At 68.1% G+C, this 57516-nt stretch carries 49 protein-coding genes (1 of these 49 only partly in view); 22 read left to right on the top strand and 27 right to left on the bottom strand.

The features are described 5' to 3' along the window. Positions 1-1265 carry the 5' portion of a methyl-accepting chemotaxis protein gene (locus tag ACPUER_RS08555; protein WP_425130850.1) on the bottom strand. Its footprint begins 355 nt before the window's first position, so the window shows 1265 of its 1620 coding nt (coding positions 1-1265); the start codon lies at positions 1263-1265; its stop codon lies off the left edge, out of view. Between the two features lie 334 nt (positions 1266-1599). Between ACPUER_RS08555 and ACPUER_RS08550 the strand changes: the two genes are divergently transcribed. Continuing rightward, the gene (locus tag ACPUER_RS08550) at positions 1600-2043 is read left to right on the top strand and encodes a PaaI family thioesterase (RefSeq protein ID WP_047902232.1); all 444 of its coding nucleotides are present in this window, start codon (positions 1600-1602) and stop codon (positions 2041-2043) included. 67 nt (positions 2044-2110) lie between these two features. On the opposite strand, the gene ACPUER_RS08545 is transcribed toward ACPUER_RS08550, so the two are convergent. Together ACPUER_RS08545 and ACPUER_RS08540 are read right to left on the bottom strand one after the other, a co-directional pair. Then, entirely contained in the window at positions 2111-3163 is a 1053-nt protein-coding gene (locus ACPUER_RS08545) for a CaiB/BaiF CoA transferase family protein (protein ID WP_425130849.1), read from the bottom strand. A 201-nt stretch (positions 3164-3364) separates the two neighbouring features. After that, on the bottom strand, positions 3365-4129 hold the full coding sequence (locus ACPUER_RS08540; protein ID WP_425130848.1) for an IclR family transcriptional regulator: 765 nt from the start codon (positions 4127-4129) through the stop codon (positions 3365-3367). 135 nt (positions 4130-4264) lie between these two features. On the opposite strand from ACPUER_RS08540, the gene ACPUER_RS08535 reads away from it, so the two are divergent. The 7 genes from ACPUER_RS08535 (at position 4265) to ACPUER_RS08505 (ending at position 12009) form a co-directional block, all read left to right on the top strand. Continuing rightward, a complete protein-coding gene (locus ACPUER_RS08535; RefSeq protein WP_175959988.1) occupies positions 4265-5047 on the top strand; it encodes a crotonase/enoyl-CoA hydratase family protein in 783 nt (260 codons plus the stop codon). 82 nt (positions 5048-5129) lie between these two features. Continuing rightward, positions 5130-6350 (top strand): CaiB/BaiF CoA transferase family protein, encoded by a 1221-nt coding sequence (locus ACPUER_RS08530; RefSeq protein WP_425130847.1) that lies wholly within the window; start codon positions 5130-5132, stop codon positions 6348-6350. Beyond that, on the top strand, positions 6347-7147 hold the full coding sequence (locus tag ACPUER_RS08525) for an enoyl-CoA hydratase-related protein (protein ID WP_310136696.1): 801 nt from the start codon (positions 6347-6349) through the stop codon (positions 7145-7147). Before ACPUER_RS08530 ends, ACPUER_RS08525 begins: the two co-directional genes overlap by 4 nt. Before the next feature lie 90 nt (positions 7148-7237). Continuing rightward, on the top strand, positions 7238-8290 hold the full coding sequence (locus ACPUER_RS08520) for a porin (protein ID WP_425130846.1): 1053 nt from the start codon (positions 7238-7240) through the stop codon (positions 8288-8290). 10 nt (positions 8291-8300) lie between these two features. After that, positions 8301-9623, top strand: coding sequence for an MFS transporter (locus tag ACPUER_RS08515; protein WP_175959984.1), 1323 nt, complete (start codon positions 8301-8303; stop codon positions 9621-9623). A gap of 37 nt (positions 9624-9660) precedes the next feature. Further along, positions 9661-10815, top strand: coding sequence for an acyl-CoA dehydrogenase family protein (locus tag ACPUER_RS08510; RefSeq protein ID WP_425130845.1), 1155 nt, complete (start codon positions 9661-9663; stop codon positions 10813-10815). A 255-nt stretch (positions 10816-11070) separates the two neighbouring features. Next, entirely contained in the window at positions 11071-12009 is a 939-nt protein-coding gene (locus ACPUER_RS08505) for an alpha/beta hydrolase (protein ID WP_425130844.1), read from the top strand. 57 nt (positions 12010-12066) lie between these two features. Here the strand turns inward: ACPUER_RS08505 and prpF are convergent, their stop codons facing one another. The 4 genes from prpF to prpB form a co-directional block, all read right to left on the bottom strand. Next, positions 12067-13260 carry a 2-methylaconitate cis-trans isomerase PrpF gene (gene prpF, locus ACPUER_RS08500; protein ID WP_425130843.1) on the bottom strand — a complete coding sequence of 398 codons (1194 nt, stop codon included), beginning with the start codon at positions 13258-13260 and terminating at the stop codon, positions 12067-12069. A gap of 24 nt (positions 13261-13284) precedes the next feature. Further along, complete coding sequence (gene acnD, locus ACPUER_RS08495) at positions 13285-15879, bottom strand: Fe/S-dependent 2-methylisocitrate dehydratase AcnD (protein WP_425130842.1); 2595 nt, start codon at positions 15877-15879, stop codon at positions 13285-13287. An 81-nt stretch (positions 15880-15960) separates the two neighbouring features. Continuing rightward, entirely contained in the window at positions 15961-17133 is a 1173-nt protein-coding gene (prpC, locus tag ACPUER_RS08490) for a bifunctional 2-methylcitrate synthase/citrate synthase (protein WP_175959979.1), read from the bottom strand. Between the two features lie 156 nt (positions 17134-17289). Next, positions 17290-18183 (bottom strand): methylisocitrate lyase, encoded by an 894-nt coding sequence (gene prpB / locus ACPUER_RS08485; protein ID WP_425130841.1) that lies wholly within the window; start codon positions 18181-18183, stop codon positions 17290-17292. 170 nt (positions 18184-18353) lie between these two features. On the opposite strand from prpB, the gene prpR reads away from it, so the two are divergent. After that, a complete protein-coding gene (prpR, locus tag ACPUER_RS08480; protein WP_072440073.1) occupies positions 18354-20342 on the top strand; it encodes a propionate catabolism operon regulatory protein PrpR in 1989 nt (662 codons plus the stop codon). Between the two features lie 48 nt (positions 20343-20390). Here prpR and ACPUER_RS08475 read toward each other — a convergent pair whose 3' ends face one another. Beyond that, a complete protein-coding gene (locus tag ACPUER_RS08475) occupies positions 20391-21035 on the bottom strand; it encodes an ABATE domain-containing protein (RefSeq protein WP_310136704.1) in 645 nt (214 codons plus the stop codon). A 102-nt stretch (positions 21036-21137) separates the two neighbouring features. On the opposite strand from ACPUER_RS08475, the gene ACPUER_RS08470 reads away from it, so the two are divergent. Further along, a complete protein-coding gene (locus ACPUER_RS08470; RefSeq protein WP_072440069.1) occupies positions 21138-21521 on the top strand; it encodes a VOC family protein in 384 nt (127 codons plus the stop codon). A 141-nt stretch (positions 21522-21662) separates the two neighbouring features. Here the strand turns inward: ACPUER_RS08470 and ACPUER_RS08465 are convergent, their stop codons facing one another. Continuing rightward, complete coding sequence (locus ACPUER_RS08465) at positions 21663-22511, bottom strand: ureidoglycolate lyase (RefSeq protein WP_175959974.1); 849 nt, start codon at positions 22509-22511, stop codon at positions 21663-21665. A gap of 663 nt (positions 22512-23174) precedes the next feature. On the opposite strand from ACPUER_RS08465, the gene ACPUER_RS08460 reads away from it, so the two are divergent. Together ACPUER_RS08460 and ACPUER_RS08455 are read left to right on the top strand one after the other, a co-directional pair. Further along, positions 23175-23996, top strand: coding sequence for an IclR family transcriptional regulator (locus ACPUER_RS08460; protein WP_425130840.1), 822 nt, complete (start codon positions 23175-23177; stop codon positions 23994-23996). 171 nt (positions 23997-24167) lie between these two features. Beyond that, complete coding sequence (locus ACPUER_RS08455; protein WP_034181621.1) at positions 24168-24719, top strand: hypothetical protein; 552 nt, start codon at positions 24168-24170, stop codon at positions 24717-24719. 652 nt (positions 24720-25371) lie between these two features. Here the strand turns inward: ACPUER_RS08455 and ACPUER_RS08450 are convergent. Further along, on the bottom strand, positions 25372-27729 hold the full coding sequence (locus ACPUER_RS08450) for a GNAT family N-acetyltransferase (RefSeq protein ID WP_310136707.1): 2358 nt from the start codon (positions 27727-27729) through the stop codon (positions 25372-25374). A 153-nt stretch (positions 27730-27882) separates the two neighbouring features. Here ACPUER_RS08450 and ACPUER_RS08445 point away from each other — a divergent pair, with 153 nt between their 5' ends. Next, complete coding sequence (locus ACPUER_RS08445; protein ID WP_425130839.1) at positions 27883-28008, top strand: hypothetical protein; 126 nt, start codon at positions 27883-27885, stop codon at positions 28006-28008. A 314-nt stretch (positions 28009-28322) separates the two neighbouring features. Here the strand turns inward: ACPUER_RS08445 and ACPUER_RS08440 are convergent, their stop codons facing one another. The 4 genes from ACPUER_RS08440 to ACPUER_RS08425 form a co-directional block, all read right to left on the bottom strand. Next, entirely contained in the window at positions 28323-28625 is a 303-nt protein-coding gene (locus ACPUER_RS08440; protein ID WP_034181619.1) for an H-NS family nucleoid-associated regulatory protein, read from the bottom strand. A gap of 103 nt (positions 28626-28728) precedes the next feature. Next, a complete protein-coding gene (locus ACPUER_RS08435; protein WP_081938468.1) occupies positions 28729-29001 on the bottom strand; it encodes a hypothetical protein in 273 nt (90 codons plus the stop codon). Positions 29002-29062: 61 nt separating this feature from the next. Then, positions 29063-29590, bottom strand: coding sequence for a BON domain-containing protein (locus ACPUER_RS08430; RefSeq protein WP_310136709.1), 528 nt, complete (start codon positions 29588-29590; stop codon positions 29063-29065). A 54-nt stretch (positions 29591-29644) separates the two neighbouring features. Then, on the bottom strand, positions 29645-31123 hold the full coding sequence (locus ACPUER_RS08425; RefSeq protein WP_175959970.1) for a sigma-54 interaction domain-containing protein: 1479 nt from the start codon (positions 31121-31123) through the stop codon (positions 29645-29647). Positions 31124-31440: 317 nt separating this feature from the next. Here ACPUER_RS08425 and ACPUER_RS08420 point away from each other — a divergent pair, with 317 nt between their 5' ends. Together ACPUER_RS08420 and ACPUER_RS08415 are read left to right on the top strand one after the other, a co-directional pair. After that, positions 31441-32844 (top strand): GntP family permease, encoded by a 1404-nt coding sequence (locus ACPUER_RS08420; RefSeq protein WP_175959969.1) that lies wholly within the window; start codon positions 31441-31443, stop codon positions 32842-32844. A 379-nt stretch (positions 32845-33223) separates the two neighbouring features. After that, positions 33224-33475 carry a DUF4148 domain-containing protein gene (locus tag ACPUER_RS08415; RefSeq protein WP_111020388.1) on the top strand — a complete coding sequence of 84 codons (252 nt, stop codon included), beginning with the start codon at positions 33224-33226 and terminating at the stop codon, positions 33473-33475. A gap of 39 nt (positions 33476-33514) precedes the next feature. On the opposite strand, the gene ACPUER_RS08410 is transcribed toward ACPUER_RS08415, so the two are convergent. Both ACPUER_RS08410 and ACPUER_RS08405 read right to left on the bottom strand, forming a co-directional pair. Beyond that, complete coding sequence (locus ACPUER_RS08410) at positions 33515-35110, bottom strand: thioredoxin family protein (protein ID WP_425130838.1); 1596 nt, start codon at positions 35108-35110, stop codon at positions 33515-33517. A gap of 296 nt (positions 35111-35406) precedes the next feature. Beyond that, positions 35407-35907 (bottom strand): GNAT family N-acetyltransferase, encoded by a 501-nt coding sequence (locus ACPUER_RS08405; RefSeq protein ID WP_175959966.1) that lies wholly within the window; start codon positions 35905-35907, stop codon positions 35407-35409. A gap of 560 nt (positions 35908-36467) precedes the next feature. On the opposite strand from ACPUER_RS08405, the gene ACPUER_RS08400 reads away from it, so the two are divergent. The 3 genes from ACPUER_RS08400 to ACPUER_RS08390 all read left to right on the top strand — a co-directional run bounded on the left by ACPUER_RS08400 (position 36468) and on the right by ACPUER_RS08390 (position 40523). Beyond that, positions 36468-38825, top strand: coding sequence for a phosphocholine-specific phospholipase C (locus ACPUER_RS08400; protein WP_425130837.1), 2358 nt, complete (start codon positions 36468-36470; stop codon positions 38823-38825). A 278-nt stretch (positions 38826-39103) separates the two neighbouring features. After that, positions 39104-39373: a hypothetical protein gene (locus ACPUER_RS08395; protein WP_072440048.1), complete on the top strand. Its 270-nt coding sequence runs from the start codon at positions 39104-39106 to the stop codon at positions 39371-39373. Positions 39374-39527: 154 nt separating this feature from the next. Continuing rightward, the gene (locus tag ACPUER_RS08390; RefSeq protein ID WP_072440046.1) at positions 39528-40523 is read left to right on the top strand and encodes a DedA family protein/thiosulfate sulfurtransferase GlpE; all 996 of its coding nucleotides are present in this window, start codon (positions 39528-39530) and stop codon (positions 40521-40523) included. Between the two features lie 55 nt (positions 40524-40578). Here ACPUER_RS08390 and ACPUER_RS08385 read toward each other — a convergent pair whose 3' ends face one another. The 7 genes from ACPUER_RS08385 to ACPUER_RS08355 form a co-directional block, all read right to left on the bottom strand. Beyond that, a complete protein-coding gene (locus tag ACPUER_RS08385) occupies positions 40579-42051 on the bottom strand; it encodes an OprD family porin (RefSeq protein WP_072440044.1) in 1473 nt (490 codons plus the stop codon). Between the two features lie 164 nt (positions 42052-42215). Next, a complete protein-coding gene (locus tag ACPUER_RS08380; protein WP_047902209.1) occupies positions 42216-43235 on the bottom strand; it encodes an ABC transporter ATP-binding protein in 1020 nt (339 codons plus the stop codon). Further along, on the bottom strand, positions 43232-44224 hold the full coding sequence (locus tag ACPUER_RS08375) for an ABC transporter ATP-binding protein (protein WP_175959964.1): 993 nt from the start codon (positions 44222-44224) through the stop codon (positions 43232-43234). Before ACPUER_RS08375 ends, ACPUER_RS08380 begins: the two co-directional genes overlap by 4 nt. A 1-nt stretch (position 44225) precedes the next feature. After that, on the bottom strand, positions 44226-45128 hold the full coding sequence (locus ACPUER_RS08370; protein ID WP_072440038.1) for an ABC transporter permease: 903 nt from the start codon (positions 45126-45128) through the stop codon (positions 44226-44228). A 13-nt stretch (positions 45129-45141) separates the two neighbouring features. Continuing rightward, positions 45142-46080 carry an ABC transporter permease subunit gene (locus ACPUER_RS08365; RefSeq protein WP_047902206.1) on the bottom strand — a complete coding sequence of 313 codons (939 nt, stop codon included), beginning with the start codon at positions 46078-46080 and terminating at the stop codon, positions 45142-45144. 11 nt (positions 46081-46091) lie between these two features. Next, on the bottom strand, positions 46092-47705 hold the full coding sequence (locus ACPUER_RS08360; protein ID WP_204422094.1) for a peptide ABC transporter substrate-binding protein: 1614 nt from the start codon (positions 47703-47705) through the stop codon (positions 46092-46094). 179 nt (positions 47706-47884) lie between these two features. Then, complete coding sequence (locus tag ACPUER_RS08355; protein WP_047902204.1) at positions 47885-48466, bottom strand: cupin domain-containing protein; 582 nt, start codon at positions 48464-48466, stop codon at positions 47885-47887. Between the two features lie 498 nt (positions 48467-48964). Between ACPUER_RS08355 and ACPUER_RS08350 the strand changes: the two genes are divergently transcribed. Together ACPUER_RS08350 and ACPUER_RS08345 are read left to right on the top strand one after the other, a co-directional pair. Beyond that, entirely contained in the window at positions 48965-50485 is a 1521-nt protein-coding gene (locus ACPUER_RS08350) for a peptide MFS transporter (RefSeq protein ID WP_425130836.1), read from the top strand. Between the two features lie 117 nt (positions 50486-50602). Next, on the top strand, positions 50603-50809 hold the full coding sequence (locus ACPUER_RS08345; protein WP_175959960.1) for a hypothetical protein: 207 nt from the start codon (positions 50603-50605) through the stop codon (positions 50807-50809). Between the two features lie 46 nt (positions 50810-50855). Here the strand turns inward: ACPUER_RS08345 and ACPUER_RS08340 are convergent, their stop codons facing one another. From ACPUER_RS08340 to ACPUER_RS08330, 3 genes are all read right to left on the bottom strand, one after another. Then, the gene (locus ACPUER_RS08340) at positions 50856-51980 is read right to left on the bottom strand and encodes an OpgC domain-containing protein (protein WP_425130835.1); all 1125 of its coding nucleotides are present in this window, start codon (positions 51978-51980) and stop codon (positions 50856-50858) included. Between the two features lie 402 nt (positions 51981-52382). Further along, entirely contained in the window at positions 52383-53282 is a 900-nt protein-coding gene (rarD, locus tag ACPUER_RS08335) for an EamA family transporter RarD (RefSeq protein WP_175959958.1), read from the bottom strand. A 16-nt stretch (positions 53283-53298) separates the two neighbouring features. Continuing rightward, the gene (locus tag ACPUER_RS08330) at positions 53299-53595 is read right to left on the bottom strand and encodes an acylphosphatase (RefSeq protein ID WP_034187849.1); all 297 of its coding nucleotides are present in this window, start codon (positions 53593-53595) and stop codon (positions 53299-53301) included. A 203-nt stretch (positions 53596-53798) separates the two neighbouring features. Here ACPUER_RS08330 and hpnA point away from each other — a divergent pair, with 203 nt between their 5' ends. Beyond that, a complete protein-coding gene (gene hpnA / locus ACPUER_RS08325; RefSeq protein WP_048246118.1) occupies positions 53799-54806 on the top strand; it encodes a hopanoid-associated sugar epimerase in 1008 nt (335 codons plus the stop codon). A gap of 108 nt (positions 54807-54914) precedes the next feature. Beyond that, positions 54915-56324, top strand: coding sequence for a phage tail protein (locus ACPUER_RS08320; protein WP_425130834.1), 1410 nt, complete (start codon positions 54915-54917; stop codon positions 56322-56324). 123 nt (positions 56325-56447) lie between these two features. On the opposite strand, the gene ACPUER_RS08315 is transcribed toward ACPUER_RS08320, so the two are convergent. Next, positions 56448-57516 (bottom strand): glycosyltransferase (locus tag ACPUER_RS08315; protein ID WP_425130833.1); only part of this gene is annotated, 1069 nt, incomplete at its 5' end.

Here is a 57516-nt window from a genome sequence, read left to right as displayed (position 1 = left end):
TGCGCGACCGAATCCTCGATCAGCGCCTTGATCTCCTTCGCCGATTGCGCGCTGCGCTGCGCGAGCGAGCGCACTTCGCCCGCGACGACCGCGAAGCCGCGCCCCTGTTCGCCAGCCCGCGCGGCCTCGACCGCGGCGTTCAGCGCGAGGATGTTGGTCTGGAACGCGATGCCGTCGATCACCGAGATGATCTCCGCGATCCGCCCCGAGCTCTGCGCGATGCCGCGCATCCGGTCGATCACGCTGTCGACCACGCCGCCGCCGTGGCTCGTCGCTTCGAGCGCCGCGTCGGCCAGCGCGCTGGCCGCGCGTGCGCTGTCGGTGTTCTGCCGGACGGTCGCGGTCAATTCCTCCATGCTCGCGGCTGTTTCCTCGAGCGATGCGGCCTGCGTGCCCGTGCGCGCCGACAGGTCGGCGTTGCCGCCCGCGATCTCGCCCGCGCCGAGGTGGATCGCATCGGACGCGTGCCGCACCGTGCGCACGGTGCCCGCGATGCTCGTCTGCATCGCGGCGAGGCCGCGCAGCATCCGGTCGATCTCGAATACGCCGCCCGCCCGCACGGCTTCGTCGAGCCGGCCCTGCGCGATCCGTTCGAAATGGCGGCTGGCCTCGTCCAGCGGCGCAACAACCGCGCGCCGCGCGGCTGCGTAGATCGCCGCGCTCGCCGCGAGCATCGCCACCAGCAGCGCGATGCCGACCGACTTGAACCAGAGTATGCCGCCGTCGATCGTGTCGAGCGCCGTGCGGCTCGATGCGCTGCCGTATTCGGCGAAGCGGTGCAGTTCGGCGAGGTAGGCGTCCTGGATGCCTTGCGTCGGCTGGTCGAGGAAGGCCTGGATGTTGTCGGCGTCGAGGAACTGCACGAGTTCGCCAAGCGCGCCGCGCAGCGCGCGATAGCGCTCGGCGAGCGCCGCGACGCGCGTGCGGTTCGTGTCGTCGACCGGCTGCGCGGCCATCAGCGCGGCGAACGCCTTGTCCGCTTCGGCAAGCGAAGCGCCGGCATGGCGGATGATGTCTTCCGGCTTCGGGCCGCCGCGCACCATCCGCGTGCCGGCGCGCGACAGGTTGATGCGCGCGTCGAGCAGGTGCTCGGTCGCCTGGTTGGCCGCGTTGACCTGCGCGATCGCGACGTTCGACAGATCGTCGACGCCGCTGCGCGTCGACGCGAGCGCCCGGAAGCCGAGCGCTTCGATCGCGAACAGGAAGAGGCAAAACACGGTCAACACGCCGAGCAGACCCGACGCGAGCTTGATTTTTCCGAACATGGGGAGATTCCTGGAGAGCGGACGATGAGGCAATGCCCCGGCATTAGCGGCATTTCTTCGTCGGACTTTAGGAGCGGTCGCCTAGGTGGGGCCGTCTAAGGCAGGGTTGCCTGGGTGCGGCGGGCGAGGCGCGGTCGAAAAGACGGCCCAGTGACGCGCTTCGCTCGCGCATTCCCGCCGAATCGCCCGCAAACAAGGACAACTCCTGCGTTCGACGCAATAATCGCGTCACATCGCGCCGGCAATTGCAGGAATCGCGGACGAATTTCCTTGCTTATCCGCAGTCCCCTTCCTAGAGTTCAGCGCAAGCGGGCACTCATTTCGAGGAAAGTTGATGACCGACATCACGGACCACGCGCGCGGCGCATTGCGTGCGCAACCGTTCAGCATGCTGCTGGGCACGGAGTTGATGCATATCGGCGACAACGAGGTATCGCTGTGCCTGCACGTGCGTGACGAGCTGCGGCAGCAGCACGGTTTCGTGCACGGCGGCGTCATCAGCTATCTCGCCGACAACGCGCTGACGTTCGCCGGCGCGCTCGTGCTCGGCCCGCGCGTAATCACGGCCGAATACAAGATCAACTACCTGCGGCCGGCCGTGAACGGCACGCTCGTCGCGCGCGCGAAGCTCGTCTACGCAGGTCGGCACCAGGCGACCTGCCAGTGTCACGTGTTCGTCATCGACGGCGATCACGAGCGGCTCGTCGCGATCGCGCAAGGCACGATCAACCGCGTCGGCGACGGCAAGGTGCCGGATATGCCGGAGGAAACGGCCTGAAGAAACCGCCTGAAAACGGCCCGAGCGGCCGCCATCCGATGCCGCGCAACGGCACGCCTCCGCGCCGCTAGCCCGCATCGTCCCCCGTCAGCGGCAGGAAACGCGGCGCCACGCGCGCCCGCACGTTGCCGTTCTCGTCGGTCCGATAGATCCCGCGCGCCGCGTTGTGCGGATGCCGCGCCGCGTCGGCCACGCTCAATACCGGCGCAAAACATGCGTCGGTGCCTTCGAGCAGCGCGCGCCAGTGTGCGGACGGCTGCTGCGCGAACACCTCGGCGAACCGCACCTTCAGCGCGGGCCAGCGCGCGCGGTCGTACTGCGACGCCGGATCGACGTCGGTCAGCCCGAGCCGCTCGACCAGCAGCGCATAGAACGGCGGCTCGAGCGCGCCGATCGTCACGCATTCGCCGTCCGCGCAGCGATACACGTCGTAGAACGGCGCGTCGTGGAAGAGGCTCGGCTGCGCGCCGTCGAGTTGCCCGTTCGCACGCGCCCACAACGCAAGCGAACCGAGCATCGACACGATGTCGACGATCGCGCCGTCGACCACGCGCCCCGGCCCGCCGCCGCGCACGTCGAACAGCGCGCAGACGATCCCGAACGCGAGCCCGAGCGCGCCGCCCGCATCGCCGACGACGGTCGGCGGCAAACCCGGCCGGCCGTCGTTCGGTGCCGATAGCGACAGCAGCCCGGTCAGCGCGACGTAGTTCAGGTCGTGCCCGGCCGCGGCCGCGAGCGGGCCGTGCTGGCCCCAGCCGGTCATCCGCCCGTACACGAGCTTCGGGTTGCGGCGTGCGCAATCTTCGGGCCCGAGGCAGAGCCGCTCCATCACGCCGGGCCGCAGTCCCTCGATCAGCGCGTCGGCCTGCGCGATCAGATCGAGCGCCGCATCGCGGCCGGCAGGCGCCTTCAGGTCGAGCTCGACGATCGCTTTGCCTTCGCGCAGCAGATCGCCGTCGCGGCCCCGCAGCGCGTCCGGCGCACTCGTGCGGCCGGACGGCCGCGCGATCAGCGTGATCCGCGCGCCCATCCCGGCGAGCATCCAGCCCGCGAGCGGGCCGGGGCCGAGGCCTTCGAATTCGACGATGTGGATGCCGGCAAGCGGCGCGTTCAATGGCATTGCGACCTCGCTGAAATGCAACCGTGACAGGGGCAAGGAAACGCATCGATTCTATGCGAATGCGTGCGACGGACGCGGCACGAACGATGACCGGGCCGATACCCGGGATCGACGTCCCGGCCGCATCGCCATCGCTCGCCGTCAGGCACCGGCACTTGCCCGATGCCGACAACGCCCGGCGCACGGGCCAGCCTGCCGCGGCTAGCCGGCCGCCTCGCCCGCGCGCTCGGCCAGCGCCTCCCGCATCGCCAGCACGATCGCGTCGCGGTGCGCGTCGATCCGCTCGACGGGCCCGGCCACGCCCATCGCCAGCGGCAGACCGTTCCAGCCGTCCGCGATCACCATCGAGATCATCGCGGCGCCCTGCGTCACCGTATGCGCCGAATACGAGTAGCCGTGCTGGCGCGTCTGTTCGACCTTGTCGAGCACGACGTCCTCGTCGATCGTCCTGCCCGACTTCCCGAGCCGGCGGATGCTGCGCGCCACGAGCCGGCGGATCGTGCTGTCCGGCTGGATGCTCAGCAGCGCCCAGCCGAGGCTCGACATGCAGATCTCGCGGCGCGTGCCGATCGGCGCATAGAACTGGATCGGAATCCTATGGGAGCCCGCGATCGCGTCGATGTACTGCACATACAGATCGCTCTGCACCGCGATCACGACCGCCTCGTGCGTGCGGGCGGCCAGCCGCTTCGCGACGGCGTGCCAGTGCCGCCGGCTGCCTGCCGCCGAATCGACGAGCGCTTCGCCGAGATTGACGAGCCGCGCGGTGGGCGCATAGGCGTGCGTCGCGTCGTCGTACGCGAGATAGCCGAGCGCTTTCATGCTGGTCAGCAGCGCCGCCGCGCTCGACCCCGGATAGCCGCAGCGCGTGGCGATCTCCCGCACGCTCAGCGGCCGCTGCAATGTGCTGAAGAGTTCCAGCACCTCGAACACGCGCGCCGCGCTCTTGACCACGTTTCCGCTCATCCCGCCCTCTCCGCACGCAACCGGGACGGGCCTTCCACATATGTGGAACAGAATTTCCCGCCGCCAACCGTCGTGACGATACTAGGCTTCGGCCCGCGGCGTGAAGTCCCGCGGCACAGAACATACGGAGACATCATGGCAGCCTTTCTGATCCGTGAACGGCAGGGCCCGATCCTGACCGTCACGATGAACCGCCCCGAAACCCGCAACGCCATTTCGGACACCGATGCGATCGATGCGCTGACCGAATGCTGCGACGACGCGAACCGCGACGAATCGATCCGCGTGCTGATCCTGACCGGCGCCGGCACGGCGTTTTCGTCGGGCGGCAACGTGAAGGCGATGCGTGCGTTCATCGAATCGGACCCGCACGACCTCGCCGCGATCCGGACGAGCTATCGCCGCGGCATACAGCGCGTGGCGCAGGCGTTCCAGCAGCTCGAAGTGCCGGCCATCGCGGCGGTCAACGGCCCGGCCATCGGCGCCGGCACCGATCTCGCGTGCATGTGCGACATCCGCATCGCCGCCGGCAGCGCACGCTTCGCCGAGAGCTTCATCGCGCTCGGCCTCGTGCCGGGCGACGGCGGCGCGTGGTTCCTGCCGCAGATCGTCGGCGCCGCCGTCGCCGCGGAAATGTCGTTCACGGGCGACGCGCTGGACGCACAGGCGGCGCTGCGCTGCGGGCTCGTGTCGCGCGTCGTTCCCGACGGCGACCTCCTCGCGCACGCGCACGAACTGGCCGGCCGCATCGCCCGCCACTCGGGCACCGCGTTGCGCCTGACCAAGCGGCTGCTGCGCGAAGGCCGGCACGCGAGCCTCGACACGCTGCTCGACCTGTCGGCCTCGTACCAGGCGTTCGCGCACGCCACACCCGAACATCGCGCGGCGGTGAACGCGCTGTTCGCCGCGCGCGGCTGAACCGGCGCCGCATCGCATGCCGCGCGGCCGGCACATACCGGCACGCCGGACCATCGAATTCCACATCGAAGGAAACATCGTCATGACCAGCAACAACGAAGGCGCACTCGCGGGCGTGCGCGTGGTGGACCTGAGCCGCGTTTATGCGGGGCCGTTCTGCGCGCAGACGCTCGCGGACCACGGCGCGGACGTCGTCAAGATCGAACCGCCGCAAGGCGACGAAACGCGCGACTGGGGGCCCGCGATGCCGGGCGGCATCTCCAGCTACTACTGGGGGCTCAACCGCAACAAGCGCAATCTCGCGCTCGACCTGTCGCATCCCGACGGACGCGACGTGCTGTTCCGCCTGCTCGAGACGGCCGACGTGCTGATCGACAACTTCAAGCAGGGCACGCTCGAACGCTGGGGCATCGGGTACGAAGACTGCCTGCGCGAACGCTTCCCGCGCCTCGTCCATTGCTCGATCTCCGGGTACGGCACCGACGGCCCGCTCGCGCGGTTTCCGGGCTACGACGCCGTCGCGCAGGGGCTGGCCGGCTTCATGTCGATCAACGGCGAACCGGGCGGCATGCCGCTCAAGGTGCCGTTTCCGGTCGTCGATTTCGCGGCCGGCCTGAGCGCCGTGTCGAGCATCCTGCTCGCGCTGGTCGAACGGACGCGCTCCGGTCTCGGGCAGCATGTCGACATCGACCTGTTCAGCACCGCACTGTCGATGCTGCACCCGGTCAGCACGAGCTGGATGGCGACCGGCGACGTTCCCGTCGCGACCGGCAATGTGTATGGCGCGATCGCGCCGTACGGCGTCTATCCGTGCAAGGACAAGCCGGTGGCGACGGGCGCCGGCAACAACCGCACGTTCGCGCGGCTCGTCGAAGCGCTCGGCGTGCCCGAGCTTGCGCGCGATCCCCGGTTCGCGACCAACGCGCAGCGCGTCGCGCATCGCGACGCGCTCGACACGCTGCTCGGGCAACTCACCGCCGAACTTCGCGCCGACGACGTCGTCGAGCGGCTGCTGCACGCCGGCGTCGCAACGGGGCCGGTGAACACCGTCGCCGATGCATTCGGCCATCCGCAGGCGGCGCGCAACGCGATGTTCGTCAATACCGATGCGTACACCGGCGCGGGCATCCCGGCCAAACTCTCCCGCACGCCCGGATCGATACGCCGGCCGCCCCGGCCGTTCGCCGCCGACACCGACGCGGTGCTCGGCGCGTTCGGCATCGATGCAGCCCGGCGCGACGCGCTGCGGCAGGCAGGCGTCATCCACGACGAACGCGCAGGCTCTGCCGGGAGCGCGTCATGAGCGCGCCGCGCACGTTCTCTTCCCCGACCGGCGACGACGCCCCGTCGATCCTGCGCAACGACGACGACGGCATTGCGTGGCTGACGATCCATCGTCCGCACGTTGCCAATGCGCTGTCCGCCGAAGCGATCCGGCGCCTGTGCGACGAACTGGTCACGCTCGACGACAACCCCGCGATTCGCGCGATCGTGATCCGAGGTGCCGGCGAACGGGCCTTCAGCGCGGGCATCGATCTCGGCGATCCCGAGATGCGCGGGATGCGGCCGATGCGCGGGCTCGCACGCAACGTGCACGAGCTGATCCTGGAGCTGCGCAAGCCGACCATCGCGGCCATCAACGGCTTCGCCGTCGGCGGCGGCTTTGAAATCGCGCTCGCGTGCGACCTGCGGATCGCCGCCGAGCACGCGTACTTCGCGCTGCCCGAAGCGCGGGTCGGCATGGGCGCGAACTTCGCGAGCGTGCTGCTGCCGCGCATGCTGCCGCGCGCCGTCGCGATGGAGCTGCTGTTCACGGGCCGCCGCTTCGACGCTGACGAAGCGCAGCGCGTCGGGGTGCTGAACCGCGTCGTACCCGGCGCCGCGCTCGACGACACCGTGCGCGAACTGGCGGAGGCGATCGCCGCGAACGCGCCGCTCACGATCCGCCGCATCAAGGAAACCGCGACACGCAGCCAGGGCTTGCCGGTTGCCGCGGCGCTGCGGCTGGACGTCGGCCCCGACGTCTATGCGAGCGAGGACCGGATCGAAGGCGCCCGTGCGTTTCTCGAGAAGCGCAAGCCGGTGTTCAAGGGGCGCTGATCCCGACGCAGCACGGTGGGCGACACGACGCGCGCAACCGCTCCCAGAACGCGGGCGCGTCAAAAAAAAACATGGAACGGAGACATCTTCATGCAACGGAAAGCATTCCTGGTCGGCGCCTGCGTGCTGTGCGCGTCGCCAGCGCACGCGTCGTCGGTCACGCTGTACGGGATCGTCGACAGCTACGTCGAATTCGATCGCATCGGCAGCCTGTCGAGCGTGCGGCAGAGCGGCGGCGGATCGTCGACAAGCCGCATCGGGTTGACGGGCGTCGAGGATCTCGGCGGCGGCACGTCGACGAAGTTCGTGCTGGAAAGCGGCTTCTCGCCGGCCGACGGATCGTTCCAGGGCGGCACGCTGTTCTACCGGCAGGCATACGTATCGCTGCAGAACACGCGCTACGGCGACCTCCGGCTCGGCCGGCAATACACGCCGTCGTTCTACGTCGTATACGAAGGCGATCCGTTCGGACTCAACGAGCGAATGTCGCCGCTCGCGCTGCTCGCGACGTCGACGGATACGATCACGAGCAACACGACGCCGCCGATTCCGCGCTTCAACCAGGCGGCGTCGTATCTCAGCCCCGACTGGAACGGCCTGCGCGTGATGGCCACGTACGGCTTTCCGACACCGAACGCGCTGTCCATGCAGGCCGGGCGCAACTATGGCGCCGGGCTTCAGTACCGGATCGGCGGGCTCTATCTCGGCGCGGGCTTCCAGGGCGACGTGTCGGCCGGCAACCTGTCGCCCGTCGTCTACCCGTCGACGACCCGCCACTACGTGTTCGCGGCCAACTATGCGTTCGCGCGCGTCAAGCTGTACGCCGCGTTTCTCCATGGCGCCAGCACGGCGCCGAACCTGCCCGCGTTCTCGACCGCGAGCGTCGGCGCATCGATCAATGTCGGCGCGCTCGATCGCGTGCTCGTGTCGGTCGTGCGCCGCGACGTGAAGGGCTCGGCGAACGACGCGACCGCGCTCGGCGTCGGGTACGACCATCCGCTGTCGAAGCGGACTTCGCTCTACGCACGCTATCTCTACATGAAGAACGGCGGCGACGCGCGCAACACGGTCGTCGCCGGCCGGCAGCCGCAACCGGGCGGCACCGAGCAGGTGCTCGCGCTCGGCATCGTTCACCGCTTCTGACGGAGTGCCCATGACCCCGACCCTTTCCACCCACCCGGCCGCCGTCGACGATGGCGCGACGCAGGCGCTCTACCGCCGGATCTCGCGCCGGCTGCTGCCGTTCCTGATCCTCTGCTACACGCTGTCGTTCATCGACCGGATCAACATCGGCTTCGCGCACGCGCAGATGGCTGCCGAGCTGCACTTCTCCGATGCCGTCTACGGGCTCGGCGCCGGCATCTTCTTCATCGGCTACATGGCGTTCGAGATTCCGAGCAACGCGTTACTCGTGCGGATCGGCGCGCGCAGGACGATCGCACGAATCATGGTGCTGTGGGGGCTCGGTTCGGCCGCGACGATGTTCGTCACGACGCCCGCGCAGTTCTACGCGTGCCGGTTCCTGCTGGGCGTGTTCGAGGCCGGCTTCTTCCCCGGCATCCTGTTCTATCTCGGCGCGTGGTATCCGCCGAAGCAGCGCGCGAAGGCGTTCGCGCTCTTCATGACGGCGCTGTACCTCGCGGGGCTGATCGCCGGACCCGTGTCGGGCGCGATCCTCACGCTCTTCGACGGTGCAGCCGGCCTGAGCGGCTGGCAATGGCTGTTTCTCGTGGAGGGGCTGCCGAGCAGCGCGATCGGCATCGTTGCGCTGCGGTTTCTCGACGACCGGCCGGACGACGCACGCTGGCTGTCGGATGCCGACAAGGCCGCACTGCGCGCCGCACACGTGCATGCCGAAGCCGGCACGCCGGATGCGGACGCGGCGCGGCCGCTGGTCGCGCACCGCGATTTCTGGCTGCTGTGCGCGGCCAATTTTGCGATCGCGGCCGCTGGCTACGCGCTCGTGTTCTGGATGCCCGTGATCCTGCATCGCGGCGGCCTGCACGGCGCGATGCAGATCGGGCTGCTGTCCGCGCTGCCCTATCTGTGCGGCATCGTCGGCATGCTCGGGATGGGCTGGCGCACCGAGCGCCGGCGCGAATGGCGCGGGCACGGCGCGGTCGCGATGCTCGCCTGCGCGGCGGCACTCGCCGGGCTGGCGAGCGTCGACGGCACGCCGCACCTGATGATCGCGCTCTGCATCGCGGTCGCCGCGCACGCCGCGGCGCTGCCCGCGTTCTGGGTGCTGCCGGGGCTCGCGCTGCCCAAACGCTCGATGGCGGTCGCGATCGCGGCGATCACGATGTCCGGCGCGATCGGCGGGTTCGCGAGCCCGTTCCTGATGGGCGTGCTCAACACGGTCACCGGATCGATGCGCGGCGGACTCTATTTCAACGCGGCACTGCTCGCGGCCGGCTGCGTGGCGCTGCTCGGCACGCTGCGCGCGCGGGCTGCGCCGCTTCCAGCCGCGCGCTGACCGCGCCGGTTTCCTTCACTCACTCATCGATCAGCACATGAACTTCGAACTCGAACTCGAACACCGGATGATCAAGGACCTCGTCGCGCGCTTCGTGAACGACGAACTGATTCCGCTCGAAGCCGCCGCGATGGCGCGGGAAGCCGATGGTCAGCGCTTCGCGCTGCTCCCCGACGAGCACGCGCGGCTCGACGAACGCTCGCGACAGCTCGGCCTGTGGGGGCTCGACGCACCGCTCGACGCCGGCGGCTCCGACCTGTCGGCCGTCGCGATGGTCGGCGTGAACGAAGCGATCGGCACGACCGTGACGCCGTACGTGCTGCCGCCCGATTCGCCGAACCTGAGGATGCTGTGCGACTCGGCCGACGACGCGCAGCGCGCCCGCTATCTCGACCCTTATGCGCGCGGCGTCACGCACTCCGCGATGGCCATCTCCGAACCGGGCGCCGGCTCGGACCCGGGCGCGCTGTCGACGACGGCCGAGCGCGATGGCGACGGCTGGGTGCTGAACGGGCGCAAGATCTGGATCAGCCACGCGAGCGAAGCCGACTGGACGATCGTGATGGCGCTGACGGACCGCAGCAAGGGCAAGCGCGGCGGCATCTCGGCCTTCATCGTCGAGCGCGATACGCCGGGCTTCATCATCGAACGCCGGATTCCGATGATCGGCGGGCTGTCCACCTACGAGATCGTGCTGGAAAACTGCCGCCTGCCCGCCACGCAACTGCTCGGCCGGGAAGGCGAAGGCTTCGTGCCGATGCAGGGGCGGCTGTCGAACCGGCGGCTGGAGATGGCGGCCTGGTGCATCGGTCGCGCCGAGCGCGCGGTCGCGCTGCTGTGCGAATACGCGAAGCAGCGCACGACCTTCGGGGTGCCGCTCGCGGAGCGCCAGGCAGTCCAGTGGTGGGTGGCCGATGCGCTGACCCGCATCCACGCGTGCCGCCTGATGACCTACGAAGCAGCCGCGCGGGTGGATGCCGGGCAGGATGCGCGCACGCAGATCTCGATGGTCAAGGTATTCGCGACCGAAATGGCGTGGACCGTCATCGATCACGCGATGCAGACGCTCGGCGCGATGGGCATGACGAAGGAACTGCCGTTGCAACAGATGGCGAGCGAAGCGCGGCTGATGCGAATCTTCGAGGGCCCGAGCGAGGTGCACCGCTGGGTCGTCGCACGCAGCGTGCTGTAGGCGTCCGCGCTGCGCGGGCCGCGCACGACGCATCACGACAACGATGTCGCACCGGTCGGCGCCGCCGCGGGAACTTGCGCGTCGACGGCAATGTCAGCCCACTGTCGTGCCGCACATGACACCCGCCCGGCGGCACCGCCCGCCTGCTGCGGCATGCCGGAAGGACATGATCGCGGCGGCCTGCCGGCCTCCGAGCCCCGCTGCGGCGACACCGGTTCGTCCGTTATCGCCGCCACCCAATCACGGAGCAACCACTTGGATACCCTGCATCTCGTCGATTCCGAAATCCGCCCGCTGCTCGACGTGTGGCCGACCGTCACGCTCAGCGCCGACAACCTCGCGCAGGCGCGCGAGCGCGTGCTGCCGCTGCCGCCGCCGGACCCGGCCGGCAGCACGCTCGAGCGCCGCGCCGTCCCCGGCCCCGCCGGCGCGCCGGACGTCCCGCTCCACATCTACACGCCCGACGACACCGCGCGACCACTCCCGGCGATCGTCCACATGCACGGCGGCGGCTACGTGCGCGGCGCGGCGAAGGACCTGGAGGCCATTCATCGCCAGGCAGTCAAACAGCTCGGCTGCGTGCTGATCTCGATCGACTACCGCCTCGCGCCGGAAACGGTGTTCCCCGGTGCGATCGAGGATTGCTACGCGGGCCTCGCGTGGACCTTCCGCCATGCCGACACGCTCGGCATCGACCCGGCGCGCATCGGCGTAACGGGCGAAAGCGCGGGCGGCGGGCTGGCCGCCGCGCTGGCGCTGCTGGCGCGCGATCGCGGCGAATACCGGCTCGCGTTCCAGCACCTGATCTACCCGATGCTCGACGACCGCACCTGCACGCGTACGCCGCATCCGCATGCCGGCGAGTTCGTCTGGCACGCGGCCAACAACCGGTTCGGCTGGACGTCGCTGCTCGGCCACGCGCCAGGCCTCGACGGCGTGTCGCCGTATGCCGCCGCCGCGCGCGCGGACAAGCTCGACGGCCTGCCGCCGACGTTCCTGTCGATCGGCTCGCTCGACCTGTTCCTCGAAGAAAACCTCGACTATGCGCGGCGGCTGCTCCGCGCCGGCGTGCCGACCGAACTGCACGTGCTCCCCGGCGGCGTGCACGGTTTCGACATCGTGCCCGACGCGCGACTCTCCGAAGCGGCACGCCGCCTCAGCCGCGACGCGCTGCGCCGGTTCCTGCACGGCTAGCCGAAACGACGCGGGCGGCCGAAGCCGCCCGCGCATCCCGGTCGAACGACGGAAACGTCAGAACGCGTCGCCCGGCACCCGCACCCAGCCCTCCATCAGCACGCGCGCACTGCGGCTCATGATCGCCTTCGTGACGGTCCACTCGCCATTCTCCTGCTGCTGCGCTTCCGCGCCGACGCGCAGCGTGCCCGACGGATGTCCGAAGCGCACCGCGTTGCGTTCGCCGCCGCCCGCCGCCAGATTGACGAGCGTGCCGGGGATCGCCGCGGCCGTGCCGATCGCGACCGCCGCCGTGCCCATCATCGCGTGGTGCAGCTTGCCCATCGACATCGCGCGCACCAGCAGGTCGACGTCGCCCGCGTTCACGCGCTTGCCGCTCGATGCGACGTAATCGGCCGGCTTCGCGACGAACGCGATCTTCGGCGTGTGCTGCCGCGTCGCGATTTCGTCGAGCGTATCGATCAGCCCCATGCGCAGCGCGCCGTGCGCGCGGATCGTCTCGAACTTCTCGAGCGCCTTCGCGTCGCCGTTGATCGCGTCCTGCAACTCGGTGCCCGTATAGCCGATCGCGTCGGCCTCGACGAAGATCGTCGGGATTCCCGCGTTGATCATCGTCGCCTTCAGCGTGCCGACGCCCGGCACCGCGAGATCGTCGATGAGGTTGCCGGTCGGGAACATCGACCCGCCCACACCCTCTTCCTCGGCGGCCGGGTCCATGAATTCGAGCTGCACTTCGGCGGCCGGGAACGTGACGCCGTCCAGCTCGAAGTCGCCCGTCTCCTGCACCGCGCCGTTCGTGACCGGCACGTGCGCGACGATCGTCTTGCCGATGTTCGCCTGCCAGATCCGCACGGTCGCGATGCCGTCGCGCGGCACGCGCGCGGGATCGACGAGCCCGCCGCCGATCGCGAACGGGCCGACCGCCGCCGACAGGTTGCCGCAGTTGCCGGTCCAGTCGACGAACGCCTTGTCGATCGCGACCTGCCCGAACAGGTAGTCGACGTCGTGGCCGGGCCGCGTGCTCTTCGACACGATCACCGTCTTGCTGGTGGACGACGTCGCGCCGCCCATCCCGTCGATCTGCTTGCCGTACGGATCGGGGCTGCCGATCACGCGCAGCAGCAGCGCGTCGCGCGCGGCGCCCGGCGCCTGCGCCGCGTCGGGCAGGTCCTGCAGCCGGAAGAACACGCCCTTGCTGGTGCCGCCGCGGATATAGGTCGCGGGAATCCTGATTTGAGGAATGTGAGCCATGTCTGTGTTCTCGATGTAACCCCGTCACGCCGCCTGCGACGATTCGAGGAAGTCCTGCGCGAAGCGCTGCAGCACGCCGCCGGCCTCGTAGATCGACACTTCCTCGGCCGTATCGAGCCGGCACGTCATCGGCACCTCGACGCGCTCGCCGTTCCTGCGGTGAATCACGAGCGTCAGGTCGGCGCGCGGCGTGCGCTCGCCGATCACGTCGAAGGTCTCGGTGCCGTCGATGCCGAGCGTCGTCCGGTTCGTGCCGGGCTTGAACTCGAGCGGCAGCACGCCCATCCCGATCAGGTTGGTGCGGTGGATCCGCTCGAAGCCTTCGGCGGCGATCGCCTCGACGCCCGCGAGCCGCACGCCCTTCGCGGCCCAGTCGCGCGACGAGCCCTGGCCGTAGTCGGCGCCGGCGACGACGATCAGCGGCTGCTTGCGATTCATGTACGTCTCGATCGCTTCCCACATCCGCATGACCTTGCCTTCCGGCTCGACGCGCGCGAGCGAGCCCTTCCTCACCGCGCCGTCGACCACCGCCATCTCGTTGATCAGCGTCGGGTTCGCGAAGGTCGCGCGCTGCGCGGTCAGGTGGTCGCCCCGGTGCGTCGCGTACGAGTTGAAGTCTTCTTCCGGCAGGCCCATCTTCGCGAGGTATTCGCCGGCCGCGCTGTTCGCGAGGATCGCGTTCGACGGCGACAGGTGGTCGGTCGTGATGTTGTCGCCGAGCACCGCGAGCGGGCGCATGCCCTGCAGCGTGCGTTCGCCGGCAAGCGCGCCTTCCCAGTACGGCGGACGGCGAATGTACGTGCTCTGCGGCCGCCAGTCGTACAGCGGCGCCGCGCGCTCGCCCGCATCGGCGCTGCGCGCGAACATCGGCTCGTAGACCTTGCGGAACTGCTCGGGCTTCACGCTCGACGCGACGATCGCATCGATCTCCTCGTCGCTCGGCCAGATGTCCTTCAGCGTGACGGGCTTGCCGTCCTGGTCGTGGCCGAGCGCGTCCTTCTCGATGTCGAAGCGGATCGTGCCGGCGATCGCATACGCGACGACGAGCGGCGGCGACGCGAGGAACGCCTGCTTCGCATACGGGTGGATGCGGCCGTCGAAGTTGCGGTTGCCGGACAGCACGGCCGTCGCGTACAGGTCGCGATCGACGATCTCCTGCTGGATCTTCGGGTCGAGCGCGCCCGACATCCCGTTGCAGGTCGTGCACGCGAACGCGACGATGCCGAAGCCGAGCTTCTCGAGTTCCGGCAGCAGCTTCGCCTCTTCCAGATACAGCTCGACCGCCTTCGAACCGGGCGCGAGCGAGCTCTTCACCCACGGCTTGCGCGTCAGGCCCTTCGCGTTCGCATTGCGCGCGAGCAAGGCCGCCGCGATCACGTTGCGCGGGTTGCTGGTGTTCGTGCAGCTCGTGATCGCGGCGATGATCACCGCGCCGTCGGGCATCTCGCCCGCCTTTTCTTCCCACTGGCCGGCGATCCCGCGCGCGGCGAGATCGGACGTCGGCAGCCGCTTGTGCGGGTTCGACGGGCCGGCCATGTTACGCACGACGCTCGACAGGTCGAACGTCAGCGTGCGCTCGTACTGCGCATTGTCCAGCGTATCGGCCCACAGGCCCGCCGCCCTCGCATAGGTCTCGACGAGCTTCACCTGCTCGTCGCTGCGGCCGGTGAGGCGCAGGTAGTCGGTCGTCTGGCCGTCGATGAAGAACATCGCGGCCGTCGCACCGTATTCGGGCGCCATGTTCGAGATCGTCGCGCGATCGCCGAGCGTGAGGCTCGCGGCTCCCGCACCGCGAAATTCCAGGTACGCGCCGACCACCTTTTCCTTGCGCAGGAACTCGGTCAGCGCGAGCACGATGTCGGTCGCAGTGATGCCGGGCTGGCGCTTGCCGGTCAGTTCGACGCCGACGATGTCCGGCAGGCGCATCCACGACGCGCGGCCGAGCATCACGTTCTCGGCTTCCAGGCCGCCTACGCCGATCGCGATCACGCCGAGCGCGTCGACGTGCGGCGTGTGGCTGTCGGTGCCGACGCAGGTGTCCGGATACGCGACGCCGTCGTGCGCCTGGATCACCGGCGACATTTTCTCGAGGTTGATCTGGTGCATGATGCCGTTGCCCGGCGGGATCACGTCGACGTTCTCGAACGCCTTCTTCGTCCACTCGATGAAGTGGAAGCGATCCTCGTTGCGGCGATCCTCGATCGCGCGGTTCTTCGCGAACGCGTCCGGATCGAAGCCGCCGCATTCGACGGCGAGCGAGTGATCGACGATCAGTTGCACGGGCACGACCGGGTTCACCTTCGCCGGATCGCCGCCGCCGTCGGCGATCGCGTCGCGCAGGCCGGCGAGATCGACGAGCGCCGTCTGCCCGAGGATGTCGTGGCACACGACGCGCGCCGGGAACCACGGAAAATCGCGTTCGCGCTTGCGCTCGATGATCTGCTTCAGCGACTCGGCGAGGATCGCCGGATCGCAGCGGCGCACGAGGTTTTCGGCGAGCACGCGCGACGTGTACGGCAGCGTGTCGTACGCGCCGGGCGCGATCGCGTCGACCGCGGCACGCGCGTCGAAATAATCCAGCGACGTGCCGGGCAGGGGTTTGCGGTTGGCGGTATTCATGATGTGGGGGGATACCTGGGTATGGCGTTCAGCGCGCGCCGGCCGCCCGCGTTGCGGGGGCCGGCGCCCGCTGCGGGAGAGTCAGCGCTTCTCGATCGGCACGAACTGCAGGTCTTCCGGGCCCGTATAGTTCGCACTCGGGCGGATGATCTTGTTGTCGATGCGCTGCTCGATGATGTGCGCGCTCCAGCCCGACGTGCGCGAGATCACGAACAGCGGCGTGAACATCTCGGTCGGCACGCCCATCATGTGATACGACACCGCGCTGAACCAGTCGAGGTTCGGGAACATCTTCTTCGCGTCCCACATCACCGATTCGAGGCGCTCGGCGATGTTGTACAGCTTCGTGTCGCCCGCTTCCTTCGACAGCTTGTACGCGACGCCCTTGATCACCTTGTTGCGCGGATCGGAGATCGTGTAGACCGGGTGGCCGAAGCCGATCACGACTTCCTTGTTCTCGACGCGGCGGCGGATGTCCGCTTCGGCGTCGTCCGGCGAGCTGTAGCGGCTCTGGATTTCATACGCGACTTCGTTCGCGCCGCCGTGCTTCGGCCCGCGCAGCGCGCCGATCGCGCCGGTGATCGCCGAGTAGATGTCCGAGCCCGTACCCGCGATCACGCGGCCCGTGAACGTCGACGCGTTGAATTCGTGCTCCGCGTACAGGATCAGCGACGTGTGCATCGCCTCGACCCACGACTTCGACGGCGTCTTGCCGTGCAGCAGGTGCAGGAAGTGGCCGCCGATCGAATCGTCGTCGGTTTCCGTCTCGATGCGCTTGCCGTTGTGCGAGAAGTGATACCAGTACAGCAGCATCGAGCCGAGCGACGCCATCAGGCGGTCGGCGATGTCGCGCGCGCCCGGCAGGTTGTGATCGTCCTTCTCCGGCAGCACGGTACCGAGCACCGACACGCCCGTGCGCATCACGTCCATCGGGTGCGCGGACGCCGGGATCTGCTCGAGCGCCGCCTTCAGCGCGCTCGGCAGGCCGCGCAGCGCGCGCAGCTTGGTCTTGTACGCGGCCAGTTCGGTCAGGTTCGGCAGCGTGCCGTGCACGAGCAGGTGCGCGATTTCCTCGAATTCGCACGACTCGGCGACGTCGAGAATGTCGTAGCCGCGGTAGTGCAGGTCGTTGCCGGTCTTGCCGACCGTGCACAGCGCCGTGTTGCCGGCCGTCACGCCCGACAGCGCCACCGACTTCTTCGGCTTGAATGCGCCTGCGGCGGCCGGTGCTGCTGCGTCTTTCGTCTCGCTCATGTTTCCGTTCTCCAATATGTAGCGTGTCGACCGGACTTGGCGCTTTAGCGCCTAGTCCGGTCCCATGCAAAGCTGTCGACCGGACTTGGCGCTTCAGCGCCTAGTGCGGTCCCATGCAAAGCTTCCCGGGAATCGTGTCCCGGCGCGCGGGCCGCGTTACTTCTTGCCCTGCGCGAACAGTTCGTCGAGCTTGCGCTCGTATTCGTGATAGCCGAGGAAGTCGTACAGCTCGGCGCGCGTCTGCATCGTCGGCACGGCCGCCTTCTGCGTGCCGTCGCGGCGCAGCGTCTCGTAGAAGTTCAGCGCGGCCTTGTTCATCGCGCGATACGCGCCGCAGCAGTACAGCGCGATGTCGACGTTCGCCTCGCGCAGTTCGTCGAGCGTGAACAGCGGCGTCGAGCCGAACTCGGTCAGGTTCGCGAGGATCGGCACCTTCACGGCCGCCTTGAAACGGTGGTAGTCATCGAGCGTCTTCATCGCTTCCGGGAAGATCATGTCGGCGCCGGCTTCGACGTACGCGACCGCGCGCTCGATCGCCGCGTCGATCCCTTCGGCGGCGGCAGCATCGGTGCGCGCCATGATCACGAACTGATCGTCGGTGCGCGCATCGACCGCGGCCTTGATGCGATCGACCATTTCGTCGGCCGGCACGACTTCCTTGCCCGGACGATGGCCGCAGCGCTTCTGGCCGACCTGATCCTCGAGATGCACGGCCGCAACGCCGGCCTTGATGAACGAGCGGACCGTGCGCGCGATGTTGAATGCGCCGCCCCAGCCCGTATCGATGTCGACGAGCAGCGGCAGATCGGTCGCGTTGGTGATCCGGTTCGCGTCGATCAGCACGTCTTCCATCGTGCTGATGCCGAGGTCGGGGATCCCGAGCGAGTTCGCGGCGACGCCGCCGCCCGACAGGTACACCGCCTTGAAGCCGACGGCCTGCGCCATCTTGGCCGCGTACGCGGTGATCGCGCCGACCACCTGCAGCGGCTGCTCGGCCGCGACTGCCGCGCGGAATTTCGCGCCGGCGCTCTGAAGATGCGTGTTGCTCATGAACGGCCTCCTGAAGGAATGCCCGATAACAGCAAGGACCGGGCCAGCTCGCGAAACATCGCTAACCCACTGATTCTTAAGCAACCGGCGCGGGCGATGCAGTGCCCGGCGATTTCAATTCGGCAATTTCGTGTTTCAAAAATGAAATCCCGCGCGCATAATCGATCGCCATGGACCTCTCCTCGACCAAGCCCGTCGGCCCGGCCGATCGCGCGGCGCGCCCGCGCATCTGGGCGATGGGCATCAGCCGCCTGCGCGACTTCTTTCGCGAGATCGCCGGCGAATTCGACGAACGCGCCGACGTGCGCATCGTGACGCGCGCGTATGAGGATGCGCTCAGCGCGATCGCCGAGGCCGGCGCCGCGCGACCCGACGTGATCGTCGCGGCCGGCTCGAACGGCGCCTTCCTGAAGACGCGTGCACAGGTGCCGGTCGTGGTCGTGTCGCCGACCGGCTTCGACGTGATGCAGGCGCTCGCGCGCGCCCGGCGCGATGCGTCGCGGATCGCGCTCGTCAGCGCCGGGGAAACGCCGCCCGAAGTGCGCCGCTTCGTCGCCGCGTACGGCCTTGACGTGCAGTTTGCGTCATATCAGTCTGCGCAGGAAGCGGAAGCCTGCGTGCACGACCTGCGCGACCGCGGCATCGAGACGATCGTCGGCCCCGGCCTCGTCACCGACCTCGCGGCCAGTGCCGGCATGGGCGCGGTGTTCCTGTATTCGCATGCGTCGGTGCGCAAGGCCGTCGATACGGCGCTCGAAGTCGCGTATGCGACGCACGCCGAGGCATTCCGCCGCCAGCGGCTCGACAATCTGCTGCAACACCTGCGCGACGGCGTGGTCGCGCTCGACGCGCGCGGCCGCGTCGAGGCGATCAACGAGCGGCTCGCGTCGGCGCTCGGGGTCGAACCCGCGGCGGCCGTCGGCCGCGCGCTCGTCGACCTGCGGCCCGAGCTGCGCACGCTGCGCGGCGAGGACGGCGACGCGCTCGCGACCGTGCGCGGCGTGCGCTACGTCGTGCATCGCGGGCCGCTCGTCGATCGCGGCGTCACGTCGGGCAGCGTGCTGACGTTCCAGGAATCGCGCGCGGTCGAACGGCTCGATCGCGCGCTGCGTTCGCAGCCGACCACCCAGCAGTTCGCGGCGCGCTATGCGCTCGACGACGTGATCGGCGCATCGGCGCCGATGGCGCGCGTGCGCGACCTCGTGCGCCGCTACGCGAAATCCGACGCGACCGTGCTCGTGCTCGGCGAAAGCGGCACCGGCAAGGAAATGATCGCGCAAAGCCTGCACGCGCTGTCCGCGCGGCGCAGCTACCCGTTCGTCGCGGTCAATTGCGGCGCGTTTCCGGAAGCGCTGCTCGAGAGCGAGCTGTTCGGCTATGAGGAAGGCGCGTTCACCGGCGCGCGGCGCGGCGGCAAGACCGGCCTGTTCGAGGCCGCGCACCGCGGCACGCTGTTTCTCGACGAGATCGGCGAAATGCCGTCGTCGCTGCAGAGCCGGCTGCTGCGCGTGCTGCAGGAGCGCGAGGTGATCCGCCTTGGCTCGACCGAGCCGATCCGCATCGACGTGCGTGTGATCGCCGCGACGCATCGTCCGCTGCTCGCGGCCGTCGAGGCCGGCACGTTCCGCGCGGATCTCTATTACCGGCTCAACATCCTGAACGTCGGCCTGCCGCCGCTGCGCGAGCGCGCGGCCGACATTCCCGCGCTCGCGGCGACGCTGCTCGTGCAGGCCGCGCGGCGCGAGCCGCGCCTCGCCGAACGCCTGCGCGATGCCGGCGACGCCGCGCGCGTGCTCGGCGCGACGCAGGCAACGCTCGCGCGCTACCGGTGGCCCGGCAACGTGCGGGAACTGCAGAACGTGATCGAGCGGGTCGCGGTGGAACTCGCCGAGGAAGCCGACGAAATCGATCCGGCCGCCGCGTGCGCCGCGCTCGATCCCGACGCGCTGCAGGCGATCGCGCCCGAGCTGTTCGCGGCGCCGCCCGACGCGGCCGGCGCCGACGCCGATGACGCGCAAACGCTGCACGCGCGCCGCCGCCGCGCGGAAGCCGACGAGATCCGCGCGGTGCTCGACGCGTGCGGCGGCGACCGCGACCGCGCATGCGCGATGCTCGGCATCAGCAAGACGACGCTGTGGCGGAAGTTGTCGGCGAAGTAGGAAGGTTCGGGTTCGACGCGCTCGTAGGCGCATGCCTGAACGGGCTCGTCAGTCGGCCTTGTGATAGTGGCGGTATGCCTTCGCGCGATTGCCGCACGACGACATCGAGCACCAGCGGCGGCTGCCGTTCTTGCTGTCGTCGATGAACAGCCACTGGCATGCGTCGTTCGCGCATCGCTTGACCTTCGCGAGCCGCGCGCCGCCGAGCAGGTCGATCGCCGACCACAGCACCGGGCTCAGCAACCCCGCGAGCGTTGCTCCAGCGTCCCCGATCCGCCACGCATAACCGCCGTCGACACGCGCCAGCGCGACGCGCGGCGACGCTTCCGCCAGGAAGCCGCCGAGCAGCGCGAGATCGTCGGCCTGCGGCTCGCGCCGTTCGGCCTGCGCATGAAAGAGCCGATACAACGCCTCGCGCAATGCGAGCGCACGCGCGAGCATCGCCGGCTCGCCTTCCTCCCCATCGCGCACGCGGCACCGGTCGGCCAGGCCGGCCGGCACGCCGGCCTGCTCACGGCACCACGACAGCAGGTCGTCCATCGTGCCGAAGGTTTCCGTCGGCGCCTCGCTGCCACGCCAGTACAGCGTGTTGGCGAAATCGATACTCAGGGTTTCGGGCGGCGCCGGAATCAGGCAGTCCATCGTGACGGAAGGTTGCGTATCGCTCATGACGCCATCGTATCTAACCACCATGCCGGTTGACAAGCGTCCGGACGCTTTCTAACATAACCAGCATGGTGGTTAAAACAAAGTTTGCTGCACTGACGTCCCCCCTTCAGTTCAAGGAGCCAACAGATGATCGATCACCTTTCCTTCGGCGTCGCCCACATCGGCCGCAGCCGCGCGTTCTACGACAGCACGCTCGGCGCGCTCGGCTACAAGCGGCTGTATAGCGACGACGGATCCATCGGGTACGGCACGACCGAACCGGAGCTGTGGTTGCAGCACGCTGCCCGCCCCGTCGCCGCCGATCCCGAATCGGGGCTGCACCTGTCGTTCAAGGCCGCTTCGCCCGTCGAGGTCGACGCGTTCTACCGCGCCGCGCTCGAGCACGGCGGCCAGGACAACGGCGGGCCCGGCAAGCGCGAACACTACGGCCCCGGCTACTACGCGGCGTTCGTCGTCGATCCCGACGGGTATCGGCTGGAAGCGCATTGCGAACTCGGCAACGTCGTGTGATCGAGCCCGCGTACGCCGCGTACAAACGGCAAGGGCCCAATTCCGCGTTGCGCGGAATCGGGCCCCTGGTTTTGACGCGTCAGCGTCCGGTTTCCGGCGACCGACTGCAGCGGTCGCTCGACGGGATCGCGGCTCGTGCGGTTACAGTGCGCCGCGCGTGTGCTGCAACTGCTCGCCGAGCCCTTCGATCCCCAGGCGCACCCTCTGGCCGGCCTTCAGGAAAATCGGCGACGGCTTGATGCCCATGCCGACGCCCGGCGGCGTGCCGGTCGTGATCACGTCGCCCGGCTGCAGCGTCATGCAACTCGACAGATAAGCAATCAACTGCGCGACGGTGAACACCATCGTGCGCGTGTTGCCGTTCTGATAACGGTGGCCGTCGACTTCGAGCCACAGGTCGAGACGCTGCGGATCGGGCACCTCGTCGCGCGTCACAAGCCACGGACCGATCGGGCCGAACGTGTCGAAGCCCTTGCCCTTGTCCCACTGGCCGCCGCGCTCGATCTGCCATTCGCGTTCGGACACGTCGTTGACGACGCAATAGCCCGCGACGTAATCGAGCGCGCTCGCTTCGTCGACGTCCTTGCACCGCGCGCCGATCACGACGCCCAGTTCGACTTCCCAGTCGGTCTTGACCGAACCCTTCGGGATGTCGATGCCGTCGTTCGGGCCGCAGATCGAACTCGTCCACTTGCCGAACACGACCGGTTCCTTCGGCACCGGCATGCCGGCTTCGGCCGCGTGATCGGCATAGTTCAGGCCGATGCCGATGAACTTGCCGACGTGCCCGACGCACGCGCCGATGCGCGGCTCGCCGGACACGAGCGGCAGCGTGGCCGGATCGATCGCGCGCAGCCGCGCGAGACCCGCGTCGGACAGCACATCGCCGGCAAGATCCGGCACGTGCGCGGACAGGTCGCGAATCCGGCCGTCCGCGTCGAGAATACCGGGCTTTTCCTGGCCGGACGGGCCATAGCGAAGCAGTTTCATCGTGGTCAACCTCTGTTGTCGAATGGGATAGGATACCCGCCGACGCGGCCATTCGCGGCCGCGCGCCGGACTGATTGTCGATCGTCGATTACACGCGTCGGCGCCGCATCCGGCCTGCCGTCGACGCGCGAGGGTCGCGCGGGCGCAGCGATCGCGGCGCCGCACGGAAGCACGGCGCGCATCGAACGGGCGGCCGCCGGTCTGCGCATCGGCGACGACGGCCCGGCACCCGCGACGCGTGCCGGCCAATGCCGGCCGACTTCACGCGCGGCCGCACCGTCGCGGGCCCGCACGCCTTTGTACCATCGGCCGCGCACCGTGAAATGGCGCGCGGCGGATACCGACTATTGGTGCGCCTGCAGACACTGCGGCGCAACATTGGACGCGCCAACGCAAAGCGATCCGCCGCGCATGTCGCCGTTGCCTGCCATCGGCGCATGAATACTGGCTATTCGGGGTGCCCCTGTCATCGAAAACGTTTGCCAATCCGTTCTTGTTCAGTAACGATCGGTAAAAAGACGCTGAATTGCACACTATATGTTTATTGTTAAGCTCGGACGAATGGCTTTCGTCGCCATATGCGGGGCCGACTTGTGCGCGTGCAGAACCGGCCAGCGTGCGTCGCCAACCGATCGACGGTAATCCCCCAACCTCACACTAAAAATGCAAACAACCAACGACCCGCTTCCCGGCCGCGACGCACGGGAATCGATGGCCGCAATCGATCGCTATCGCGCACCCGCGCTCGACAAGGGCCTCGACATTCTCGAACTCCTGTCCGAGCAGAAGGAAGGACTCACTCGCACCGAAATCACGAAGGAACTCGGCCGCAACGCGAGCGAAATCTACCGGATGCTCGAACGCCTCGTCGCACGCCGCTACGTGATGCGCTCGACCGGCGGCGACCGCTACACGCTCAGCCTCAAGCTGTTCGCGCTCGCGCACCGGCATCCGCCGATGAACCGGCTGATCGCCGAGGCTTTGCCGCCGATGCAGCGCTTCGCCGATGCCGCCGAACAGTCGTGCCACCTGTCGGTCTACGATCGCGGCAACCTGCTCGTGATCGCGCAGGTCGACGGGCCCGGCCCGTGGGGCGTGTCGGTCCGGCTCGGCTCGCGCGTCGGGCTCGCCGATACGGCGTCGGGGCGCGTGATGCTGTCGTTCCAGGGCGCCGAGCAGCGCGCGCACATGCTGGCCGAGCATCGCAAGGTCAGGGGCGACGCGCCGCTGAACGAGCAGGAACTCGCGCATGCGTGCCAGTCCATCCGGCAGTCCGGCTATCTGCGCCAGGACAGCCGCCAGGCATACGGCGTGACCGACCTGACCGCACCGATCCTCGGGCCGTCCGGCCATGCGATCGCGGTACTGAGCTGCCCGTACATGCGCCGGATCGATACGCACACGGCGCCGTCCGTCGACGTCGCCGTCGAAGGGCTGCGCGACACGGCCGCCCACCTGTCGATGGGCCGCATCGAGGCCTGCTGACGCGCGGGTTCAACGAAGCGCACCGGGCCGGCGCAGTTGCGCCGGCCCGGCCGCGCATGACACCTGTGCAGTGCACGATCGACGGTGCCATATCGTGCGCTCCCGGCGCTACGCTAGAATAGCGGCCCTCTCAAAAACTACGGCGGCCGGCTGTCGCGGCCGTCGTGTCCGATGGATGTCATGGCCAAACTTCTGAACGATCAAGAATTCCAGCGTTTCTCCGAACTTCAGCAGAAGCAGGCAAGCTTCACGATCACGCCCGAGGAGGCGGACGAGCTGCGCGATATCGTCGCGCGCGCGCAGAAGAAGCGCGACGATCGTGCCGCCGCGATGCAGGCGATCGAGAACTACATCGAGCAGTTCGACATCACGCCCGACGAGCTCTTCTCGCCCGAGCAGATCGGCGACGCGGCCCGCACCTACGGGCTCATCACGGCGACCAAGAAGGAACGCACGCTGCCGCCGTCGATCACGTTCAACGGCAAGCCGTACCAGTGGACCAAGACGCTTCCGGACGACGTGCGCGGCGCGCTGTTCGAAGCATTCACGTCCGGCGAGTCGGTCAAGCGCTTCATCGCGATGCCGAAGGACACCGCGCGTTGCGCGCTGACGATCGCCCGCCTCGAGCGCGAAACCGGCGCCGTCTATGCGGATCCGCACCTCGAGGAACTCGCGATTTCGCGCGACCAGGTGAACGACGCGGCGTCGAAACTCGCTGCCTGAATCTGATCGCGGGCACGATTCATGCGTGCCCGCACCCGTGTGTGACGCCGGCATTGGCCGGCGCCGCGCTCGCGGGAGCAGTGCATCCGCATGCTCCCGAAAAGTCTCACCCTGGTGTCCTGCAAACGCTCACCAACAGCTCCCGAAAAAACTCACCCCAGGCTCCTGGAGACGCTCACCAAAGTCTCCCGAATGTGCTCACCGACATCTCCCGCAGCCCCTCACCAACGTGTCCCGGAAAGGCTCACCAGCGCCTCCCGCAGGTGCTCACCGGCCGTTCCCGGGAAGGCTCACCGAACGCTCCCGTATCGGCTCACCACGCTTCCCCGGAAAAGCTCACTCGCGGCTCCCGAAAAGTCTCACCTTTGCGGTGATTCCGAATTGGCGAGGCCGGAACGCGGTTGCGAATGCGCGTGAACGCATGGGGTGAAACGGCCGTGCGGAGCCGATAGTGCGGCACACAGAAAACGCCTCCGGACGCTATGCGTGTGTCGATATCGACGTAGCGAACGAGCCCGATACATTTGGGCGTTTCGTACAAGATGCCGGCTCAAATGTTTTGCACCTCTGAATGAAAACAGGCGCAACACGGTGAAGGATCGGCGCCATCGACTGCAAGCGATCGCGCCGCGCTTCACGCAGCCGAAGGATGCTACGGCTGCAACTTCATCCTGAAACCCACGACGCCCGGCTCCTCCGTCGTCGACACCTCAAAACCGCACGACTTCGCGAGCGAGATCATCGCCGAGTTCTCGCGCAGCGCCTCGCCGATCATCCATGCGGTTCCGCGCGAGCGTGCGTAGTCGATGATGCGGTTCATCAGCAGCCGGCCGAGCCCCTTGCCCTTCTGATCAGGCCGCACCGCGATCGCGAACTCCGCCGTCTCGTTGTCGGGATCGGCGACCGCGCGCACGACCGCCAGCGTATGGTCGCGCCCCGACACATCGGTGTACGACACGATGAGGGCCATCTCACGGTCGTAGTCGATCTGCGTCATGCGCGCCACCTGCGAATGATCGAAGCCGCGCACCGCGCCGAAGAAACGCATCCGCAGATCGTCCGGCGTCATCGCGCCGAGCAGTTCGTTATGCGCGGTCTCGTCTTCCGGACGGATCGGACGGATCGTCACCGTCTCGCCGCGCCACTCGAGCGTCTGCTCGAGGTGGCGCGGATACGGCATGATCGCAAGCCGGCTGCGCCCCGCGGCCAGCGTGATGCGCGGCGCGATCACCTGCGAGCGATCGGACAACACACGCAGCGTGACGGACATCGCGACGACTTCGCGCACGTCGCAGACGACCTGCGACAGCGCCGTCAACGCGTCGAGCGTCGGCTCGACGGGCGTACGGCGCGCGTACGGCGAGCGCTCCATCACCGCGCGGGCGAGCACGGTGTTCAGCGGCGGCAGGCCGTAGACGACGAATGGCGCCGACACGCCGTCCGCAGGCGGCACGGCATAGCGAAACACCGGACCGAAGTTCGAATCGTCGTACATGTCGACCGTGACATCGACGACTTTCGCACCGGCCGGCTCGCCCGCCTGCTCGCCTTGCAGGCCGAAATGGGACAGCCAGCGCAGCGCGGCTTCGCCGGCCAGTTCATGCTGGCCGGCTTCGACCATCCGGCGCGCGTCGGCCTGTGCGGACGCAACGCACTCGGCCGGCTGCAGCGGCGTGCCCTCGGGCGTCTGCATCAGCAGTTGCCGCCCGAGGTTGTAGTCGACGAGACGCGCATACGCGCGCGCGAGCCGCTGCGGTGTCGTGTGTACGGGAATGCCGTTCGCGTGCAGCGCATCGCGCGTCGCCGCGTCGACCGCGCCGAAGAAACATGCGAGGATGCCGCGCTGCGCATACTGCCGCGATTCGATCAGCGTGCGCGCAACCGAATCGGCCGGCGCGCTGTGGGACGTCGAATGGACGACGAACAGCGTGCCCGTTTGCGGGAACGGCGCGAGCGCCTTGATCGCCGCGGCGAAGTGCTCGGGGCGCGCGTCGTCGCCCAGCGTCAGCGGATTGCCGGGCGCAGCCAGATGCGGCAGCGCGGCCGACACGGCCGAGGTTGCAGCCGGCGACCAGCCGGACAGCACGTCGCGCACCTCGGCGACCGCATCGACCGCCAGTTTCGCGACACCCGCATCGCTCGTCACGAGCGTCGCCGCGCCGCGCGCCGTGACACGGCCGACACCGAGCGTCTCGATCTCGTCGAGCAGATCGTCGAGCGCATCGACGCGCACCATCCCCGCGCGCTGGAACGCCGCCGTATAGAGCGCGTCGCCGGGATCGGCGCGCCCGGTGCGCAACGCGAGCACCGGCTTGTTGCGTGCGGCCGCACGTGCGGCCGACATGAACTTGCGCGCGGCGCGCACGGTATCGAGTTCGAGCAGGATCGCGCGCGTGCCGGGATCGCTCGCCAGATAGTCGAGCACGTCGCCCGCATCGACGTCGGACTCGCTGCCGAGTGCGACGACATGCGAAAAGCCGAGGCCCCGCGCATCGGCCCAGCCGAGCGCCGCGTTCGTCAGCGCATTCGATTGCGACACCCACGCGACGCCGCCCGAGCGCGCCGTATAGGCCGGCGCGCCGAAATGCGCATGCCGTGCGGGCGACAGCACGCCGAGGCTGCCGGGCCCGACGATACGGAGCACGAACGGCTTCGCCGCCTTCAGCGTGCGATCGAGTGCGGTGCGATCGGCATCCGTGCGCGCCTCACCGACGATCACCGCGACGCGCGTGCCGAGTTCGCCGAGCTTGCGCACGATGCCGGCCCAGGTCGCGGGCGGCGTGCAGATCACGGCTACCGACGGCGGCGCGGGCAGCCGGTCGACGTCGGAGACGACCGTATGCCCGTTCAGCTCGCGATATTTCGGATTGACGGGCCACACGGGCCCGTCGAACGCACCGTCGAGCACGCGCGACCACACCATCGCGCCGATACTGCCCGCGCGCGACGACGCGCCGACGACCGCAACGGACTTGGGCTGGAACAACGCATCGAGATGGCGAACGGTCACATCGGCTCCCTGCGGTAACGAAAGACGGCCCGAGCGGCATACGGCACGGACAGGCCGCGCGCCGCTCGATGCGAACCCCAAGCATAGGCGAAGCGCATGCGGCTGCCTATATGCCGAACGGCCGACTACCCGACGAACGTCAACGCTCGCACCATGGATCTGCAACACAAGCGCGACGCGACATCGCCGCAAGCCGCAAGCCGCAAGCCGCAAGCCGCAAGCAACATGGCGCGACGCTGCCGCTTCCTCAAAGGTGAGGATTTACAGGAGCCATGGTGAGTATCTTCGGGAATTGCACGGCACAACGCGCAAACACGCGAAAGGTGATGGAAATCCGCGGCAGGCGGGCACCGCGGAAATGGCGAATGCCAATGCGCATGCACTGCGCAATTGCACGGTTGTTTACCGGAATTCACCGCGATAAGCAGCCGAATCGCGGCGAATTCGCAAAACGTGATCCGTTAATCGTGCGGCATTGCACTGCAATTCATCAGCCGGAATCGCACGGCGACGGCGCAAAAACAAAACGGTGCAACGGCCGCATGGCCGTTCGCACCGTCAGTCAACCCACGAAAGGTGAGGATTTTCGGGAGTCAGTCCTTGATCAGAAAACGTGCGCGATTCTTGCCGAGCCACGCCGGCGCGCGCCCGCGGCCACTCCAGGTTTCGCCCGTCTTCGGATTCAGGTATTTCGGCGGCAACGTGCGCTTCGGCTTCGAGGTAGCGGCGGCGCCGGTACCTACCGGACGAAAACCGAGCTCTTCCGGCGTGATGTCGTATTCGTCGATTTTCGCGCGGATATCGGCAATCGCGTCGGCAATCGCCTTTTCGCGTTCCTTGTCGATCTTTTGCTGAAGTCGTTCGAGCTGCGCGGTCAGTTGCCTGTAGGTCGCCATATGGATGGGACTCCGTGAGTGTTATTCGTGAAAAATAGACGACTCCAAGCAAACAGAAAAGCGCTTCGCCCGATCGCGGTCTCCTCGGCCGGTCATTTCGCGATCAATAACCGCTTTTCTTCTTGCATGCGAAGAGAAGATTTCGCACGGTGTCATCAGTCGATTGCTGGATCACTTCGAAATCCCCGTTGCACATGGCCCGGGCATTGTCCGTGCAATTGCTCCAGCCGCTGCCGGTGCATTGCACCTGCGTGGTCGGGCGCCCGTCCGAAGTGAACAGCGGCGCGCTGCCACCGCACCCGCCGAGCCCTGCAACCAGAGCCAACAACCCGGCCACCCGAGGCCACCGACAGACCGACGCAAGCATGTGTTTCATTATTCTTCCCGTCAACCATTTTTTGAATGTCGCGAGTATGCCATGCGCGGCCCTTCCGTCGTCAGTTCGGCGTGCGGCCCGGTTGCCCGCGCGCCTTGTACGGCAAGCTCCGGCGCGGATCGTCGGTGATGCGAACGAACACCTGCTCGACGTCCGGAAGCGCCTCGAGTTCGCGTTGCAGCGCCTGCCGATCGAACGCCGTATCCGCGCATCCTTCGACATAGATGAAACGCCGCTGCACGGTGATCCACAGGCTCGTACCGTGCAGGCGATCGGAGCCTGCGAAGTGCGCCTTCGCGGCATCGGCGATCGGCGCGTCATACATATACGAATTCGGTTTCGTGCAGCGATGCGCGAGCCAGCAGGTGGTACCGCGTTCGGCGCGGTAATGCGCGTCGTCCGCCATCTCGGCGCGGGTCATCCACGGGCCGAGCGGCAGCGGGCATTCGGCCAGGTCCTGCGACAGCGCGATGAACGGATCGTTGTACCAGTTGCGTCGCGCCTCGGGCGCGTCCGCGTCGCCGGACTGCGCGAGCGCGGAGGTTGCCAGCAACAGGGTCAGCCAACCTGCGATACCGATCCGCTTCATCGTGCTCTCCTGTTCGATGCTTCAACTCCGGCCGCATCGGCGCCGCCGATCGGCCTACCGGTCGATGCCCAGCGCCGCCAGCTTCTTGTACAGCGTCGCGCGGCCGATCCCGATGTGCGCGGCGGCTTCCACGACCTTGCCGTCACAGGCCGCCAGCGCGTCGATCAGGAACTGGCGCTCCCACGCCGCCAATGCATCGGCATACGAAGCGACCGGCGCACCGGATGCACCGGACGCGCCCCGCTCGACCGGCGCTGCGGCAACACGCTGCGCCGGCGATGCGCCGTCCGCCGATATGCGTACCGGCCCGAGGAACGGCGCGAGCGCACGCGCATCGATCACCGAACGGTCCGACAGCATCAGTGCGCGTTCGAGCGTATTGCGCAACTCGCGCACGTTGCCCGGCCACGGATACGCACACAGCATCCGCAGCGCGTCGTCGGTCAGCTCGCAGTGCGCGGCGCGTCCGTGCTGCGCGGCCAGTTCCTCGAGCGTCGCGTATACGAGCGCCGCGATGTCGGACGCCCGCTCGCGCAGCGGCGGTGCGTGGATCGTCAGCACGTTGAGCCGGTAATAGAGATCCGCGCGAAAACGCCCGGCCTCCACGAGCGCCGGCAGGTCGGCCGACGTCGCGGCAATGATCCGGACGTCCGCGCGCACGATCCGGTTCGAGCCGACCGGCTCGAACTCCTTGTCCTGCAGCACGCGCAGCAGCTTGCCCTGCAATGGCAACGGCATGTCGCCGATCTCGTCGAGAAACAGCGTGCCGCGATCGGCCAGCTCGAACTTGCCGACGCGCCCCTTGCGGTCGGCGCCCGTGTACGCACCGGGCGCCGCGCCGAAGAATTCGGTTTCGAGCAGCGTGTCGGGAATCGCGGCGACGTTGACGGTCACGAGCGGCTGGAGCGCACGCGCCGAAGCCGCGTGGATCGCGTGCGCGAGCAGCTCCTTGCCGGTGCCCGTCTCGCCGAGCAGCAGCACCGGCGAATCGACCTGCGCGGCCCGCCGCGCCTGGCGCTTGGTTTCGAGGCTCGCGGCACTCGTGCCGACGAAGCTCGCGAACGTGTATTTCGCGCGGCGCGCCTGTGCGAGCGAGCGCTGCGTCGCGATCAGCTGCTGCTGAAGCTGCACGTAGCGGGAAAAGATCGGCGTAAGCGTCTTCAACTGGTCGAACAGCGCGAAGCCGATCGCGCCGACCGTCTCGCCGGCCTCGTTCTTCAGCGGCAGGCGCGTGACGACGAGCGGCTCGCGGCCCGTCTCCATGATGTCGAGCAGGATCGGCTGCCCGGTCGATACGACCTCGCGCATCAGGCTGTTCGGGATCACGGCCTCGCAGTCGAGGCCGACGGCCTGCTGCGGATCGGCGAAACCGAAGCGCGCCGCGTAACGCTCGTTCATCCACACGACGCGCGCGTCGCGATCGACGACCACCGTGCCCGCACTCGAATCCTCGAAGGTCCGGAACAGCGACTCGGCGGCGCGCCGCAGCACGTCGCCGTAGTTGACGGGCAGGCGGGCCCAGTCGTTCATCATCGTGTCTTCGTCTCCATGTATTTTCGACCGAATGTCTCCGGAACGAGACGGATTATCTCACTCTGGAGACACGCCACAACGGGTTGTCCGGGAAAGCCCTGCCCGATTTCACGAGCTGGCTGGATGGCCATAACGTCTCCGGATGGAGACGTTTTCTGTAGAATCGTCAGACATGGACCGGCGCGGGCCCGCCGGTCTCCGCCGGACCCATGTCCGGCGGCGCAATCCGGCCGATGGCACGAAACCTGCACGAACCTGAGCCGGTCCGCGGCACGTCGCGAGATCGAACAACTATCAAAGCCATTAGGAGACTCCCCTTGTCTTTCGTGATCGTCCTCGCCGCGCTGGCGTTCCTGATGTATGCCGCGTATCGCGGCTACAGCGTGATCCTGTTCGCGCCGATCGCCGCGCTCGGCGCGGTGCTCCTGACCGAACCCGCCGCCGTCGCACCGGTCTTCTCCGGCATCTTCATGGAGAAGATGGTCGGCTTCGTCAAACTGTATTTCCCGGTATTCATGCTCGGCGCGGTGTTCGGCAAGGTGATCGAACTGTCCGGGTTCTCCGAATCGATCGTCCATGCGGCGATCCGCTACATCGGCCGCTCGCGCGCGAATGCGGTGATCGTCGCGGTGTGCGCGCTGCTCACCTATGGCGGCGTGTCGCTGTTCGTCGTGGTGTTCGCGGTCTATCCGTTCGCGGCCGAACTCTATCGCCAGAGCAACATTCCGAAGCGGCTGATGCCCGGCGCGATCGCGCTCGGCGCGTTCTCGTTCACGATGGATTCGCTGCCCGGCACGCCGCAGATCCAGAACATCATCCCGACCACGTTCTTCAAGACGACCGCATGGGCCGCGCCCGCGCTCGGCACGATCGGCTCGCTGTTCATCGTCGTCGTCGGCCTCTCTTATCTGGAATGGCGCCGCCGCTCGGCGATGGCGAAGGGCGAAGGCTACGGCACGTCGCTCGTCAACGAGCCGGAACGCGTCGAGGCGACGTCGCTGCCGCACCCGGCGCTCGCGATCCTGCCGCTGATCCTCGTCGGCGTGTCGAACTTCCTGTTCACGAAGCTGATCCCGCAGTGGTACGGCGCCGCGTCGTATACGGTCGCGCCGGACGTGCTGCCGGGCGTGCACACGCCGGTGACGACGTCGATCAAGACCGTCGTCGCGATCTGGTCGGTCGAGGCCGCGCTGCTGCTCGGCATCGTGCTGGTCGTGCTGACCGCGTTCAATCGCGTCAGCGACCGCTTCGCGGCCGGCTCGAAAGCCGCCGTCGGCGGCGCACTGCTCGCCGCGATGAACACCGCGTCGGAATACGGCTTCGGCGGCGTGATCGCCGCGCTGCCGGGCTTCCTGGTCGTCGGCGATGCGCTGAAGAGCATCCCGAACCCGCTCGTCAACGCGGCCGTGTCGGTCAGCTCGCTCGCCGGCATCACGGGCTCGGCGTCGGGCGGCATGAGCATCGCGCTGGCCGCGATGTCGGACCTGTTCATCAAGGGCGCGCAGGCAGCCAACATTCCGATGGACGTGCTGCACCGGGTCGTCGCGATGGCGAGCGGCGGCATGGACACGCTGCCGCACAACGGCGCGGTCATCACGCTGCTCGCCGTCACGGGCCTCACGCACCGCGAGTCGTATCGCGACATCTTCGCGGTCACCATCATCAAGACGCTCGCGGTGTTCTTCGTGATCGCGGTGTACTACACGACGGGGCTCGTGTAAGTGCCTGCATGAGGCGGCGTTCCGTACGCCGCCTCCCGGCCTGCCGCATCATCGCGGCCGGCCTCGTCGAGCCCGAACCGCGTTACTCGATCGGACCGCATGCGAACCGGAACGGATTCCGGAGTTCGCATGCGGTCCGATTTCATTTCCCCGCTCGCCGGAACCGGTCGGCTCCGCACCGCCGCGCGGCTCGCGTGGCGCCTCGCCCGCCACCCGGCATCGCCCGCCACCGCCTGCCCATTGTTACCCGCAGCAAAACACTGCGTTGGGCGCGATCGCATTTTTCGCGCGCCCGCCCCGGCCTACACTGGTTTCAACGTCGCCCGGCGCTTCGACGAACGAAGCGCGGCGAATCATCGAAATCCTGGAGGTCCCGATCATGAAGCGCCTGATCCAAGCCGTTGCCATTGCCCTGGCCGTATCGGCCCCGCTCGCCGCGCAAGCGCAGTCGAACCAGCCGCTGACGCGCGCGCAGGTCCACGCCGAAGTGAAGGCGCTCAAGCAGGCCGGCTTCCAGTCGAGCGACTGGTTCTATCCGGCCAGCATCGTTTCCGCCGAAGCGAAGATTGCCCGTCAGCACGACGCCGGATACGGCAGCGATCGCGGCGCGTCGTCGGAGTCGGGCCGGTAATCTACCGTCCGGCCCGCTCGACGATGTGCGCGTGCGTCGTTACGCCTTCACCGGCTGGATCAGCTTCGCGCACGCCGCTGCCTGCGGATCGCCCGCGGGCAGTTTCCCGCATACGCCGTCGAACTGCTTCACGACCGACCGGACCGACGCATCATGCGCGCCGCCGCTGCGCCAGCGGTTCAATTGCGTGACGACCTTCGTCAATGCGCGCAGGTTCGCGCCGTAGAACGCGTCCCGGGTCTTGTCGGCCTGTGCGAGCACACTCGCGGCAATCCCTTCGATACGCGCCGAATCGTCCGGCGCCAGTTCGACCGCATTCGCAAAATAGGTCGCGCCCCAGCGCAGCTTCGTCGCCGGCCCGCTCGCCAAGTCGTATGCCTTGCGATACCAGTCGAGCGCCGCGGCCTTGTCGCCGCGCGCCTTTGCATTCGCGGCCAGCCCTGACATGAAGTAGTACGGCGTCGACGAACGCGGCAGTTCGGCCTTCAGCAATGCATCCGACTCGTCGTACAGCCCCGCGTCGGTCAGCGTGTCCGTACCTTCGCTGACGAGCGCCTGCCGTTCATACGCATTCGCGGCGCCCTGCACCGACGCGGCAATCTGCTTGCGCGCGGTGTCGGCCAGCGCCGGCGCAGCGAGCGGCGCGCCCTTGCGCGCGTCGCCGCGCGCAAGCAGCACGCGGCCGTGCAGCGCCATCAGCCGGTCGATCGACGACAGCGTGGTGTCGGTCGACAAGCGCGCGAGCGCCGTGTCGTACGCGCCGCGCAATTTCGCGCGCTGCGCGTCGTCGCCGCCGAGATACGCGACCACGCGCGCGGGTGCCGCGACCAGCACGTCCGAATCGGCCCGCGCCAGCGCGGGATCGTGCAGCACCGCGCGCAGCGAATCGGCGAGCGCCGCCTTGTCGAGCGCGCCGGCCTGCGCCGGATCGTCCGACGCGGCGACCACCGCCGACTTCAACGCAAACCGCGCCGATTCGGCCTTCGCGCCGGCCGCCCGCGCGCGTTGCGCGAGCGACTGCAGCGTCTCGGCGACACGATCGGCCGGCACCGGCAGTGCGCCGTCGGTGTCCCACGAATAGTCGGCCAGCAGGCGCCATTCGTCCGGCGTCAGCGACGCGCCGTTCTTCAGCGCAGTCGCGAGCGTCTGCCGCACCGGATGCGCGGCCGTCATCCCGAGCGACAGCGCCTGCATGTAGCGGTCGAGATCGGCCTCGCCCGGCAGCCGCGTCACTTCGGTGCCGTCGGGGCGGAACAGGATCATCGTCGGATAGCCGTGCACCTTGAAACGCTCGCCGAGCTTCTGCGCGCTTTCCGTATCGCCGTCGAGATACACGGGCACGAAAAACGACGAGCGGGTCTTGAATGCCTGCTGGCTGAAGATGGTCGACTTCACCTGGTTGCACGACGGGCACCACACCGCGCCCCAGTACAGCAGCAGCGGCTTGCCGGTGCGCTTCGCCAGCGCGAATGCGGCATCGACATCGCCGTGCTGCCACGCGATGCCGGGCGGCAGATGCGCGCCTTCGGGCGACGCGCTCGCCACCGCGGCGCCCGAAGGCGCGGCAGCGGCAAACGCCGCACCCGCGGCGGCGAACAGGCAGGCGGCAGTCAGATTCCGGAGAGCGGTTTTCATCGAGGCAGGTTCCGTTGAAAGAGACGGTTGCGGGAAGATGTGTCGCGCGAAACGATGACCATGAAGCGATGTTCTTGAAACGATGAAACGCACCGGCGTGCGGCACGACGCAAGCCGGAACGCAGCGGCGCATGGCACGCGCATCGACGCGAAAAAAGCGCACGCCGGCCGAAGCGACCGGTAAATCGATCAACGATACGACCCGCACAGCCTGCGGAAAACGAACGAATTCTCGAATGAATATGACGCGCGGCACCGTGGCCGCGCGTTCCGTCACGCCTGCGCCGGCCGGCCGTTCACTGCCGGCCCTTGATCCGCGCCATGTGATACACGGCCGCATGCGCGCCGTCGCGCAATGCATAGCCCGGCGATTCGCCTTCGATCCGGAAACCGTGCTTCTCGTAGAGCGCGATCGCCGCGCGGTTGTCGGTGAACACGGTCAACTCGAGACGCGTGATGTTCAGCCAGTTTTCCGCGAGATCGATCGCGGCCGCGAGCAGCCGGCTGCCGACGCCGCGCCCGTGACGGGCCGCGTCGACCATCATGCCGAGCCCCGCCGCATGGCGCCGGCGCGGATTCGGCTCGAACTGCAGGCCGAGATGGCCGACCACCGCGCCGTCGATTTCGGCGACGAGGCTCACGCCGCGCTCGTGCGCGTTTTCGAGTCGCTTCCGCCATTTCTCGAGCGACGGAAACGGATACTGCAGCGTATCCATGTACACCGCGGGATGGGCGGCGATCTGCCGGATCGCGTCGACGTCGTGCGTCTCGCTGTGCCGGATCTTGATGTCGGTCATGAGTGGGCCGGTTCCGAAAAGTCGCGCCGGCGGCGCGGACTGCGCACACGCGCAGCGACGTTTCGAGCTTAGCCGATTTCATGCATTTGAAACATGGGCGACACGTCGTCGCGCGATGCTGTTGTATCTGCAACGACACACGATCACGCCGCAGGCCGCGATTCGGAAAAATATGACCGGTTCCGCATGCGGCGATCGGTAATTCCTTACCCTCTTCCGTCACGCATCGTGTCCGGAATAATCGTTGCGCACACAACGTCACGCGCACGACATGCGATGTCATTTCTTCATCACGTCGACGTCATGTCGGCTCCCTAGACTGGACGCCGCCCAGCCCGGCATGCGCCGGGCCGGTGTGTGCCGACGTCCTGCCCGCGCATCACGAGCGCGCGGCGCGCAGGACCGCGACGACGGCCGATGCATCCGCGCGACACCGCTCGGCGCCACGCGCGGCCGACGTACTCGCACGCACACGCGTCGCGGATCGTCCCGGGGGGACGACGCACGGGCGCATCCAGACGAAGTCACGAACGCTCCCACCATCACAGGATCCGAACGCCATGACGTCACGCCGCAAATTCCTTCAGCAGACGGCCACTTCCGGGCTCGCCGCCGCCGCGCTCGCCGCGTTTCCGCCGAGCATCCGCCGCGCGCTCGCCATTCCCGCGTTTCACGAAACGGGGACCATCAAGGACGTCAAGCACGTCGTGCTGCTGATGATGGAGAACCGCGCATTCGACAGCTACTTCGGCACGTTCAAGGGCGTGCGCGGCTACGGCGACCGCTTCGCGGTGCCGTCGCCGAACGGCCGCGACGTGTTCTACCAGACGTACACCAAGGCGACGCCCGCCACGACCTGCACGCCGTATCACCTCGACGCGAGCCAGGGCAACGCGCAGCGCGCGGGCGGCACACCGCACGCGTGGGCCGATGCGCAGGCCGCATGGGATCACGGCCGGATGAACCGCTGGCCCGACGCGAAAACGCCGCTGTCGATGGGCTATTACGACGCGGCGGAAGTGCCGTTCCAGCGCGCGCTCGCCGATGCGTTCACGCTGTGCGACCACTACCACTGCGGGATGCACACCGGCACGATCGCGAACCGCCTGTTCTACTGGAGCGGCACCAACGGCCCGAACGGCATCAGCCCGGCCGACGGCAGCCGCGTGAAGATCGCCGCGCTGAACAACCAGTTCAACGGCGGCAACGACATCGGCCCGTCGAGCCAGGGCTGGACCTGGACGACCTATGCCGACCGGCTGCAGCAGGCCGGCGTGAACTGGAAGGTCTACCAGAGCCTGATCGACAATTTCGGCTGCAACGAGATGATGAGCTTCCGCCACTGGCGCGCGGCGATCGAGCAGATGCCGGCCGCGCGCCGGCCCGCCTACGTCGCGTCGACGGACATCACGCAGCCCGTGACGGCGGCCGGCGCGTTCTACGATCCGGCGATCGACGATCCGCTGAGCCCGCTCGCGAAGGGCTTCGGCAACACGATGCCGTACGGCTTTCTCGAAACGTTGCGCGACGACATCCGCAACGGCAAGCTGCCGGAAGTGTCGTGGATCATCCCGCCGTCCGCGTACAGCGAACACCCGGGACCGTCGAGCCCCGCGCAGGGCGGCTGGTACGTGCAGGCCGTGCTCGATGCGCTGACGGCGAACCCGGAGGTGTGGAGCAAGACGGTGCTGCTGGTCAACTTCGACGAGAACGACGGTTTCTTCGACCACATGCCGTCGCCGGCCGTGCCGTCGCGCAACGCCGACGGCACGCTCGCGGGCGGCCACACGCTGCGGGACGCCGACGTCGCCGTCGAGTACCACGACTTCGCGCCGGCCACGTCGAGCCAGCCGGCGGCGGACGGCCGCCCGTACGGCCCCGGTCCGCGCGTGCCGATGTGGGTCGTGTCGCCGTGGAGCCGCGGCGGCTGGGTCAATTCGCAGGTGTTCGACCATACGTCGACGCTGCTCTTCCTCGAGAAGCGCTTCGGTGTTGCCGAACCGCAGATCAGCGCGTATCGCCGCGCGGTGTGCGGCGACCTGACGAGCGCGTTCAACTTCCGCTCGCCGAACAACGAACCGCTGCCGACGCTCGCGGGCCATACGACGAAAAGCCAGGTCGACGCGCTGAGCGCCGCGCAGCAGGCCGCGCCGAAGATCGTGCCGCCGACCGCGCCGGCGCTGCCCGCGCAGGCCACCGGCGTGCGCCCGTCGCGCGCGCTGCCGTACGAGCTGCATGCGAGCGCGCGCACCGATGCCGGCACCGGCACGGTCACGCTGAAGTTCGCGAACACGGGCCGCGCCGCCGCCGTGTTTCACGTCTATGACAAGCTGCACCTCGAGCGCCTGCCGCGGCGCTACGTCGTCGAGCCGGGCAAGACACTGCACGGCGACTGGGCCGCGCGCGCCGACAACGGCGGCAAATATGACCTGTGGGTGCTCGGCCCGAACGGCTATCACCGCCGCTTCACCGGTGACCTGAGCCGCCTGGCCGGCGCCCGCGCGCCTCGTCCGGAAGTGCGCGTCGGTTATGCGGGCGCGAGCGGCAACCTCCACCTGCGGCTGCGCAACGACGGCGGCGGCACGGTGCGCTTCACGGTGAAGTCGAACCAGGTCTACGGGCCGCTGCCCGGCCGCGGCGCGAACGACGATCGCGGTCATGGCCACGGCAACGAGGACGGCAACAACCAGGGCCACTATTACGGCAATGGCAACGGCACGGGCACCACGTGGACTGTCACGGTGCGCGCCGGCGACCAGTCCGAGCTGCACTGGAAGCTCGACTCGACCGGCCACTGGTACGACTTCATCGTCACCGCCGACAGCGACGCGAGCTTCTCGCGCCGCGTGGCCGGCCGCGTCGAAACGGGCCGCCACTCGGTCAGCGACCCGGCGATGGGGCTGGCCGACCGCTTCTGACGCCGCCGCGGCGATGCGGCGACGCGTGTTGCACCGCGTGTCGCCGCCCGCGCCGGCGCGGCCGGGAACGCCGGTCAGGCGCCGGCCCCGGCCACGCGCGATCCGGCTGAAACGCCCGCCCGGCGCGGGTCAAACATCAGAAGGATGTGCGGTACAACCCTCATTTCACCCCAACGAAAATGCTCCGTGTTGCGGCCCGTTCGCGTTAAACTGCGGCAAGCTGTATTCAACAAACACATCTTCGCCGTTACGGCACCCACGACACGAGGATAGGTTCGATGCGCACAACCGGCTCATCCGGGGCAATGACCCTGCTCACCGAACACGACGCGGCCGACGGTCGCCAACTGCGTTCGCTCCGGCTCGAAGCAACCGGCGACGGCAAGAGCGTGTTGCTGATCGAGATCGACGAACGCAAGCCCGGCATCCACCGCGAGGTCCGCTACGAGATCACGCCGGCCGAACTGATCGCGGCGATCCGCTCGCACGGCGCCGAGCTGCCCGGCGAAAACCATGGCGCCGCGTCGCTTGCCCGCACTCCCTCCTGATTTCACACGGTGAGCCGCGCGCAACGCGCCGGCTCACCGGCATTCCCCTGCCGCCGTCAGGCGCTTTGCGTCATTCCCGCCGCTGTCTTGAAAATGGCCGATAATCGGCCCATCTGCGTTTCCTGCCCACGCATTTCCTTTTCGGCCAGCCGTCATGCTCCTCCGTGACCTCGTCGCCCAGTACGGGCCGCTTCTCGTGTTCGCCAACGTGCTCGCGGCGGCCATCGGCCTGCCGGTGCCCGCGATGCCGACGCTCGTGCTGTTCGGGGCGATGTCCGCGATGCATCCGGCGATGATCGGCTCGCAGCTCGTGACGGTAGTCGCGCTGTCGGTGCTCGGCGCACTGATCGGCGACACCGTCTGGTACGTCGCCGGGCGGCGTTACGGCGGCACGACGCTGAAGACGATCTGCCGGCTGTCGCTGTCGCGCGATACCTGCGTGCGCAAGACCGAACGCTTCTTCGGCCGCTACGGCGTGCGCGTGCTCGCCGTCGCACGCTTCATCCCCGGGCTGTCGCTCGTGTCGGTGCCGATGGCCGGCGCGCTCGGCACGCGCTATCGCACGTTCGCCGGCTACGACGCGCTCGGCGCCGCGGTGTGGACGATCGTCGGACTGGTGGCCGGAATCGTGTTCTACCGGCAGATCGACTGGCTGTTCGCCGGCGCGAGCCACCTCGGCCGCGCGGTGCTGCTGGTCATCGTCGCGCTGCTGGCGATCTATGCGGCGGTGCGCTGGATGCGCCGCCGCGCGCTGATCCGCCAGCTCGCGAACGCACGGATCGGCGTCGACGAACTCGACCTGCTGCTGCGCGACGCCACCGCGCCGGTGGTGCTCGACGTGCGCTCGCCCGAGCACCGCAAGCTCGACCCGTTCACGATTCCCGGCGCGCAGTTCGCCGACGAGCGGCAGATCGGCGACATCGCCGCGCGCTATCCGCTCACGCAGAAGTTCGTCGTGTTCTGCTCGTGTCCGAACGAAGTGACGGCCGCGCTGATGGCGAAGCGCCTGCTCGACGCAGGCTTCACCGATGCGCTTGCGCTGCGCGGCGGCCTCGACGCATGGCGCGATACGGGCCGCCAGCTCACGTCGCTCGCGGAAGAGATGCCCGCCGCGAACGATCCGGTCGCGGGGCTGCACAAGCCGGCCTGATCGCACTGCTCGCAGGCCGGCCGCGCGATGCGGGGGGCCGTGCGCCCCCCTTCGATCAGAACGCGTGCAGCGGCAGGTTCACGACCAGACGATACTCGGTGTTGGTCGCATCCGAGTAGTGTGCCGAGCCGTTGTGCCACATCGCGATGAACGTGACCTTCGTGTCCTTCAGCTTGCCGCTCTGGAACGTGTACGACGGGATGAAGCCGAACTCGTGGTGACGGCCCTGCACCGGCGCGCCGTTGCTCCAGTAGATGCTCGACTTGGTCGGGTCGTTCGCCGCGCCCGCGCTGCCGTCCGCACCCCAGCCCGTCACGCCCCAGACCATCGCCTTGAAGCCCGGCAGGCCCGCTTCCTTGCCGTAGAACGTGTAACGCAGCTGCAGCGACTTTTCGTGCGGCGCGTTGTAGTCGACGTCCATCGAGTTGGTCAGGAAGATGCCGTTCGTTTCGTTCAGGTAATCGAAGAACTGGTCGCCGAGCACCTGCTGGAAGCCGAGCAGCAGCTCGTGCGGGCCGTGCTGCGCGGCCACCGACAGGCTGTATGCGTTGTTGTCGATCTTGCCCTGCCGCGCATCGCCCGTGTCGTGCGTCGAATAGACGTTGCCGAAGCCCGTCCACTTGATCGTCTGCGGGCTGCCGATGCTGTGCTTCACCGACGCGTAGTACTGGTGCCACACGTCGTCGGCCTGGTTCGCATACAGCGCGACTTCGCCGTTCGGCGAGTAATCCCACGTGCCGCCGACATACGACAGGCGATTGATGCGCGTGCCGCCGTATTGCGTCGTCAGGTTGGTGAGCGTCGTATGACCGCGCGCGTCGGTCTTCGTGAAGCTGCCGGCCTCGAGCATCACGTTCTTGAATTCATTGCTGACGATCGTCGCACCGAGGAACGTCGGCGGCAGCGCACGGTTGTCGTGCTGCTCCATGAACGGGTTGTCGACGGCCTGCAGACCGTACTTGACCACCGTGTTCGAGATGCGCGCCTTGATGTCGTAGATGCCGGGGTAGGCCCACGCGAGCTGGTTGCCGCCGCCGCCGCCCTTCGCGATGTGCACCATGCTGCCGGCGCCCTGGCCGCCGTCGAGCTTCAGTGCCGCATACAGCGACGCGTCGAAGCCGATACCGATCAGGCCCGTCGTATAACCCGACTCGAAGTTCGCCATCGCGCCCTGGACCCACGCGTGGCGATGCGGGCCGCCCTTGTTGTCGAGCACGTCCGCATAGTTGCGGAACAGGAAGTCGAGATGGCTGTCGGCGATGAAGCCCTTCGACTTCGACTGGGCCGACGGTTCGTCGGGCGGCGTGACGGCCTGGGTCGCCTCGGCGTTGATGACGGCGTTCGGGGTCGTTGCCTGCGCAACGGCCGTGCCCGTGCCGGCGGCCGGCGCGGCCTGCGCGACCGTCAGCGGCGCGGGGGCTGCGTCGTCGGCGTGCGCGACGCCCGTCAGCGAGACGCCGGCGAGTGCCGGCAGTCCCCATGCAAGCAGCATCTTCGATGCCGTCCCGATCGTCTTCTGCTTTTTCATCGTGATTCTCGTCTTGTGTTGATATCGTCCACGCCGGTTGCGATCCGCTCCCGGCCCCCCGGCGTGCCCGGCTAAGGACGCGCCTGTACCCGCGGCGCGAAGATCGTTCGCGCCGTACCTACCCCTGTTGACCTGCCTGGTTTTATTTGATGCGTTACTTCAAATCACGCCGCGCCCGCGCGGATGCACGCGACACGCGCCGCCGACCCCTGCCGCACTTCCGGCAGCGGCACGTCCTGCGCGCACGCGTCGATCGCGACCGGGCAGCGCGTGCGGAACGCGCAGCCCGACGGCGGGTTGAGCGGCGAGGGCATCTCGCCCGCCAGCAGCATCGGACGGCGAGCACGCTCGCGCGCCGGCTCCGGCGTCGGCGCCGCATCGAGCAGCGCCTTCGTGTACGGGTGCTGCGGCACGCCGTACACGTCATGCCGCGTGCCGAACTCCATCACGCGGCCGAGATACATCACGAGCACACGCTGGCTGATCGCCTTCACCACGGCGAGATCGTGTGCAACGAACAGATAGGACAACGACAGTTCGCGCTGCAGGTCGCGCAGCAGGTTGACGATCTGCGCCTGGATCGACACGTCGAGCGCCGACACGGGTTCGTCGCAGATCACGAGCTTCGGCTCGCCGATCAGCGCGCGTGCGATGCCGACGCGCTGGCACTGCCCGCCCGAGAATTCGTGGGGATAACGCAGCAGGTGATGCGCGTTCAGGCCGACGCGTTCGAGCATGGAAACCACGCGACGGCGCACTTCGGTACGGCCGAGGCCGGCCTGGTGCGTGACGAGCGGCTCGGCGACGACCTGCTCGATCGTCATGCGCGGATCGAGCGATGCGAGCGGATCCTGGAAGATCATCTGCACTTCGCGCCGCATCGAATTGCCGCGCAGGTGATCGGGCGCGACCGCTTCGCCGCGCCATTTCACGGTGCCGGCCGTCATCGGCACGAGGCCGATCAGCGCGCGCGCGAGCGTCGACTTCCCGCAGCCCGATTCGCCGACGAGCCCGACCGTCTCGCCGCGCTTCACGTCGAACGACACGCCGTCGACCGCGCGCAGCGTGCCCTTCGGCGACCACGGATAGCCGCCGAGCGGCACGCGGAAATGCACCTTCAGATCGTCGACGGACAGCAGCGTGTCGTCCGTCGCGCCGGCATTGCGGCGTTCATCGACGCTCATCGCAGACCTCCCGTCAGATCGGCCACCGGGCGGTGGCACGCGCGCACCGCGCCCGCGGCGCCATAAGTTTCGAGCGCGGGGCGCGCGGCGCCGCAGCGTTCTTCCGCATACGTGCAGCGCTTTGCGAACGCGCAGCCGGCCGGCGCGGTGCCGGGCATCGGCGGGTTGCCGGGAATCGCGACGAGCGGCGCATCGTCCGCATCGGTCAGGCGCGGCAGCGCGTTGAGCAGGCCGATCGTGTAAGGATGCGACGGCGCCGCGAAGATCGAATCGGCCGGCGCGTATTCGACGGTGCGGCCCGCATACATGACCATCACGTCGTCCGCGAGGCCGGCGACCACGCCCATGTCGTGCGTGATCAGCACGATCGCGGTGCCGCGCTCGCGGTTCAGCTCGCGCAGCAGGTCGATGATCTGCGCCTGCACGGTCACGTCGAGCGCGGTGGTCGGCTCGTCGGCGATCAGGATTTCCGGCTCGGACAGCAGCGCCATCGCGATCATCACGCGCTGGCGCATGCCGCCCGAGAACTCGTGCGGATACATGCGGATGCGCCGCGCCGCGTCGGGAATGCGCACCGATTCGAGCGCCTCGATCGCGCGCTTGTTCGCTTCCCTGCGCGACAGCTTGCGATGCAGCTGCAGCGTCTCGGTCATCTGCCGCTCGATCGTCAGGAACGGATTGAGCGACGTCATCGGATCCTGGAAGATCATCGCGATCCGGTCGCCGCGCACCTTGTTCAGCGCGCGCGTATCCATCTCGAGCAGGTTGTCGCCGCGGTAGCGCGCCGTGCCGGTCGTCGTGCCGTTGCCGGCCAGCAGGCCGAGCAGCGCCATCACGGTCTGGCTCTTGCCGGAGCCCGATTCGCCGACGATGCCAAGCGTCTTGCCGGCTGCGAGCGAGAACGACACGCCGCTCACGGCGTCGATCGGCGGCGCGTCCTTGCGCGTGAAGCGCACGCCGAGGTTGTCGACTTCTAGTAGTGCACCCATCTCAGCGATCCTTCGGGTCGAGCGCGTCACGCAGGCCGTCGCCAACGAAGTTCACGCAGTAGAGCGTCACGCACAGCATGACGGCCGGGGCCAGCAGCAGCCACGGCATCGATTCCAGTTTCTGCGCGCCGTCCTGGATCAGCACGCCCCAGCTCGTCATCGGTTCCTGCACGCCGAGGCCGAGGAACGACAGCACCGATTCGGTCAGCACGATGTTCGGCACCGAAACAGTTGCGTACACAACGACGACGCCAAGCAGGTTCGGCACGACGTGGCGCAGCACGATCGACGCCGGCGTCACGCCGATCGCGCGCGCCGCATCGACGAACTCGCGGCTGCGCAGCGACAGCGTCTGGCCGCGCACGACACGCGCCATGTCGATCCACGAGAACGCGCTGATGGTCAGCACGACCAGCATGAACGAGCGGCCGAACAGGGTCATCATCAGGATCGCGATCAGCAGGTACGGAATCGCGTACATCATGTCGACGATGCGCATCATCACGGAGTCGACGCGGCCGCCCGCGAAGCCCGCGGTCGCGCCCCACGCGACGCCGAACAGGCCCGACACGAGCGTGCCGAGCAGGCCGACCTCGATCGACACGCGCCCGCCGATCAGCGTGCGCACCAGCAGGTCGCGGCCGAGCTCGTCGGTGCCGAACCAGTGCTGGTTCGTCCACGTCGGCGGGAGACTGATCGAGCCCCAGTCGCTTGCAGCGGGATCGGCCGCGAGCACCCACGGGCCGACGAAGCACGTGATCGTGATCAGCGCGAGCAGCACGAGGCTGAACACGGCCGCACGGTTGTGAAGGAAGCGCGCCATCGCGAGCGCGAGCGGCGAGCGCGAACGCGGCGGCGAGTCGGTCTGCACGGGCAGCCCGACGACGGGAGTAGTCGGAGTCATCGCAGTGCCTCGCTCAATAACGGATGCGCGGATCGAGCCACGCGTACGCGAGGTCGACCAGCAGGTTGAACAGCACCGCGCAGACGGTCGTCAGCACGACGAGGCCGAGCACCAGCGTGTAGTCGCGGTTGATCGCACCGTTCACGACGAGCTGCCCGAGCCCCGGCAGCGCGAACACCGATTCGGTGACGACGGCCGCCGTGATCGACGAGATGCAGACTGTGCCGAACAGCGAAACGACCGGCATCAGCGCAGGCTTCAGCGCGTGGCGCAGCACGATCGTCGAGCCCGGCAGGCCTTTCGCGCGCGCGGTGCGGATGTAGTTGCTCGACAGCGTCTCGATCATCGAGCCGCGCATCACCCGCGCGAGCAGCGACATGTTGATGAAGGTCAGCAGCACGATCGGCAGCAGCCGGTACTGCCAGCCGCCGTCACCCCAGCCGCCCGCCGGCAGCCAGCCGTTGCCGGCCGAGGTTTTCAGCAGGATCGCGAAGATCCACACGAGCACCGGGCCGAGCACGAACGGCGGCACGACGTTGCCGATGTTGCCGATCAGCATCACGATGCGGTCGATGAAGCTGTCGCGGCGCACGGCCGCGACGGTGCCGAGCAGCACGCCGAGCCCGATCGAGATCGGGATCGACACGCCGCCTACGCCGAGACTCACCGGCAGCGCCTTGCGCACGAGATCGTTCACGGACCAGTCGACATAGCGAAACGACGGACCGAGATCGCCGTGCAGCAGCGCGTCGAGATACAGCAGGTACTGCTTCCACAGCGGCTGGTCGAGGTGGTACTTCGCGTTCAGGTTCGCGAGCGTTGCCGCGGAAAGCTGCTTCTCCGTATCGAACGGGCCGCCGGGCGTGAAGTGCAGCAGCAGGTAGCAGACGGTGACGACCGCGAGGATCGTCGGCACCGCCCACAACGTGCGTCTCAGTGCGTAGGCCAGCATGATCGCTCCGCTCAGTGCTTGATCAGGTACATGTCCTGCGAAGCACGCATGTCGATCACGTTCTTCAGCGAGTAGCCGCCCACATAGGGCTTCACGAGGCGGTCTGCCGAGTACTGGAACAGCGGCACCATCGGCGTGTCGTTCAGCGCGAGGTCGTGTGCCTGCGTGAGCAGCGCGGCACGCGCCTTGTCGTCGAGCTTCTGGTTGCCTTCGTCGACGAGTGCGTCGGCCTGCTTGTTGCAGTAGCCGACGGTGTTCTGCGCACTACCGCAACGCAGCAGGTCGAAGAACGTCATCGCGTCGTTGTAGTCGGCGAACCAGCCGTCGCGCGCGATCTGCACCTTGCCGTCATGCCGCTCCTTCATCAGCACCTTGAACTCGACGTTCTCGAGCTTGGTGTTGACGCCGAGCTTCGTGCGCCATTCCGACGCGGCGAACAGCGCGACCTTCTTGTGCAGGTCGTTGGTGTTGTAGGTCAGCGTGAACGACAGCGGCTTCGCATCCGAGTAGCCGGCCTGCTTCAGCAGGTTCTTCGCCGTCTCGACGCGCTTGGCCATCGGCCACGACGCCCAGTCCGGCGTGAACGGCTGCACGCCCTTCGTGCCGTTCGGCATCAGCCCGTACATCGGCTTCTCGCCGGCCTGCGTGAGCTTCGAGGTCAGCACCTCGCGATCGAGCACCATCGACAGCGCCTGGCGCACGCGCTTGTCCTTCAGCGCCGGATCGTTGTTGTTCAGGTAGTAGTAGTACGTCGCGAGTTGCAGGCCCTGGCGCAGTTCGCCGCCGAACTGCTTGCTGACCTGCTGGAAGATCCCCGACGGAATCGAGTAGCTGTAGTCGATCTGGCCGGCCTGGTACATGCGCATCGCGGTCTCGTCGCTTTCGATCGGCAGGTACGTGACCTTGTTGATCACGACCTTCGGCGCGTTCCAGTATTTCGCGTCCTTCGAGATCACGATGCGGTTGTTCGGCTGCCAGTCGACCAGCTGGAACGGGCCGTTGCTGACGATGTTGCCCGGGCGCGTCCACGCGTCGCCGAGCTTCGTCACCGTGTCCTTGTTCACCGGCGCGAGCGGCACCATCGCGGTCAGCTCCGGGAAGAACGCGACGGGCACGTCGGTCGTCACCTCGAGCGTGTACGGGTCGACGGCGCGCACGCCGAGCGTCGACGGCGCGGCCTTGCCGGCGATGATGTCCTTCGAGTTCTTCACGAACTCGACGAGGATCGTGTATTTCGAGCCCGTCTTCGGATCGACGAGGCGCTGCCACGCATAGACGAAATCGGCGGCCGTCACCGGCTGGCCGTTGCTCCACTTCGCGTCGTGGCGAAGCTTGAAGATCCACGTCTGCGGCGTCTTGCGCTCCCACGACAGCGCGACGCCCGGCACGACCTGGCCGGCCGCATCGATGCGGGCGAGCCCTTCGAACAGGTCGAGGCCGATCGTGTTGCCGGTCCACGATTCGATGTGCGCGGGGTCGAGCGACTCGACTTCGGCGGGCACCTGTCGCGTCAGGTCCTGCTGAGGAGCGAGCGCGACGTTCGACGGAACGGTAACGGCGTGGGCGACGGGCGTCGTCAGGGCGAGCGCGGCCAGCACGGCCGACATGGCATGCAAGGATTTCATCGTGGCAGTCTTGAGAAAGTGGGTTCGGTGAGCGTCGCGCGGCGAATGCCGCGGATTACGCGTGAGACGCTGACGGGCGCAGCGATCGAGGAGGCCCGTGATTCCCGTATTTCATCTTAGTATTCCTTACGTTTCTTTCGACAGGCATCCCGTCTTGGAAACGAAGGAATACCTGTGCGTTAGAACAGCCTCGGCGTACCGACCCAGACCACCACCGACTCGATCTTCGCGGTGTTGACCCAGCTGTGCGGGACCGTCGACTGATAGTGCGAACTGTCGCCGGCCTGCAGGACGAACGTCTTGCCTTCCAGCGTCAGAGACACTTCCCCTTCAATCACATACAGGAACTCTTCTCCTGCATGTGTCGTCACCTCGGACCGCTTCTGCCCCGGCGGCAACCTCACGAGGATCGCCTCGAGCTGTCGCCCTTCGGATACGTTCGTCAGCCGCGCGAACAGGTTCGCCGAATCGGCAAACCCGAAGAAGCGCAACTGCTCGCCTCGGCAGACCGAGCGTTCCTCGCTCGGCGTATCCACGAAGTACTGCACCGTCACACCGAGCGCGTGCGCGATACCGGCCAGCGACGTCAGTGACGGCGACGCGAGCCCGCGCTCGACTTGAGACAGAAACGGCTTCGAAATCCCCGCGGCGGTAGCGGTGTCGTCGAGCGTGCGCTTGAGTCGTTGGCGCAACGCGCGAATCTTGCTGCCCAGTACGGCGGCAGCGTCTGCTGACCGCGGGTTTTCAGTGGGGGGAACCATAGCAGGCCGAAAAGTAGTCGTCAAAAAATGTTTGATGGAAAATAACTAAGTTAGATCGATATAGCTTAGTCTTCAGGTTCGCACACGCCTTCGGCGTTGAGCCCGGTGCGCTAAACAGGGCACGAAGCGAGCGAAACGACGCGCTATCTTGCCAGACTCGCCGGCTTCACAGGCAAGCTGCAAGCGGCTCTCCGGGAATCTTCGGAGGGCCCGCCTAGAAGTTTACAAATAGATGATGAGACGAATCTTCCTGAAAGTTGCTGCCATATCGGGAGTTTCCCTAAGTGGCGCATACCGGACGCACCGGACCGGCGAACGTTACCATCCGCGCGCCGGTCGGGGTCGTTCCCCGCCTCATCGGGCGGTGTTCGCTCCCGGCCCGGGCTAACCGCCCGACTGTTCCATCGCCGATGCCAGGCCTACCCGGCCCATTGTGCACAGGCGCCAGTCAGACCCAAGACGACGCGTGATCCGTGCCGTCCGTTTCAACCGAGATTGATGATGCATTCACCTGTTTCACAAACCCGATCGTTCACGACGGTCTTCCTCATCGAAATGTGGGAGCGCTTCGGCTACTACGGCATGGCCGCGCTCCTGGTCCTCTTCATGGTCGACCGGCTCGGTTTCACCGACAGCCATGCGAACCTGACCTGGGGTGCGTTCACCGCGCTCGTCTATGCGGCACCGTCGATCGGCGGCTGGATCGGCGACAAGGTGCTCGGCGCCCGCCGCACGATGATCATCGGCGCGGCCGTGCTGTGCGCGGGCTACCTGATGCTCGCGGTACCGAACGATCACCTGACGTACATGTACGCGTCGCTCGGCGTGATCGTCGTCGGCAACGGCCTGTTCAAGGCCAACGCGGCGAACCTCGTGCGCCGCATCTATGAAGGCGACGATGCGCGCATCGACAGCGCGTTCACGATCTACTACATGGCGGTCAACATCGGCTCGACGGTGTCGATGCTCGCGACGCCGTGGATCAAGGATCACTGGGGCTGGCACGCCGCGTTCGCGGTCTGCTGCGGCGGCATGCTGCTCGCGATCCTCAACTTCATGCTGATGCACCGCACGCTCGCGCATGTCGGCTCGCAGCCGGACGAACAGCCGATCCGCTGGAAGCGCCTCGGCGCGGTCGCGGCAGGCGGCGCCGCGCTCGCGCTGATCACGCTGTACGTGCTGCAGCACAAGCAGCTCGCGGTCGCCAGCGTGTGGACGGCAGCGTTCGCGATCCTCGCGATCTTCGCGTACATGATCGCGAAGTCGGAGCGCTCGGAACGCGCGGGCCTGATCGCGGCGCTCGTGCTGATCGGCCAGGTGATCCTGTTCTTCATCTTCTACGTGCAGATGTCGACGTCGCTGACGCTGTTCGCGCTGCGCAACGTCGATCCGCGCTTCATCCTGTTCGGCACGACGCTGTTCACGTGGAGCGCCGCGCAGTTCCAGGCGCTGAACCCGATCTGGATCATGCTGCTGAGCCCGGTGCTCGTGTGGGTCTACAACGCCGTCGCGAAGGGCGGCCGCGACCTGCCGGTCGCCGCGAAGTACGCGCTCGGCTTCGGCGCGGTCGCCGCGGGCTACCTGGTGTTCACGATCAGCGGCCGCTACGCGGTCGACGGCCGCGTGTCGTCGTGGTTCATGGTGTGGGGCTACGGCCTCTACTCGCTCGGCGAACTGCTGGTGAGCGGCCTCGGCCTCGCGATGATCGCCCGCTACGTGCCGGCGCGCATGAGCGGTTTCATGATGGGTGCGTATTTCGTCGCGACGGGCGTGTCGCAGTATCTCGGCAGCGTCGTCGCGAACTTCGCGCAGATGCCGTCGCACGAGCTGCCGGCCACCGAATCGCTGCCGCTCTACCTGTCGCTGTTCGAGAAGCTCGGCTGGCTCGCCGCGATCGGCATGCTGCTCGCGCTGCTGCTGCTGCCGCTGATGAACCGCCTGTCGCGCCAGCATCAGCGCTGCGCGGAAGAGCGCCGCGAGGAAGCGCTGCAGGCGCAGGCCGTCACCGCGGCCCAGTAAGTACTATCCCTTGGCGTGCGGCATGCACGCCACATTCCCCTGCCGGTTGCGCGATCGCGTCCTACACTGGTGGAAACGCATCCGATCCGTCGCGATGCGCACTGGCGGGAGAAGATCATGAAAAGCAAGACCACGAGGCTGCTGAGGATACTGTCGGACATCCGGCACGCTCAGCGCTGCACCGCGATTCGCGCCGCCCGCGCCGCAGCCGAAGCCGACGCGGTACTCGCGGAGCGCGACGACCCGGCGCCGGACGACCGCGACGACGCCGAATCCGACGAAGCAACCGCCGTTCCCCGCTCCCGTATCGGCTCACCTCACTGACGCCGCGCGGCACGTTGCGTGCCGCACGCGCCTCTTCCCGCGCCGCTCACGCGGCCGCACTGCGCCACCGCGCGATCCACGTTCCCGAACCGGCCACGGCCATCATCAGCCCGAGCGCGCATGCGTCGGCCACGAGGCCCACGCCGACGTGCCGCAGATCGGCGCCGTGCGCGACCGGGTGCAGCAGCGAATCGATGACGAGCGAAATCGCCGCGCCCGCGACGAAGCAGATCAGCCCGCGCTGGCCGATCGCGACGACGGGCCGCACGCCCTGCGCGATCCGCGCGATCCAGCCGTAGCGCACGCAATCGGCCATCAGCCACGCGACGGCCGCAAAGCTCACGACGCGCGGCAGCGCGAGATCGCGCTTGAGCACGCCTTCGGGCAGCGGCAGCCCGGAGAACAGCTTGTAGCTCGCACAGCCGAGCACGACCGCGCACGCGACGCCGGTCGCCGCGGCGCCCCACCGCCCGAGCGCGATGCGCCGGTAGAACGGCTGGCAGCGCGCGAGCACGCCGGCGACGAACATCAGTTGCCATGCGAACGGGTTGAAGCTCCAGCGGAAGCCGTCGGTATCCAGCAGTTCGGGGCCGAGCCAGCCCGCCGCCAGCCACGACGCGACGCTGAACGCGACCAGCAGCCACGGATGGCGGCGCGCGAACGGCACGAGCACCGGCGACGCGAGCGCGAACAGCACGTACATCGGCAGTACCGACGCGAGATACGGCTGGCGCTGGAACGTCAGCAATTCGGCGAGGCCCGTGAGCGGCGAAGCAAGCATCACGCTGACGTCGTCGAGCGCGAGGTTCGGCGCATCGATCCCGTAGTGATCGAGCACGGCCGAAACGACGAGCATCAGCGTCGACGTCGCGAGAAACGCGCGGTAGATCTGCATCGCGCGGCGCACGAACCGGCGCTGCGCGGCGCGCGCGCCCTGCCGTTCGGCGATCGCGCCGTACGCGCTTGCGGTCGCGAAGCCGCCGAGAAAGACGAACACCTCGGCCGCGTCGCACAGCGCGAACGCGTGCAGCGTCACGCGCGACAGCACGCTTGCGCCGATGTGATCGACGACGATCATCAACAGCACGAGCCCACGGAAGAAATCGACTTCGATCAGGCGGCCGCTGCGCGACGGCTGGACCGCGACGGACGACGGCATGCTCAACGACATGAGCGCACCTGCGCAACAGCGGCGCGACAGGCGCCGGGGAATGGATCGAAAAGGAGAAGGCGAGCGCGATCAGCGGCGATGCGCGTATGCCCGCATCGCGCCAACCCGGCCGGCCAGGCACGGAGATGACCGTTCATTGGAAAGCTGCATACGAAGGGAAGTCGGTCAAACCAGTCTATGGTCGATCAGGGGGAGGCCCTAAGTAACAAAGTGCAACCGAATCTTCTGTTCGATTACAAGCGCGAGGCCGGAGATATGAAGCGGGCAGCGCCGCCAGATTCACGCCAGCGCGTCGCCAGTTTGCGGTCAGTATTGATGCTTTCGAACGTGGTTCGATCGTCCAGCGATACACGATGCGCGGCACGTTCCGCGCGGCCGCCGCACCGCGATCGAGATCGAAACTTATCCGCGCGCGGGCAAGCGCCGCATCAGCATTGCGCTGTGCCACGCGGTCAGCGCGACGGCGACCCAGATCGGCCCGTATGTCGCGAGCTTCGCGACGCTCAGCGTCTCGCCGAGCAGCAGCAGCGACACCGCGACGAGCAGCACGGGCTCGACGTAGCCGAGAATCCCGAACAGCGCCATCGGCAGCATCCGGCTCGCCTTCAGGTAGCTCGCGAGCGCGAGCGTGCTGAGCACGCCGAGCCCCGGCAACAGCGCGGCCCACAACACCGGATTGCTCGCGACGCGCGTCGTGCTCGCCGCGACCATCGCGAAGGCGACCGGGCACAACAGCACGATCTCGATCGCGAACGCGGCCAGCGAATCCGCGTTGATCCGGCGGCGCAGCACGAAATACGGCGGATAGCCGAGCGCGACGACGAGCGTCGGCCACGCGAACGCGCGCGTCGCCCACACTTCGTGCACGACGCCGAGCGCGGCGCACGCGACCGCCGCCCATTGCAGCGGGTCGAGACGTTCGTGATAGTAGAAGCGGCCGACGAGCACCATCGTCAGCGGCAGCAGGAAATAGCCGAGCGACACCTCGAGCATGCGGCCGTGCAGCGGCGCCCACAGGAACAGCCACAACTGCAGGCCGAGCAGCGCCGCGCTCGCGGGCAGCGCGATCAGCAGACGCCAGTCGCGCACGCTGCGCCGCGCGAGGTCGACGAGCGCGGGCCAGCGGTCGCGCAACGCGATCAGCGCGAGCGCGCCCGGCGCGGTCCACAGCACGCGCCACGCGAAGATGTCGAGCCCGGTGAGCGGCGCGAGCAGCTTCGCGTAAACCGACATCAGCGCGAACAGCGTCGACGCCATCACCGACAGCATGAGGCCGCGCCCGGCTTCCGGATACCCCGTCATGGTTGTTGTGCGCCTGTTACTGCTGCTGGAAACGCTCGAAGCGCCTTTCGGTCCGGCGTTCCTCGAACGTCACCTCGGTCACGCGCGCAGCCGGCGGCCCGTGGCGCAGCCACGCGAGCATCCGGTCGATCTGCGCGCCGGGGCCCTGGATCATCGCCTCGACGCTGCCGTCCTCGAGATTCGCGACCCAGCCGCGCAGCTTCAGCGCATGCGCCTCGCGCACCGTCGCATGACGGAAGCCGACGCCCTGCACGACGCCGCGCACCCGCACGTAGTAGGTCTCGATCCGTTCGTCCAGTTCATTGCGGCTCATCGCGTCGCCCTCCCGTTGCATTCAAGCCCGGCATTGTAGTCGCGTCGGCCGCTTCGCACACGCGTGCGGCGGACCGGCCGCGCGCCGCCACGCAAGCACGGCCCGCCGGGGCGCCGGCGTTGCGTCGCCGCACGCGCCGACCACGTACAATCTCGCCGATGCTCAACCGCCGCGCCGCTCGCGCGCGGCCCCGAAGGAAACGCATGACTGATACCTCCCGCGATCTCGTTCTCGTCACCGGCGCGTCCGGTTTCGTCGGCTCGGCCGTCGCGCGCATCGCGCAGCAGAAAGGCTATGCGGTGCGCGTGCTCGTGCGCCCGACCAGCCCGCGCACGAACGTCGCGGATCTCGACGCCGAGATCGTCACCGGCGACATGCGCGACGAGGCGTCGATGCGCGCCGCGCTGCGCGGCGTGCGCTACCTGCTGCACGTGGCGGCCGACTACCGGCTGTGGGCGCCCGATCCCGACGAGATCGAGCGCGCGAACCTCGAAGGCGCGGTCGCGACGATGCGCGCGGCACGCGCCGAAGGCGTCGAGCGGATCGTCTACACGAGCAGCGTCGCGACGCTGAAGGTCACGAGCGCGGGCGACCCGTCCGACGAAAACCGGCCGCTCACGCCCGAGCAGGCGATCGGCGTCTACAAGCGCAGCAAGGTGCTCGCGGAACGCGCGGTCGAGCGGATGATCGCCGACGAAGGGCTGCCGGCCGTGATCGTCAACCCGTCGACGCCGATCGGCCCGCGCGACGTGAAGCCGACGCCGACCGGCCGCATCATCGTCGAAGCCGCGCTCGGCAAGATTCCCGCGTTCGTCGACACGGGGCTGAACCTCGTGCACGTCGACGACGTCGCGCACGGCCACTTCCTCGCGCTCGAACGCGGCCGGATCGGCGAGCGCTACATCCTCGGTGGCGAAAACCTGCCGCTGCAGCAGATGCTGGCCGACATCGCGCAGATGACGGGCCGCAAGGCGCCGACGATCGCGCTGCCGCGCTGGCCGCTGTACCCGCTCGCGGTCGGCGCCGAAGCGGTCGCGAAGTTCACGAAGAAAGAGCCGTTCGTCACCGTGGACGGGCTGCGGATGTCGAAGAACAAGATGTATTTCACGTCCGCGAAGGCCGAGCGCGAGCTCGGCTACCGTGCGCGCCCGTACCGCGAAGGGCTGCGCGATGCGCTCGACTGGTTCGGCTCGGCAGGGTACCTGAAATAACACAAAGCGGCGCGCTTCGCGCCGCCTTGCGCATTTTGTTACACGTCGCACGCGGACCGGCACTGGCGCAGCGGGTAAAATCGCGGGTCTTACGCAGAGAAGACACGCATGAACCTGAACGATCAGATCGATTCGCTCAACGCGGGCGTCGATCAGCTCCTCCACGATCACCACGCCGCGCAGCAGGCGGCCCGCAGCGCGGAAGCCTTCGCGCGCGCCGCAGCAGCGGAAGCCCAGGCCGCCGCGCAACGTCACGCCGCCGCGGAAGCCGAAGCGCAGGCCGCAGCGCAGCGCCACACGGCGGCAGCCGCCGACGCCGAAGCCGCGCAGCAGCGCCACGCGGAAGCCGCCGCCGCCGCCGAAGCCGCCGCCCACCGTCATACGGATGCCGCCGCGCAAGCCGAAGCCGCCGTGCTGCGCCATACGGAAGCCACCGCACGGACCGAAGCACTCGCGCAACGTCATGCGGATGCCGAAGCCGCATCGCAACGACACGCAGCGGCGATCGCCGAAGCCGAGGCCGCCGCGCAACGCCATGACGCCGCCGCGACCGAAGCCGATGCGGCCGCGCAGCGCCATGCGGCAGCGACCGCCGAAGCCGAGGCCGCCGCGAAGCGTCACGCGCAAGCGACCGCCGAAGCCGAAGCGGCCACGCAGCGCCACACGGCCGCGATCGCCGAGGCCGAAGCGCTTGCGCAGCGTCACGCGGAAGCGATCGCCGAAACGCAAGCCGCCGCGCAGCGTCATGCCGATGCGACCGCCGAGGCCGAAGCCGTCACGCAGCGCCACGCCGAAGCGATCGCGCAGGCCGAAGCCGCCGCGCAACGCCACGCCGACGCCACCGCGCAGGCCGAAGCCGTCACGCAGCGCCATGCCGAAGCGATCGCGCAAGCCGAAGCCGCCGCGCAGCACCACGCGAAGGCCGTCGCCGATGCCGAGGCGCTGGTCGAGGCCGTCGTCAAGGAAGCCGCGACGAACGCAGTGGCCGCCCCGGCCGTTGCCGCCGAAGTCGTCGAAGCGGCACCGGCAGGCACGCCAGCGGCGGAACTGGCCGTGATCGCATCCGCGCCGGCCGAGACCGATGCAGCCGATGCAGCCGATGCGGCGGCCGACGCAGGAACCGCTGTCGTCGCGACGGCGCAAGCCGAAGCCGAAACCGCGACTGAAACCGAAGCCGCCACGCACCCGGCCGACAAATCGACGCTGCACGTGGCGCGTCCGTCGCAGAACGAACTCACGCTGACCATCAACGGCGAATCGATCACGCTGCATCCGGAGCAACTGGGGCAGTTGATCGAGGAACTCGCGCATGCGCGCGCGTCGATGCAGCCGGAGCCGCCGCCCGGCATCCCGGCCGGCTGGCGTTTCGTGACGACGAAGAACCCGATGATGGCCGTGCAGAAGCAGTCGAACGGCGACCGCCTGCTGGTCGCCCGCCACACCGGCTTCGGCTGGGTGCCGTTCACGTTCTCGCCCGACGTGGTGATCCAGATGTACATGATGCTGACCCAGCGGTAAGCACCGGCAGGCAGCACCGCCGAAAACGACACAGCCCGACCGGTTTCCGCCGATCGGGCTGTTTGCTTTCCGGCTGCCGGAACGGCAGCGTCCCGGGACGCACGCCGGCGGCGCGCGAAACGCTCAGCGCTCCACCGGCGCCTGCACGCGCGCCTTCCACTGGCCGCCCTTGCCGCGCCAGTAGCGCCACGCGGACGCGAACGTCGCGCCGACGTAGAACAGCGCGACGAGCGGCAGCGCGGGCGCCCACAGCGGCGAGCGCCGGTAGTAGCGCAGCATCGGCGCATACGCGGCGCACATCGACGCCCACGCGAGCCACGCCGGCCACGCGCGCGCGCCGTACGCGAGCGCCGCGACGGGCGGCACGAGGTAGATGACCGCCATCCCGAGCAGCGTGCCGGCCAGCAGCAGCGGCGAATAGTGCAGCTGCGTGAACGCGGTGCGCGCGATCATGTTCCAGATGTCGCGCCAGCTGTCGTACGGGCGCAGCGACACGCTGCGGTCGGCCAGGTCGAGCCGGATCGGATGGCGGCCGCTGCCGCGATGCTTGATCTGCGCGGCAAGGCTGCAGTCGTCGATCAGCGCACCGCGGATCGACTCGATGCCGCCCGCTTCCTCGAGCGCCGTGCGCTTCACGAGCATGCAGCCGCCCGCGGCGCCGGCCGTCCGGTTGCGCGGGTTGTTGATCCACGAGAACGGGTAGAGCTTCGCGAAGAAGAACACGAACGCCGGGATCAGCGCCTTTTCCCAGAACGAATCGCAGCGCAGCCGCACCATCAGCGACACGAGATCGCGGTGCTCGGCCTGCGCGCGCGTGACGAGCTGCGCGACGGCATCGGGCGGGTGGCCGATATCGGCATCCGTCAGCAGCAGGTAGTCGGCCGGCAGGCCGAGCGTCTGCACCGCGGCGATTCCCTGCGACTGCGCCCACACCTTGCCCGACCAGCCGGCCGGCAGCGGCTTCGCGGCCAGCACCGTCAGCCGGTCGGCGCGGTTGATCGCGAGCGCCGCCGCACGGGCCGCGTCGGCGGTGCCGTCGTCGCTGTGGTCGTCGACAATGATCAGATGAAAGTCGCCCGGATAATCCTGCTCGAGCAGCGAAGTCGCCGCGCGGGCGATCACGTCGGCCTCGTTGCGCGCCGGCACGACCGCGACGACGGCCGGCCAGCCCGCGTCGGCCGCGGCGCCGCGC

The organism is Burkholderia sp. DN3021 (assembly GCF_049805555.1).
In the GTDB taxonomy this organism is placed as follows: domain Bacteria; phylum Pseudomonadota; class Gammaproteobacteria; order Burkholderiales; family Burkholderiaceae; genus Burkholderia; species Burkholderia pyrrocinia_C.
Note: the sequence above shows the minus strand (reverse complement) of the source record. Positions and strands in the feature narration are given on the sequence as shown.

What these genes read in the sequence shown, in the direction of transcription:
- ACPUER_RS08550 (WP_047902232.1), top strand. Translation starts at nt 1,600, where the DNA reads ATGACCGACATCACGGACCACGCGCGCGGCGCATTGCGTGCGCAACCG.
- ACPUER_RS08545 (WP_425130849.1), bottom strand. Translation starts at nt 3,163, where the DNA reads ATGCCATTGAACGCGCCGCTTGCCGGCATCCACATCGTCGAATTCGAA.
- ACPUER_RS08540 (WP_425130848.1), bottom strand. Translation starts at nt 4,129, where the DNA reads ATGAGCGGAAACGTGGTCAAGAGCGCGGCGCGCGTGTTCGAGGTGCTG.
- ACPUER_RS08535 (WP_175959988.1), top strand. Translation starts at nt 4,265, where the DNA reads ATGGCAGCCTTTCTGATCCGTGAACGGCAGGGCCCGATCCTGACCGTC.
- ACPUER_RS08530 (WP_425130847.1), top strand. Translation starts at nt 5,130, where the DNA reads ATGACCAGCAACAACGAAGGCGCACTCGCGGGCGTGCGCGTGGTGGAC.
- ACPUER_RS08525 (WP_310136696.1), top strand. Translation starts at nt 6,347, where the DNA reads ATGAGCGCGCCGCGCACGTTCTCTTCCCCGACCGGCGACGACGCCCCG.
- ACPUER_RS08520 (WP_425130846.1), top strand. Translation starts at nt 7,238, where the DNA reads ATGCAACGGAAAGCATTCCTGGTCGGCGCCTGCGTGCTGTGCGCGTCG.
- ACPUER_RS08515 (WP_175959984.1), top strand. Translation starts at nt 8,301, where the DNA reads ATGACCCCGACCCTTTCCACCCACCCGGCCGCCGTCGACGATGGCGCG.
- ACPUER_RS08510 (WP_425130845.1), top strand. Translation starts at nt 9,661, where the DNA reads ATGAACTTCGAACTCGAACTCGAACACCGGATGATCAAGGACCTCGTC.
- prpF (WP_425130843.1), bottom strand. Translation starts at nt 13,260, where the DNA reads ATGGCTCACATTCCTCAAATCAGGATTCCCGCGACCTATATCCGCGGC.
- acnD (WP_425130842.1), bottom strand. Translation starts at nt 15,879, where the DNA reads ATGAATACCGCCAACCGCAAACCCCTGCCCGGCACGTCGCTGGATTAT.
- prpC (WP_175959979.1), bottom strand. Translation starts at nt 17,133, where the DNA reads ATGAGCGAGACGAAAGACGCAGCAGCACCGGCCGCCGCAGGCGCATTC.
- prpB (WP_425130841.1), bottom strand. Translation starts at nt 18,183, where the DNA reads ATGAGCAACACGCATCTTCAGAGCGCCGGCGCGAAATTCCGCGCGGCA.
- prpR (WP_072440073.1), top strand. Translation starts at nt 18,354, where the DNA reads ATGGACCTCTCCTCGACCAAGCCCGTCGGCCCGGCCGATCGCGCGGCG.
- ACPUER_RS08475 (WP_310136704.1), bottom strand. Translation starts at nt 21,035, where the DNA reads ATGGTGGTTAGATACGATGGCGTCATGAGCGATACGCAACCTTCCGTC.
- ACPUER_RS08470 (WP_072440069.1), top strand. Translation starts at nt 21,138, where the DNA reads ATGATCGATCACCTTTCCTTCGGCGTCGCCCACATCGGCCGCAGCCGC.
- ACPUER_RS08465 (WP_175959974.1), bottom strand. Translation starts at nt 22,511, where the DNA reads ATGAAACTGCTTCGCTATGGCCCGTCCGGCCAGGAAAAGCCCGGTATT.
- ACPUER_RS08460 (WP_425130840.1), top strand. Translation starts at nt 23,175, where the DNA reads ATGCAAACAACCAACGACCCGCTTCCCGGCCGCGACGCACGGGAATCG.
- ACPUER_RS08455 (WP_034181621.1), top strand. Translation starts at nt 24,168, where the DNA reads ATGGATGTCATGGCCAAACTTCTGAACGATCAAGAATTCCAGCGTTTC.
- ACPUER_RS08445 (WP_425130839.1), top strand. Translation starts at nt 27,883, where the DNA reads ATGGATCTGCAACACAAGCGCGACGCGACATCGCCGCAAGCCGCAAGC.
- ACPUER_RS08440 (WP_034181619.1), bottom strand. Translation starts at nt 28,625, where the DNA reads ATGGCGACCTACAGGCAACTGACCGCGCAGCTCGAACGACTTCAGCAA.
- ACPUER_RS08435 (WP_081938468.1), bottom strand. Translation starts at nt 29,001, where the DNA reads ATGAAACACATGCTTGCGTCGGTCTGTCGGTGGCCTCGGGTGGCCGGG.
- ACPUER_RS08430 (WP_310136709.1), bottom strand. Translation starts at nt 29,590, where the DNA reads ATGAAGCGGATCGGTATCGCAGGTTGGCTGACCCTGTTGCTGGCAACC.
- ACPUER_RS08425 (WP_175959970.1), bottom strand. Translation starts at nt 31,123, where the DNA reads ATGATGAACGACTGGGCCCGCCTGCCCGTCAACTACGGCGACGTGCTG.
- ACPUER_RS08415 (WP_111020388.1), top strand. Translation starts at nt 33,224, where the DNA reads ATGAAGCGCCTGATCCAAGCCGTTGCCATTGCCCTGGCCGTATCGGCC.
- ACPUER_RS08410 (WP_425130838.1), bottom strand. Translation starts at nt 35,110, where the DNA reads ATGAAAACCGCTCTCCGGAATCTGACTGCCGCCTGCCTGTTCGCCGCC.
- ACPUER_RS08405 (WP_175959966.1), bottom strand. Translation starts at nt 35,907, where the DNA reads ATGACCGACATCAAGATCCGGCACAGCGAGACGCACGACGTCGACGCG.
- ACPUER_RS08400 (WP_425130837.1), top strand. Translation starts at nt 36,468, where the DNA reads ATGACGTCACGCCGCAAATTCCTTCAGCAGACGGCCACTTCCGGGCTC.
- ACPUER_RS08395 (WP_072440048.1), top strand. Translation starts at nt 39,104, where the DNA reads ATGCGCACAACCGGCTCATCCGGGGCAATGACCCTGCTCACCGAACAC.
- ACPUER_RS08390 (WP_072440046.1), top strand. Translation starts at nt 39,528, where the DNA reads ATGCTCCTCCGTGACCTCGTCGCCCAGTACGGGCCGCTTCTCGTGTTC.
- ACPUER_RS08385 (WP_072440044.1), bottom strand. Translation starts at nt 42,051, where the DNA reads ATGAAAAAGCAGAAGACGATCGGGACGGCATCGAAGATGCTGCTTGCA.
- ACPUER_RS08380 (WP_047902209.1), bottom strand. Translation starts at nt 43,235, where the DNA reads ATGAGCGTCGATGAACGCCGCAATGCCGGCGCGACGGACGACACGCTG.
- ACPUER_RS08375 (WP_175959964.1), bottom strand. Translation starts at nt 44,224, where the DNA reads ATGGGTGCACTACTAGAAGTCGACAACCTCGGCGTGCGCTTCACGCGC.
- ACPUER_RS08370 (WP_072440038.1), bottom strand. Translation starts at nt 45,128, where the DNA reads ATGACTCCGACTACTCCCGTCGTCGGGCTGCCCGTGCAGACCGACTCG.
- ACPUER_RS08365 (WP_047902206.1), bottom strand. Translation starts at nt 46,080, where the DNA reads ATGCTGGCCTACGCACTGAGACGCACGTTGTGGGCGGTGCCGACGATC.
- ACPUER_RS08360 (WP_204422094.1), bottom strand. Translation starts at nt 47,705, where the DNA reads ATGAAATCCTTGCATGCCATGTCGGCCGTGCTGGCCGCGCTCGCCCTG.
- ACPUER_RS08355 (WP_047902204.1), bottom strand. Translation starts at nt 48,466, where the DNA reads ATGGTTCCCCCCACTGAAAACCCGCGGTCAGCAGACGCTGCCGCCGTA.
- ACPUER_RS08350 (WP_425130836.1), top strand. Translation starts at nt 48,965, where the DNA reads ATGATGCATTCACCTGTTTCACAAACCCGATCGTTCACGACGGTCTTC.
- ACPUER_RS08345 (WP_175959960.1), top strand. Translation starts at nt 50,603, where the DNA reads ATGAAAAGCAAGACCACGAGGCTGCTGAGGATACTGTCGGACATCCGG.
- ACPUER_RS08340 (WP_425130835.1), bottom strand. Translation starts at nt 51,980, where the DNA reads ATGTCGTTGAGCATGCCGTCGTCCGTCGCGGTCCAGCCGTCGCGCAGC.
- rarD (WP_175959958.1), bottom strand. Translation starts at nt 53,282, where the DNA reads ATGACGGGGTATCCGGAAGCCGGGCGCGGCCTCATGCTGTCGGTGATG.
- ACPUER_RS08330 (WP_034187849.1), bottom strand. Translation starts at nt 53,595, where the DNA reads ATGAGCCGCAATGAACTGGACGAACGGATCGAGACCTACTACGTGCGG.
- hpnA (WP_048246118.1), top strand. Translation starts at nt 53,799, where the DNA reads ATGACTGATACCTCCCGCGATCTCGTTCTCGTCACCGGCGCGTCCGGT.
- ACPUER_RS08320 (WP_425130834.1), top strand. Translation starts at nt 54,915, where the DNA reads ATGAACCTGAACGATCAGATCGATTCGCTCAACGCGGGCGTCGATCAG.